This window comes from Nonomuraea diastatica, from assembly GCF_004349015.1.
Classification (GTDB): Bacteria; Actinomycetota; Actinomycetes; order Streptosporangiales; family Streptosporangiaceae; genus Nonomuraea; species Nonomuraea diastatica.
The window spans coordinates 56,042-110,856 of record NZ_SMKP01000007.1 but is presented as its reverse complement, the minus strand read 5'-3'; the positions used below and the strand labels follow the sequence as shown (position 1 = coordinate 110,856).

45 protein-coding genes (1 of these 45 cut by a window edge) are annotated in these 54,815 nt (G+C 70.2%); 15 read left to right on the top strand and 30 right to left on the bottom strand.

The annotated features are described in order from the left end of the window. A partial coding sequence (locus tag E1294_RS04065) for a WXG100 family type VII secretion target (RefSeq protein ID WP_425465192.1) occupies positions 1-1,217 on the bottom strand: 1,217 nt, incomplete at its 3' end. 14 nt (positions 1,218-1,231) lie between these two features. Further along, on the bottom strand, positions 1,232-1,618 hold the full coding sequence (locus tag E1294_RS04060; RefSeq protein WP_132504569.1) for a hypothetical protein: 387 nt from the start codon (positions 1,616-1,618) through the stop codon (positions 1,232-1,234). 95 nt (positions 1,619-1,713) lie between these two features. Here E1294_RS04060 and eccB point away from each other — a divergent pair, with 95 nt between their 5' ends. After that, positions 1,714-3,162 carry a type VII secretion protein EccB gene (gene eccB / locus E1294_RS04055; RefSeq protein ID WP_132504567.1) on the top strand — a complete coding sequence of 483 codons (1,449 nt, stop codon included), beginning with the start codon at positions 1,714-1,716 and terminating at the stop codon, positions 3,160-3,162. A gap of 4 nt (positions 3,163-3,166) precedes the next feature. Here eccB and E1294_RS04050 read toward each other — a convergent pair whose 3' ends face one another. The 8 genes from E1294_RS04050 to eccD form a co-directional block, all read right to left on the bottom strand. After that, complete coding sequence (locus E1294_RS04050) at positions 3,167-3,964, bottom strand: hypothetical protein (protein WP_132504565.1); 798 nt, start codon at positions 3,962-3,964, stop codon at positions 3,167-3,169. Further along, entirely contained in the window at positions 3,961-5,031 is a 1,071-nt protein-coding gene (locus tag E1294_RS04045; RefSeq protein ID WP_132504563.1) for a hypothetical protein, read from the bottom strand. Before E1294_RS04045 ends, E1294_RS04050 begins: the two co-directional genes overlap by 4 nt. After that, the gene (locus E1294_RS04040) at positions 5,028-6,371 is read right to left on the bottom strand and encodes a WXG100 family type VII secretion target (RefSeq protein WP_132504561.1); all 1,344 of its coding nucleotides are present in this window, start codon (positions 6,369-6,371) and stop codon (positions 5,028-5,030) included. Before E1294_RS04040 ends, E1294_RS04045 begins: the two co-directional genes overlap by 4 nt. Beyond that, positions 6,371-6,763 (bottom strand): hypothetical protein, encoded by a 393-nt coding sequence (locus E1294_RS04035; protein ID WP_132504559.1) that lies wholly within the window; start codon positions 6,761-6,763, stop codon positions 6,371-6,373. Before E1294_RS04035 ends, E1294_RS04040 begins: the two co-directional genes overlap by 1 nt. A gap of 69 nt (positions 6,764-6,832) precedes the next feature. After that, a complete protein-coding gene (locus tag E1294_RS04030) occupies positions 6,833-7,138 on the bottom strand; it encodes a WXG100 family type VII secretion target (protein WP_132504557.1) in 306 nt (101 codons plus the stop codon). A 17-nt stretch (positions 7,139-7,155) separates the two neighbouring features. Beyond that, positions 7,156-7,473, bottom strand: a complete 318-nt coding sequence (locus tag E1294_RS04025; RefSeq protein ID WP_165977069.1) for a WXG100 family type VII secretion target — start codon at positions 7,471-7,473, stop codon at positions 7,156-7,158. A gap of 260 nt (positions 7,474-7,733) precedes the next feature. After that, positions 7,734-8,177, bottom strand: a complete 444-nt coding sequence (locus E1294_RS04020; RefSeq protein WP_132504553.1) for a YbaB/EbfC family nucleoid-associated protein — start codon at positions 8,175-8,177, stop codon at positions 7,734-7,736. A gap of 21 nt (positions 8,178-8,198) precedes the next feature. Continuing rightward, a complete protein-coding gene (gene eccD, locus E1294_RS04015; protein ID WP_246082797.1) occupies positions 8,199-9,569 on the bottom strand; it encodes a type VII secretion integral membrane protein EccD in 1,371 nt (456 codons plus the stop codon). A gap of 233 nt (positions 9,570-9,802) precedes the next feature. Here eccD and eccCa point away from each other — a divergent pair, with 233 nt between their 5' ends. The 3 genes from eccCa (at position 9,803) to E1294_RS03995 (ending at position 15,280) form a co-directional block, all read left to right on the top strand. Then, on the top strand, positions 9,803-13,783 hold the full coding sequence (gene eccCa, locus E1294_RS04005; RefSeq protein WP_132504549.1) for a type VII secretion protein EccCa: 3,981 nt from the start codon (positions 9,803-9,805) through the stop codon (positions 13,781-13,783). A gap of 79 nt (positions 13,784-13,862) precedes the next feature. Then, positions 13,863-14,162, top strand: a complete 300-nt coding sequence (locus E1294_RS04000) for a hypothetical protein (protein ID WP_132504547.1) — start codon at positions 13,863-13,865, stop codon at positions 14,160-14,162. Continuing rightward, positions 14,159-15,280 carry a WXG100 family type VII secretion target gene (locus E1294_RS03995; RefSeq protein ID WP_220447536.1) on the top strand — a complete coding sequence of 374 codons (1,122 nt, stop codon included), beginning with the start codon at positions 14,159-14,161 and terminating at the stop codon, positions 15,278-15,280. The genes E1294_RS04000 and E1294_RS03995 overlap by 4 nt, the downstream gene beginning before the upstream one ends. Positions 15,281-15,339: 59 nt before the next feature. Here E1294_RS03995 and E1294_RS03990 read toward each other — a convergent pair whose 3' ends face one another. From E1294_RS03990 to E1294_RS03975, 4 genes are all read right to left on the bottom strand, one after another. Beyond that, positions 15,340-17,391 (bottom strand): serine/threonine protein kinase, encoded by a 2,052-nt coding sequence (locus E1294_RS03990; RefSeq protein ID WP_132504545.1) that lies wholly within the window; start codon positions 17,389-17,391, stop codon positions 15,340-15,342. Between the two features lie 108 nt (positions 17,392-17,499). Further along, on the bottom strand, positions 17,500-18,642 hold the full coding sequence (locus E1294_RS03985) for a S8 family serine peptidase (protein ID WP_132504543.1): 1,143 nt from the start codon (positions 18,640-18,642) through the stop codon (positions 17,500-17,502). 16 nt (positions 18,643-18,658) lie between these two features. Beyond that, the gene (locus E1294_RS03980; protein WP_165977067.1) at positions 18,659-20,896 is read right to left on the bottom strand and encodes a serine/threonine-protein kinase; all 2,238 of its coding nucleotides are present in this window, start codon (positions 20,894-20,896) and stop codon (positions 18,659-18,661) included. 286 nt (positions 20,897-21,182) lie between these two features. After that, positions 21,183-21,455 carry a WXG100 family type VII secretion target gene (locus E1294_RS03975; protein ID WP_165960088.1) on the bottom strand — a complete coding sequence of 91 codons (273 nt, stop codon included), beginning with the start codon at positions 21,453-21,455 and terminating at the stop codon, positions 21,183-21,185. Between the two features lie 130 nt (positions 21,456-21,585). Between E1294_RS03975 and E1294_RS03970 the strand changes: the two genes are divergently transcribed. The 4 genes from E1294_RS03970 to E1294_RS03955 all read left to right on the top strand — a co-directional run bounded on the left by E1294_RS03970 (position 21,586) and on the right by E1294_RS03955 (position 26,395). Beyond that, positions 21,586-22,305: an SDR family oxidoreductase gene (locus E1294_RS03970; RefSeq protein WP_132504539.1), complete on the top strand. Its 720-nt coding sequence runs from the start codon at positions 21,586-21,588 to the stop codon at positions 22,303-22,305. 34 nt (positions 22,306-22,339) lie between these two features. Beyond that, positions 22,340-24,094 carry an acetyl/propionyl/methylcrotonyl-CoA carboxylase subunit alpha gene (locus E1294_RS03965; RefSeq protein WP_132504537.1) on the top strand — a complete coding sequence of 585 codons (1,755 nt, stop codon included), beginning with the start codon at positions 22,340-22,342 and terminating at the stop codon, positions 24,092-24,094. A 166-nt stretch (positions 24,095-24,260) separates the two neighbouring features. Next, entirely contained in the window at positions 24,261-25,637 is a 1,377-nt protein-coding gene (locus tag E1294_RS03960) for a hypothetical protein (RefSeq protein ID WP_246082796.1), read from the top strand. Positions 25,638-25,885: 248 nt separating this feature from the next. Next, the gene (locus E1294_RS03955; RefSeq protein ID WP_132504535.1) at positions 25,886-26,395 is read left to right on the top strand and encodes a P-loop nucleotide/nucleoside kinase family protein; all 510 of its coding nucleotides are present in this window, start codon (positions 25,886-25,888) and stop codon (positions 26,393-26,395) included. A gap of 185 nt (positions 26,396-26,580) precedes the next feature. Here the strand turns inward: E1294_RS03955 and E1294_RS03950 are convergent, their stop codons facing one another. From E1294_RS03950 to E1294_RS03930, 5 genes are all read right to left on the bottom strand, one after another. Beyond that, positions 26,581-26,910 (bottom strand): helix-turn-helix domain-containing protein, encoded by a 330-nt coding sequence (locus tag E1294_RS03950; RefSeq protein ID WP_132504533.1) that lies wholly within the window; start codon positions 26,908-26,910, stop codon positions 26,581-26,583. Further along, positions 26,907-27,026, bottom strand: a complete 120-nt coding sequence (locus E1294_RS57700; protein ID WP_342775004.1) for a hypothetical protein — start codon at positions 27,024-27,026, stop codon at positions 26,907-26,909. The genes E1294_RS03950 and E1294_RS57700 overlap by 4 nt, the downstream gene beginning before the upstream one ends. A 373-nt stretch (positions 27,027-27,399) precedes the next feature. Continuing rightward, entirely contained in the window at positions 27,400-28,323 is a 924-nt protein-coding gene (locus tag E1294_RS03940; RefSeq protein WP_132504531.1) for a carbohydrate ABC transporter permease, read from the bottom strand. Beyond that, entirely contained in the window at positions 28,320-29,306 is a 987-nt protein-coding gene (locus E1294_RS03935) for an ABC transporter permease (RefSeq protein WP_132504529.1), read from the bottom strand. Before E1294_RS03935 ends, E1294_RS03940 begins: the two co-directional genes overlap by 4 nt. Before the next feature lie 25 nt (positions 29,307-29,331). Beyond that, a complete protein-coding gene (locus E1294_RS03930; protein ID WP_132504527.1) occupies positions 29,332-30,972 on the bottom strand; it encodes an extracellular solute-binding protein in 1,641 nt (546 codons plus the stop codon). A 229-nt stretch (positions 30,973-31,201) separates the two neighbouring features. On the opposite strand from E1294_RS03930, the gene E1294_RS03925 reads away from it, so the two are divergent. The 3 genes from E1294_RS03925 to E1294_RS03915 all read left to right on the top strand — a co-directional run bounded on the left by E1294_RS03925 (position 31,202) and on the right by E1294_RS03915 (position 36,281). Continuing rightward, positions 31,202-32,413 carry an ROK family transcriptional regulator gene (locus E1294_RS03925; RefSeq protein WP_132504525.1) on the top strand — a complete coding sequence of 404 codons (1,212 nt, stop codon included), beginning with the start codon at positions 31,202-31,204 and terminating at the stop codon, positions 32,411-32,413. A gap of 104 nt (positions 32,414-32,517) precedes the next feature. Further along, positions 32,518-35,280: a glycoside hydrolase family 3 protein gene (locus E1294_RS03920; RefSeq protein ID WP_132504585.1), complete on the top strand. Its 2,763-nt coding sequence runs from the start codon at positions 32,518-32,520 to the stop codon at positions 35,278-35,280. After that, the gene (locus tag E1294_RS03915) at positions 35,277-36,281 is read left to right on the top strand and encodes a LacI family DNA-binding transcriptional regulator (RefSeq protein ID WP_132504523.1); all 1,005 of its coding nucleotides are present in this window, start codon (positions 35,277-35,279) and stop codon (positions 36,279-36,281) included. Before E1294_RS03920 ends, E1294_RS03915 begins: the two co-directional genes overlap by 4 nt. 36 nt (positions 36,282-36,317) lie before the next feature. On the opposite strand, the gene E1294_RS03910 is transcribed toward E1294_RS03915, so the two are convergent. Continuing rightward, positions 36,318-36,890 (bottom strand): DUF6506 family protein, encoded by a 573-nt coding sequence (locus E1294_RS03910; RefSeq protein WP_132504521.1) that lies wholly within the window; start codon positions 36,888-36,890, stop codon positions 36,318-36,320. Positions 36,891-37,023: 133 nt separating this feature from the next. Between E1294_RS03910 and E1294_RS03905 the strand changes: the two genes are divergently transcribed. From E1294_RS03905 to E1294_RS03895, 3 genes are all read left to right on the top strand, one after another. Next, positions 37,024-37,227: a hypothetical protein gene (locus E1294_RS03905; protein WP_132504519.1), complete on the top strand. Its 204-nt coding sequence runs from the start codon at positions 37,024-37,026 to the stop codon at positions 37,225-37,227. 10 nt (positions 37,228-37,237) lie between these two features. Continuing rightward, complete coding sequence (sigJ, locus tag E1294_RS03900) at positions 37,238-38,143, top strand: RNA polymerase sigma factor SigJ (protein ID WP_246082794.1); 906 nt, start codon at positions 37,238-37,240, stop codon at positions 38,141-38,143. A 73-nt stretch (positions 38,144-38,216) separates the two neighbouring features. Further along, positions 38,217-39,335 carry an NAD(P)/FAD-dependent oxidoreductase gene (locus E1294_RS03895; protein WP_132504517.1) on the top strand — a complete coding sequence of 373 codons (1,119 nt, stop codon included), beginning with the start codon at positions 38,217-38,219 and terminating at the stop codon, positions 39,333-39,335. 57 nt (positions 39,336-39,392) lie between these two features. Here the strand turns inward: E1294_RS03895 and E1294_RS03890 are convergent, their stop codons facing one another. From E1294_RS03890 to E1294_RS03850, 9 genes are all read right to left on the bottom strand, one after another. After that, on the bottom strand, positions 39,393-42,080 hold the full coding sequence (locus E1294_RS03890; RefSeq protein WP_132504515.1) for a cellulose binding domain-containing protein: 2,688 nt from the start codon (positions 42,078-42,080) through the stop codon (positions 39,393-39,395). Between the two features lie 227 nt (positions 42,081-42,307). Then, positions 42,308-42,829: a DoxX family protein gene (locus E1294_RS03885; RefSeq protein WP_132504513.1), complete on the bottom strand. Its 522-nt coding sequence runs from the start codon at positions 42,827-42,829 to the stop codon at positions 42,308-42,310. Positions 42,830-42,916: 87 nt separating this feature from the next. Next, a complete protein-coding gene (locus tag E1294_RS03880; protein WP_132504511.1) occupies positions 42,917-45,793 on the bottom strand; it encodes a glycoside hydrolase family 3 protein in 2,877 nt (958 codons plus the stop codon). A gap of 12 nt (positions 45,794-45,805) precedes the next feature. Continuing rightward, positions 45,806-46,627, bottom strand: a complete 822-nt coding sequence (locus tag E1294_RS03875) for a carbohydrate ABC transporter permease (protein WP_246082793.1) — start codon at positions 46,625-46,627, stop codon at positions 45,806-45,808. Further along, positions 46,624-47,487, bottom strand: a complete 864-nt coding sequence (locus E1294_RS03870; RefSeq protein ID WP_132504509.1) for a carbohydrate ABC transporter permease — start codon at positions 47,485-47,487, stop codon at positions 46,624-46,626. The genes E1294_RS03875 and E1294_RS03870 overlap by 4 nt, the downstream gene beginning before the upstream one ends. After that, complete coding sequence (locus E1294_RS03865; protein WP_132504507.1) at positions 47,488-48,792, bottom strand: ABC transporter substrate-binding protein; 1,305 nt, start codon at positions 48,790-48,792, stop codon at positions 47,488-47,490. It lies immediately after the preceding gene. Positions 48,793-48,809: 17 nt separating this feature from the next. Continuing rightward, on the bottom strand, positions 48,810-51,095 hold the full coding sequence (locus E1294_RS03860; protein WP_132504505.1) for a TIM-barrel domain-containing protein: 2,286 nt from the start codon (positions 51,093-51,095) through the stop codon (positions 48,810-48,812). 136 nt (positions 51,096-51,231) lie between these two features. Next, positions 51,232-52,059 carry an alpha/beta fold hydrolase gene (locus E1294_RS03855; RefSeq protein WP_132504503.1) on the bottom strand — a complete coding sequence of 276 codons (828 nt, stop codon included), beginning with the start codon at positions 52,057-52,059 and terminating at the stop codon, positions 51,232-51,234. Positions 52,060-52,216: 157 nt separating this feature from the next. After that, positions 52,217-53,605: an NAD(P)H-quinone dehydrogenase gene (locus tag E1294_RS03850; protein WP_132504501.1), complete on the bottom strand. Its 1,389-nt coding sequence runs from the start codon at positions 53,603-53,605 to the stop codon at positions 52,217-52,219. A gap of 143 nt (positions 53,606-53,748) precedes the next feature. On the opposite strand from E1294_RS03850, the gene E1294_RS03845 reads away from it, so the two are divergent. Beyond that, positions 53,749-54,240: a gamma-glutamylcyclotransferase family protein gene (locus tag E1294_RS03845; RefSeq protein ID WP_281284360.1), complete on the top strand. Its 492-nt coding sequence runs from the start codon at positions 53,749-53,751 to the stop codon at positions 54,238-54,240. On the opposite strand, the gene E1294_RS03840 is transcribed toward E1294_RS03845, so the two are convergent. Further along, positions 54,237-54,815, bottom strand: partial view of an MFS transporter gene (locus E1294_RS03840; protein WP_246082792.1) — the end only. Its footprint extends 726 nt past the window's final position; 579 of the gene's 1,305 nt are visible here — the last part of the coding sequence; its start codon lies off the right edge, out of view — the gene reads right to left on this strand; the stop codon is at positions 54,237-54,239. The two genes, E1294_RS03845 and E1294_RS03840, sit on opposite strands and share 4 nt — an antisense overlap.

Below are 54,815 nucleotides of genomic sequence, written 5' to 3'. Positions count from 1 at the left end.
CCGCCCATCCCGCCCATCGGCATGAACGGCATGCCCATGCCGCCGGCGGACCTGCCGCCGGCGCCCGGCGAGGCCGCGCCCGCGGCCGCCACCGGGCCGCCGTTGCCGTAGGTGTTCGTCCCTCCTGGCGTCGTGCCCGGCGAGGACGACGTGGACGGGTTGCCGGAGCCTGGCGTCTGGGGGCCGGTCCCGGGAGGGGAGCCGTTCGAGGTGGGCTGGTGTTCCTGCAGGTCCGTGGGGCTGCCGGCGCCCGCGTTCGGGTCGGGCGTCTGCCTGCCGTCGGTGGACGCGCCAGGGGTCTGGGCATCGGGGGTCTGGCCGCCTGGGGTCCGGCCATCCGGGGTCTGGCCGCCAGGCGTCTGGCCATCCGCGTCCGGTGTGGTGGGAGAGCCGGTCGACGGGTCGTCGCCCTGGCCGGTCTCCGGGTAACCGGGGGTGGTCGGTGTCGAGCCTGACGGGTCGTCGCCTCCGGCGGAGGGCATGCGCGGACCTCCGGTCGGCAGCCCGGACGGGCCGCCACCGTTGTGCGCGGTGGATGTCACGTCGCCCGGGTTCTGGTCGGGGAAGGTCGGGAGTTCGACGTCATCGGGTCTGTCGTCCGGCAGTTGCGGAGGCGTGATGTTCCTGAGCGTCGTCTCCAGCGTGTCGGGCATGTTCGTGTGGACCTGGTAGAGGTCATCGCCGAACGTCTTCAGGTGCAGGCCCGCCAGCTCGTCCTGCGACCCCCAGTCGCTCCTGGCGTCGTCACCCCCGTAATAGCCGGAGTAGACGCTGTAGGTGTCGGCGATGCTGTCGTTCCAGGTGCCGCCGGTCAGACCTCCTTGGTGGGCCCAGGTCGGCATGACCCCTTTCCAGCCGTCCTGGACGAACTCCTGGTGCTTGCGCACCACCGTGGCGAGGGATCCGACCGGTGTGGACATGTTCTTCAGTTTGTCGGCCAGCTCGCCCAGCGACACGTACAGCAACGCGAGCGCCTCCTGCGCCTCGACCGAGGCGGGACCCTCCCAGACGGCGGCCAGCCTGCCGGCCTGCGTCCTGATCGCCTCCTTGGCGGTGTTGGCCGCCGAGTGAGCGTCGTTGTAGGCGGTCGCCGCCTGCTCGATGCCGGTGGCGTCGAAGCCGTTGATGAAGGTCACGACCTCCTCGACGCTCCGGCCGCCCGTCTCCACGGACCATTCCGCGCAGTACGGCTTCAGCATGTGGACGTTCTTCTTCACTTCCCCCATGCCGATCAGACACCGCCCTCGTTGGCCGCGTTCGTCACCTGGTAGGTGCCGGCCCCGGCCTCCACCAGGGAGATCGCGGTGGCGAAGTTCTCCAGGACCTCCTCGTAGGCGGTCAGGAACTCCTGCTGGCTGTGCGACACGAGGTCGGCGAACGCCTGGCCGCCCTGCCAGCGCTCGATGCTCCGCACGTGGGTGAGGACCGCACGGAGCGAGCCGTACGTTTCGAGGTCGATGATCGATCCCTGGTTCTCGCCCCGGCCTTCGCCTCTGATGGGCTTCAGCACCTCGCGCAGCTCTCCGGCGATGTTCGCGATCTTCTTGGGGTCGTATGTCACGCCGTCCCGCTCGGGTTGCAGCCCGGGCCAGTCACGGGGCGGTTCGGTTTCTGCCATGAGCTTCCCCCTTTGAACACTCGATCAAGCAGCGTACTTGACCGTTCCTTTGGAGTACAGAAAGTGCATAGGCAACTTGCGTAACATTGGGCATCATGCAGACCCAGAAAGATCTATACCAGGCGCATCGGTTGATGACGCAGCGCTTGGGGATGGCTCTGCTGCAAGGGGAGCCGGACGTGCCGGAGTCCCCGATGCGCAGGCAGAACGTAGCGACATTCGCGGGGCTTCTGATCGCCCTGCTGATCGTCGCCGGGTTCGGGATCTGGGGGTTGCTCAGCCAGGGGGGGCACGCCACCAAGCTCACCGATCCCGGTCAGTTGCTGATCGAAGAAGAGACCGGCGCCGCGTACGTCTTCAACCAGAAGAGCGGCCGGTTGCAGCCGGTGGCGAACTACGTCTCCGCCCGGCTGCTGCTCGACAGCCAGGACATCAAGGTCAGGTCGGTGTCCGCGGAGTCGCTGGCCGGCTACACCCGAGGGCAGATGGTCGGCATCCAGGGCGCTCCCGACTCGCTGCCCAAGAAGGAGCGGCTGGTCAAGGGGCCGTGGTCGGCATGCGTGGCCGAGACGGCCGACGCCGCCGCGGGCCGCAGGTCGTACGTGACGCTCGTGGCCGGGACCGACATCGGCGGCACGCCGGTGGGAGACGAGGCGCTGCTCGTCAACGACGGCCGGCAGGACTGGGTGCTCTGGGCCAACCAGCGTCTGCGGGCCGCGAACGTGGACCGGCTCACCGACCAGACCCCGCGTCGCGTGCCCGCCTCGTGGATCAACGCCATCCCACCGGGCGTCGACTTCGCCGCTCCCAAGATCCCCCAGCTCGGCAAGAAGGCCGTGGGCCCCGGCGGCCAGGCGGCCAGGGTCGGGCGCGTGTACAAGGTGGCGTCCGTGGCGGGCTCGAGCGAGCGCTGGTACGTCCTGCTGGCCGACGGCCTCGCCCCCATCAGCAACACCGAGGCGCTGCTGCTGCTCCAGGACCCGGCCATCAAGGCCGCCTATGGCAGGAGCGGGGTCCGCGAAACGCTGATCGACGCGGCGAGCGCCAACGCGACCAAGGTGTCCAAGCAGTCCGTGCGCAAGCAGGGCATGCCGGCCACCATGCCGCGCTTCCGCACACCCAGCGTTTCGGCCCCCCTCTGCGCGGTGTACGCGAACACCCAGAAGGGCTCGACCAGCGCCGTGCTGACCACGGGCAGCAAGGTCCACATCCCGCCGCCGTCGACGAGCGCCGGCGCGGACAAGGTCGACCAGGTGCTGCTCCCGCCGGGCAGCGCGGTCCTGGCCGGCACCCTGCCCGGCGACGGGCAACTGTCCGCGGTGCAGCAGTACTCGCTCGTCACCGATCAGGGCAAGAAGTTCCGGCTCGCCTCGGCCGACGCGATAGGCAAGTTGGGGTACGAGGCGAAGGACGTCGCGCCGGTGCCGGTCCACCTGCTGCGGCTCATCCCGGACGGCCCTTCGCTGGACCCGGCGGCCGCGATGACGCCCGTGCAGGACGTGCGGAACGTCCAGACGAACCGGACGACCCAGACGACAGGATGACGCCCTAAAGTATCCCCATGCCGCCGCCTGCGGAAGGCGGCATTCCCATGCCGCCTTCCGCGGACTCGTCCATCTGCGGGGACAGCGCGCCCATGTCCTTGTCGTAGGTCAGGCCGTCGTTCGTGAACGCCATCGAGGTGCCGCTCTGCATCGAGGACATCTGGGTCGGTATGGCTTCGAGCGTGGGGAAGATCTTGCCGACGTTCTCGGTCAGCTGCTTGAGCATGAACAGCAGCAGGCTGAGGCCAACGACGGCCTTGCCATGCTTCTTGAGCATCTCCCTGGTGATGCTCAGCCCCTTCAGCCCCGCGCGCGTCTCCCAGATCTTGCCCGCCACTGCGCCGGGCCCCGAGGTGATCAGGGACCAATATCTCACTATCACCACAGTCCACATGAACATGGCGAGAGCCATGCAGGCTATGGCGCCCCACTTGAAGAAATCCGCCTGCGCATCGACGCCGTCGCCTGTGGCGTTACGGGTCTCCTTGAGCTGCTGCAGCGATTCCTTGAAGCTGGTGTGGACGGTCTCGAACGAGTCGAAAGCCTGTCCCTCCCACGTGCCTTGATCTTTGAGCTGCGCCTTCAGATCGTCCAGTTGCTGGTCCAGCTGGTCGAGTTCCTCCGTGCCACCGGAGTGATCCGCCGTGCGCCACTGCCTGGCCGCGTCCATCATGCCCTCGGGGTCTGACACCATGGTGCCGATGGCGAGGGCCATGTACGACGCCCAAGGGGTCCTGAGCGCCAACGACGCAGCCATGGCCGAGCCTGCGGCGCTCATGTACATCTCCTTGTAGACGCTCACATTTCCTCCTCCCCGATGACCTGGGGTGCGATGTCCTCTTCGCTGCCCCAGACGCCTTCGTCCTCGGGGAGCCCGACGGCCTTGTCACGGTCGCGTTCCTGGCCGGCGCCCGCGCCCGCGCCGCCCATCGGCATGAAAGGCATCATCGGCATGCCGGACGCACCCGCTCCGCGCAACCCGGCCGCCTGGACGCCGCCGTTCGCGCCGGCGCCGAGTCCTCCCGGTCCCGTGCCCAGGCCGCCGACGGAGCCGGGCCCCATACGGGTGCCCGAGTTCAGCGCGTTGGGGTCCACGGACGGCAGGTTGCCGCCCGGGATCTGCGGGGTCGTGGGGTTGTAGTTCGACAGGTCGGTCTTGGCCGGGTCGTTGAGCGCCGAGTCGATGTCGGGGACCTTCATGTCCGCCGGGTCGGTGCCCGGCAGGTTCTGCTGGGGCAGGTCGGTGCTGGGAGTGTCCATGCCGGGCAGGTTGCTGTCGGGCAGGTTGCTGTCAGGCAGCTCGCTGTCGGGCAGGTTGCTGTCAGGCAGCTCGCTGTCAGGCAGCTCGCTGTCGGGCAGGTCCCCGTCCGGCAGGTTGCCGTCCGGCACGCCGGGCAGGTCTGGGTTCTCCGGTTCGCCCAGACCATCGAGGCCCAGGTCGCCGGGGCCGCCAGGACCGTCCAGTCCCAGGTCGCCAGGACCGTCAAGACCGAGGTCGCCGGGACCTTGCGGGCCGAGGCCACCGGGACCGCCAGGGCCGCTGTCCTCGTCGGCCTTGCGGTAGTTGCGATCGGCCGCCTTGAGCGCCGGAGCCCAGGTCTCCAGCGCCCTGCGTGCCCTGGCCAGCGTGTCGCGCTGGGTCTCGATCGACTGCGAGTGAGCGCTCCCGAGCCCCCAGCCCGCCATGCCGAAGCCCGGCCAGGGCACGTCGAGCTTGCTGTCGGCCGTCTGCAGACCGGTGAGGAGATCGGTCTGGTCGCCGACCTTGTTGCTTGCCCTGTCGAGCTCGTCCTTGGTGAAGGAGATGCCCGACGACATCTCCATCCCTTGGCCGCCGAAGCCCGGCAGAGCCGGTATCCCGTTCGTCATTCGATCACAGGCTCTGTCGTGTCATAACCGACCGTCCAGCAGCTCGCGTCCTCCGGCACGTACGTGTTCCGCTCCAGGTCGCTGTACTCGCCGCCGCCCGCGCCGCCGCCCATGAAGGGCATGAAGGGCATGCCGCCCGCCATCCCCGTCGAGCCGCCGCGCCCGAGGGGGGTGACCAGCGGGGACTGGCCACCGCCGACGGCCGGCGAGCCGATCACCGAGGGGATGCCCGGCGTACCGCCGGTGGTGGGGAGGTTGTAGCCGATCTGCGGGTTGAGCGTGGTGGAAGGCGTGGTCACGGTCGGCGGAGCGATCGTGGCGGTCGGCGGCTGGTAGCCGGCCATGTCGGTCTGGCGCGGATCCGTGGGATTCGTGCCGTCGGTGGTCGTGGTGTCGTCGGCGCCGATGACGGGCGGCGCCGCGTCTCCGCCGTTCTCCGCACCATTCTCCGGGCGGGGGTTCTGGTCCTGGCCGGGTTCCTCTGCCGCAGGGGGGTCCGTACCCGGGTCGGCCGGGGTGTCCGGGTCGGGGCCGGCCGGGTCACCGGAGTCGGAGCCGCCCGGGTCGGAGCCGGGGTTGGAGCCGCCCGGGTTGGCACCACCGGGATCGGATGATCCCCGCGGGTCGGAGCCGCCAGAAGGGGAGCCGCCGGTGCCGATGCCTCCGGGGTTCCCGCTCGATCCCTGGGAGCCGCCGTCGTAGGAGCCGCCGGGATCGTTCACGGGAGTCGTGAAGGCAGGGCCTTCCGTCCCGGGGCCCGTGGGGTAGTCGGGGTTCTGCGTCTCGGCGGGGGCGCTGGGGATGGTGACCGCCGGGAGCTCATAGGAGACGCTGTGCGGGACGTCGATGTCGTAGATGCTGACGATCTTCTGGTTGAGCTCGTAGAGCGCGCGCTGGGCCTGGGTGTTCTCCAGGGACTTCCTGACGATCTCCTCTTCGCTCTGGGTCAGGCCGGCGGACGGGACCGACACGTCCTCATCGACCCGGGTCTTGGTGTCGTTGAGGTGCCCCGCGTACGTCTGCAGCGCGGTGCCCATCATGGACAGCTTGCTGGACAGCTCGTTGCCGGTGGCGTGCAGCAACTCCAGCGCGGTGCGGGCCTTGGCGGCGTCGGGCCCCTTCCAGACATCGGCGATCTTGCCGGCGTGCGCCTCAAGGGCGTTGATGGCCTGCTCGATCTTGCTTGCCGCGTTCTGGTAGGTCTGCCCGGTGGTCTCGATGGTGAAGGAGTCGGTGTTCTGGAGCAGCACCTTGATCTCGCTCTTGTCCTTGTCGATCCAGGCGCCCTGCGGCGTCCGGTCGAAGGAGAGGATCGTGACGACCTCCCGCTGCGCCCCCATCAGGCTCCACCCTCGTTGGTCTGGCGGGCCCGATCGTGACTGTCCGCGCTCGTCTCCACGGCCTCGACCACACCCTGATACGCCTCGATGAACTTCTGGTAGACCTCGGCGAACTTCCTGCCCGCGTTGTTCGACCCGACGGTCGAGGCGAGGGCCAGGGCGTCCTCCCACTGACCGATCTGGGCCGAGGAGAACTCTCCGCCCGTCGAGATCTGGTTGATGTTTCCGTTGGGCCGCTCACCGCCGCCGAGCATGGCCTCGAGGCTGATCCTCAGCTCCTGTGCGACCCCTCGTATGCCCGTCGGCGAGTTCTCGCGGGCTCCACCCTCGAACAGGTGTGGATCGACGGCCAGCGGGTCGGTTCCCCCGTCCGTCACATCCCTGCTTGTCATGCTCCACCTCTAGCAGCAGAACTCTCGGCCACCGCGGCTGGCGATGACCGAGAGGATCGACGGTCCGGGTCAGTCCGTCCAGATGCCGATGTTGCGTCGCTCGGCCTGCTGGTAGTTGCCATTGGCGACGTTGACGGCCGACGCGGCCTGGAACAGTTGCTGGCCCATCGCCTTCTCGTGGGCGTTCCACTTCTGGCGCTTCTCCTCGAAGAACCGTTCGGCCTCGCCCTCCCAGCTGGGGCCGAGCTCCCTCTTGATGTCCGCGTACAGGTCGTCGGTGGCGCGGTCGAGCTCGGTGACGACCTTCTTGAGCTCCTCGTAGGCCTGCTCCATCGAGCCGAAACGGACGTACGTGTAGTCGTCAGGCGTGGTCATGGCGTTCTCCGTCCTGCTCAGCGGTTGGCGTTGATGAGGGAGTCGATGCGACCGCCCTCACCGGCTCCGGCGAAGCCGCCGGCGATGTCCATGTTCTGATCGGCCGCGTTCCGGTAGACGCCCGCGCCGATGTTCATCCGGTCGTAGATGTCCTCAAGGATCTTGATGACGCCCTTGAACTCGCCGTCCCACTGCGTGAGGGCCGTGGCGAACTTCTGCGCCGCGCCGCCCTTCCAGCCCTGGGTGGTCAGGTCGGCCTTGATCTGCTCGACCCGCTGCCGCATGCCCTCGATGTACTGGGCGGTGTCCTGGCAGTAGCCTGCCGCGTTCGTCAACTGAGTGGGGCTGGCCCCGTACAGTGCCACTGGACCTCCATGTCGATATGGCGTTGCTGCTACGGCGGGCGGTCACCCCCTGATGGAACCGACTACCCCCGCGATCAACCTCAAAAGGCATGTTAGCCACCATTGACCCCCTTATTCCCAGAAACCACAAATCACGGATCGGTCGCACTCTTGCAACTTCCTGGTGAACGCCCTGATGGCGGGCCTGGCATGTCCTGACAAACGCCTGTCCCGGTGGTGGACGGACGGCGTCAGAGGTCCATCCGGCGGCGGATGCGGTCGAGCTCCCCCATCACGTCCTCGAACGCCTTGTCGTGCAGCGCCCCCGCTTGCCTGATCTTGCCGAGCGCGGCCTCGGGGTCGGAGAGGTGCTTCATGGGATTGTCGTCCTCGCCGAACATCTCGTTCGAGGCGGCGTTGAGCCGGCGCTGGAAATCGGCCGTGGCCTCCGCGAGCACGGTCTTGATCAGGTCGGCCAGCTCGCCCGAGGACAGCCGCATCGCCTTCGGGTGGATCTCCAGCGTGCGCATGCCCTGATGGTCGTACTCCACGGTGACGAATCCGTCCTCGTCCTGGGCATGGCCGACGTACGAGCCGACCTCCTCCTGGAACTTCTCCAGGAGGGCGAGCTGCTCGTCGGCGCCCTTCAGCAACTTGTCGATGTCGATCTTCGCGAAGTCGCCGAACTCCTGCATCTCACTACCTTCCTTGTTAGGTCAACCGGACAGCCCGCGCACCCAGGTGTAGACCTCCAGCACGCCCAGAGCGAGCGGGAAGAGCTGGACGATCAGCACGAGGTCCAGGATGTCGGCCGCGCGCCCCCAGAACGGCGAGGGCTTTCCCGTCGGCAGCCACAGCCCGATGCCCACGCTCGTCAGCGCCAGCCACAACACCCCGATGGCCACGGCCAGCGAGCCGACGATCCCGCCAGAGCTGATCAGCGACAGCGCCAGCATGGAGAACCCGGCCAGGCCCGTGCCGATGAGCCAGATCCGCTGGCCGAACCCGCGGAAGATCCGGGCTCGCATGATGAGCGTGAGCGACAACGACACCATCATGACGGCCGCCACCCAACCGTCGGCGAACACCAGCAGCACCAGCGCCATCAGCGCCGAGAGGGCGATGGCCACGATCATGCCGGTGGCGTAGCGTTGCGCGCCCCTGGTGCGCTCCTGAATGGCCGCGGAGTCCAGGCGCTGGTTGTCGCTGCGGAGTTCCTCCGCGGTGGTCGGCATCGTCGGCAGCGGCACCTTGGCGAGCTTGAACGACAGCGTGGGCACCAGCGGGCTGAACGCCAGCAGCACCGCGATGGCCAGCGCCGCCACCCCGGCGGGCGAGGCCGACCACACCATGATCACCGCCGCGCAGATCCCGGCGACCGTGGCGGCGACGGCCGTCCCGAGGAAACCGGGAACGCCGTCGGAGATCACCGCGCCCGCGACGGCGGCCACCAGCGCGGTGCAGGCGAACGCCGACAACATGTGCGGAACGCCGAAGGCCAGCGGCGTCCCGCCCGGCGCGAACAAACCCGCGACGAACCCGTACGGCAACGCCGCGTGCCCGATCAGGGCCCCGGCCATGGAGTCACCCACCGCCCTGGACAGCAGGGCGCCGGTGACGACCAGCAGCAGGGCCAGCAGCGCGGCCACGATCGTGACGGTCACGCCCGGCATGCCCGACACGGCCAGGCCGAACCCGCCCAGGATGAGCAGGCCCGCGGCCCCGCCGGCCCCCATCAGCCTGGTCTGCTTGGCCGACCAGACACCGCCATCGCGTACGCCGGTGGCGACCACGTCCGCCACGTCGTCATAGAGAGCGGGCGGCAGGATCGCCTCGCGCGGCCTGAGGTAGAGGATCTCGCCGTCGAGCACGCCCAGCGCGCCGAGGCTCTGCCCGAGGTCGAGCGGCGCCCCGCCGAGCCGCTGCAACGTCCACCCGGGAGCGGCGGCGGCGTCGCCGCCCACCTCTCCCAGCGCGCGGAGCAGGCTGGGCAGCACGTTCGGCAGCGGGACGTCGGCGGGAAGCGCCAGGTCGGCCTTGCGACGCGGGCCGACGATCGTCACGTGGCACTGCGCCGGCAGCGGCATCGGCACCTGCGGCAGGGCGCTCTGGTGGAACGGCCCTTGAGGAGGCTGCCCTGGCGGTCCCGGGAAGCCGGGCGGCGGGCCGTGCGTCGGAGGAAACCCCGGGGGTGGGCCCTGGGCTGGCGGTGGACCGAGTGGAGGCCCCTGAACGATCTGTCCCATCTCAACTCTCCGTCCCCACCAATGGTCACGGACAACAGAGAACATATCTGGTCTTTTCTGGTAAGAACGTCGTGATGAGCATCGTCGTCGTACGTCGCCCAGAACGCCGCCCGGGCCCCAAGCCGCCCCGCGGCGAGGTTCTGATCGAGTCACCGCCCGAAATCCCCGAAGTCCAGGGGCAGGGCTTCTCGATGGTCCTCACCTACCTCCCGATGGTGGCGGGTGCGGCCGCGATGGCCCTGATGTTCACCGCCTACGGCAACGCCAACCCGATCATGTACGTGGCCAGCGGCCTGTTCGCGCTGTCCATGGTCGGCATGACGCTCGGCCAGATGGGCCGCCAGGCGGGCGAACGGAAATACCGGCTCAACGGCGCCCGCCGCGACTACTTCAGGTACCTCGGCCAGATCCGCAAGCGGACCAGGCGCGCGGCGCAGCAGCAGCGTGAGGCCCTGGAATGGAGCGGGCCCGAACCCGACTCCCTGTGGTGGATCGCCATGGGCCCCCGGCTGTGGGAACGCCGCCCGCGCGACGAGGACTTCGCGACCGTGCGGCTCGGCACCGGCGTCCAGAAGCTGGCCGTCCAGCTCATCCCGCCGGACTCCAAGCCCGTCGAGGACCTGGACGCGCTGGCGGCCGGCGCGCTGCGCAGGTTCATCAGGGCGCACTCGACGGTCGCCCAGCTGCCCGTCGCCGTGGCACTCGGCTCGTTCGCCAGGATCAGGGTGAACGGCGATCCCGTCGCCGTGCGCGACCTGCTGCGCTCCATGATCGCCCAGCTGACCGTGTTCCACTCGCCCGACGACATGCGGATCATGATCTGCTCCGGGGAGGAGTGGATGCCGCACTGGGAGTGGGTCAAGTGGCTGCCGCACGCGCTGCATCCCGAGGAGACGGACGCGGCGGGACAGGTCCGGCTGATGGCGGAGAACCTCGCCGAGCTGGACCGGCTGGTCGGAGGCGAGCTCAAGGAACGCGCCAGGTTCCGGCCGGGGTCGGCCGGGGACGCGCTGCCGTACCACGTGCTCATCGTGGACGGCGGGCACGTGCCGCACGACTCCCAGCTCGGCGGCGACGCCATCCAGGGCGTCACGGTGATCGACCTGTCCGGCTCGACCGCCGACGTGGCGGAGCAGAACACGTTGCGGCTGGACGTCCAGCCCGACGGCTTCTACATGGTGAAGATCGACCACGCGGGCAAGGAGCACAGGACACGGTTCGGCGACCCGGACAAGCTCGACTTCCTGCGGGCCGAGGGCCTGGCCAGGCAGCTCGCGCCGCTGCGCGCCTCGGCGGCCTCCGCAGGCGAGGCCGAGGACGTGCTGGCGATCAACACCACCCTGACCGACCTGCTGGGCGTCGGCGACCCGGCCCGCGTGGATCCCGCCGTCACCTGGCGGCCGCGAGCCGGTCGGAACAGGTTGCGGGTGCCGATCGGGCTCGGATCCGACGGGCGGATCGTGGAGCTCGACATCAAGGAGTCGGCCCAGGGCGGCATGGGCCCGCACGGGCTGGTGATCGGAGCCACCGGCTCCGGCAAGAGCGAGCTGCTGCGCACGCTGGTGCTCGGGCTGGCCGTCACGCACTCCCCGGAGATCCTCAACTTCGTCCTGGTCGACTTCAAGGGTGGCGCGACCTTCCTGGGGCTCGACTCGCTCACCCATGTCTCCGCGGTCATCACCAACCTGGAGGACGAGCTTCCGCTGGTCGACCGCATGCACGACGCGCTCCACGGCGAGATGGTGCGCAGACAGGAACTGCTGCGCTCGGCCGGCAACTACGCCTCACTGCGGGACTACGAACGGGCCAGGGAGCAGGGGGCCGACCTGGCTCCGCTGCCGACGTTGTTCGTGGTGCTCGACGAGTTCAGCGAGCTGCTGTCGGCCAAGCCGGAGTTCATCGACCTGTTCGTGATGATCGGCCGCCTGGGCCGCTCGCTCGGCGTGCACCTGCTCCTCGCCTCCCAGCGGCTGGAAGAGGGGCGGCTGCGAGGCCTGGACACCCACCTGTCGTACCGGATCGGCCTGCGCACCTTCTCCGCGATGGAGAGCCGGGTCGTGCTGGGCGTGGCCGACGCGTACGAGCTGCCTTCGGCGCCCGGCAACGGCTACCTCAAGGTCGACACCACCAGCATGGCCAGGTTCAAGGCCGCCTACGTCTCGGGCGCCTACCAGGGCGACCACCGCCACACCGGCTCGGACGACGGCCAGGCCACCCTGCGCCAGGTCGTGGAGTACACCTCGGCGTACGCGCCGCTGCCGCTCGTGCCGGAGACCCCCAAGGAGACCCCGGCCGCGGAGGTGGACGAACGCGGCCCGCAGGACAGCCTGCTCGACATCGTCGTGCAGCGGCTGGCCGGACACGGCCCCGCGGCCCATCGCATCTGGCTGCCCCCGCTCGACGAGCCGCCCACGCTCGCGCACCTGCTGCCGCCGCTCTCGGTCACACCGGAGCTCGGACTGTCCACGCCCACGTGGGACGGCAGGGGCAAGCTGCACGCCGTCATCGGGATCATCGACCGGCCGTTCGAGCAGCGGCGTGACCCGTACTGGCTGGATCTGTCCGGGGCGGCCGGGCACGTCGGCGTGGCCGGCGGGCCGCAGAGCGGCAAGAGCAACGTGCTGCGCACGCTGATCTCCGGCATGGCCCTCACCCACACGCCACGCGAGGTGCAGTTCTACTGCCTGGACTTCGGCGGCGGCGCCCTGGCGGCGCTGGAGGGGCTGCCGCACGTGGGCGGCGTGGCCACCAGGCTCGACGCCGACCGGGTGCGCAGGACCGTCGCCGAGGTGTCCTCACTGGTACGTCAGCGGGAGCGGGGCTTCGCCGAGTCCGGCATCGAGTCGATCGCCGCCTACCGGCGGATGGTGGCCGACGGCAGCACCAAGAGCGACGGGTGGGGCGACGTGTTCCTCGTCATCGACGGGTGGCTGACGATCCGGCAGGAGTTCGAGAGCCTGGAGGCCGTGATCACCGACCTGGCGGCGCGCGGGCTCAACTACGGCGTCCACGTGGTGGCCACGACCAACAAGTGGTCGGAGTTCCGGCCGGCCATCAGGGACCTGTTCGGCACCAGGATCGAGTTCAAGCTGGGTGACGCGTACGAGTCGGAGATCAGCAGGAAGGCATCGCTCGCGGTGCCGGAAGGAGTGCCGGGGCGCGGCCTGACCAGGGACGGCATGCACTTCCTCGCGACCCTGCCGCGGATCGACGGGCAGCGCACCGCCGAGGACGTGTCCGAGGGGCTGCGGTCGATGGTGGAGATCGTGCGGCGGTCCTGGCAGGGGCCGTCGGCGCCGCCGGTGCGCCTGCTGCCGTCGATGCTGCCCGCGGCCTCCCTGCCGGCGCTGGAGAAGACGGGCCCGCAGCGCATCGCGATCGGCATCGACGAGGACACGCTCTCGCCCGTCATGCTCAACTTCGACACCGACCCGCACTTCGTCGTGTTCGGCGACAACGAGTGCGGCAAGTCGAACGTGCTCAAGCTCATCATGGAAGGTGTGGTCGCCAGGAAGACGCCGAGCGAGGCCATGATGATCGTGATCGACTACCGGCGTTCGCTGCTGGACACCGCGGTGACCGACCACCGCATCGGCTACGCCGCCTCCAGCACCGCGGCCGCCGAGCTGGTCCAGGACGCCCGTTCCGCCCTGCTCAAGCGCCTTCCTCCGGCCGACCTCACGCCGGAGCAGCTGCGCTCGCGGAGCTGGTGGCAGGGCTCGGACCTGTACATCGTGGTGGACGACTACGACCTCGTGGCCACGTCGAACAACCCGCTGGGGCCGCTGACGGAGCTGCTGCCGCAGGCCCGCGACATCGGGCTGCACCTGGTGCTGGCCAGGCAGAGCGGCGGCGCCAGCCGCGCCATGTACGACCAGGCCGTCCAGCGCATGAAGGAGATGGCCAGCCCGGCGCTGATCATGTCGGGCAACAGGGATGAAGGCCAGCTCTTCGGCAATGTCCGCCCGCAGCCGCTGCCCGTCGGCCGCGGCTTCTACGTCGACAGGAAGTACGGTGCGCGCCTGATCCAGACCGCCTACATGGAGCAGCCGTGACGCCTGGTCCAGGGACGAAGAAGCCCATGATGATCGCCTTTCCATGTCTTCACCGACAGCCGGGAGTCCCATGAGTTACGTGGACGTACATGTTCAAGCGCTGGAGGAGTGCGCACGCCAGGCCCTCAGGGTGAAGAACATGCTCGACTTCGACGACGCGTTCGTGAACTCCGACGTCACGGCGCCTCAGGGCGACACCAAGTCCGACATCTTCGGCGAGCTCGAAGGCGCCGGCGTCCTGGCCGCGAAGATCGACGCGATCTGGGAGTCCGTCAGGTCCGAGCTCGGCGAGGGACGCAACCGCATGACCAACGTCGAGCGGGCGCTGGGCCAGGTCGCCTCCAACTTCCGCGGTGCCGAGACGGGGTCGGGCGCATGAGCATCGTCGAGACCCTGGCCGGGCTGAAGAACAAGGTCGACGGCGACCCGGCGACGATCAGGAGCATCGCCGCCGCCATGCGGACGATGGGCGGGCACATCGCCACCTCGGCGAACCAGCTCGTCAGAAATGTCAGCGAGGTCGGGAAGGCATGGGAGGGCGACTCGGCCAACGCCTTCGCCGACTACATGACCGCCTACCCCGCCGCCGGACGGCAGCTCAAGAGCGCCCTCACCTCCTGTGCCTCCGCCCTCGACACGGCGGCCACCAAGCTGGAGACCGCCCACACCACGGTCAGTGGGCTCCACGAGGCCGCGGCCACGGCCGCGAGCGAGTACCGGCGCACCCACAGCGACGCCACGCAGACCGACATCGACAACCACGTGAGGCAGCAGCTCGACGATCCGGTCACCAAGGCCGGTCAGGCCATCACCACGGCCACGAACGCCCTGACCACCGCCAAGACCGCGCTCGACGGAAAGCTCGGCGAGGAGGGGTTCGGCTTCTTCAAGGGCATCCGCCAGCCGGGAGGCGCCGACTTCCTGCCGGGTGACCACCCGATCGACTGGGAGAAGACCGCGGGCTACTCCCCCACCTCGCTCGCCTCGGCGAACGCGCCCGCCGACCCGGGCTCCGGCCCAGGGGCCGGCGGAGGCGGCGGAGGCGGAGGAGGCGCCGGTGCGCCGTCGTCGTACGGCAACACCCCGGCGCCCAAGCCGCAGGTCGTCGAGTGGATCAAGGAGGCCATCCAGGTCATCAAGTCACCCGAGATGGCCGCGATCCTGAGGAAGAGGGGTCTGGACGTGAGCGACCTGGACCCGAACGATCCCCAGGACATCGAGCGCATCTGGACGATCATCCACCACGAGTCGGGCGGCAACCCCAACGCGATCAACAACTGGGACATCAACGCGAAGAACGGCGTGCCGTCCCAGGGCCTGATGCAGACCATCCCGCCCACCTTCAACGCGCACGCGCTGCCCGGATACGGCCAGATCCGGGAACCGGTGGACAACATCATCGCCGGCGTCCTGTACACCTACAGCCGCTACGGCAATCTCGCCGGGCACCCCGGCATCGCCTCCATGGCAGGCGGAGGCGGCTACAAGCCCTACTGATCAGCCCCGCAACGGCGAAGCCCCCTCAGGACTGAGGGGGTTTCGCCGTTGCGGGCGGGTCAGCCGCAGTTGGCCCAGTTCGAGCTGGTGCTCTTGCCCCTGTGGCTGCCGGAGAACCGCACGCACTTGCCCCTGGCGGGCAGCTTGACCGGCCCGGCGTAGTACATGTAGTTGCCGGACTCCGTCCAGTTGCGGCCGCCCTTGACCTCGAGCGTGGCGGTCACCTCGGTCGGCGTGCCCACGTACGTGGTCTTCATGGTGACCACGCAGTTCTCACCGGAGCCGCCGTTGTAGAGCTGGAAGGTCTCGCCGCCGGGGAAGTTCTGACTGCGCTGCACGGAGAAGCCCGGCCCGCAGACCATGACCGGCGTGTACGGGTTCTGCTTCGACGGCGAACTGGTCTTGGTGGGCTCGGGTTTCGGCGTCTTCGTCGGCGTCCGCTTCGGCTTGGACGGCTTCTTCGTCGGCGAGGGCGTCTTCGTCGGTGACGGCTTCTTCGTGGGCTCTGAGGTCGGCTCCTCGCTCACCGTCGGAGTGGGCGTCGGGGTGGGCGTCACCGTCACCGTGACGGTCGGCGTGGGAGTCGGCGTCGATGAGGGCTCCGGGGTCGCCGGATGGGTGACGACGGCGTCAGACGTGGGCGTCGGGCTCTGGCTCGGCCCGGGCGTCACGGTCACCGTGGGCGTGACCTGCGTCGGCTGCGGGACCACCGGCTGCGTCTGGATCGGCGCCGGCGTCGGAACGGTGCTGAGCTCGGGCGGTGTGGGCGTCTGCGACGTCCAGTCGGAAGGCAGCACCATGGGACCCACGTCGGCGTCCGACGACGGCTCACCCCACGGCACGGTCACCTCCGGCTGTGCCTCCTGCTGCTCCGGCACGCTTTCCCGCGCGGCCGCCTGCTCGGACCTCACGGCCTCCGCGGTGCCCTCGGCGGACGAGCCCACGGCCACGTTCACCGGCTCGAACCTCTGCGTCGACGCGTACTCGCTGGCGCCCCACAGTCCCGCGCCGGACAGGACCACCAGCACGCCCACCGCGGCGGCCAGTCCCAGAGGGAACTTCCGCGGCGGGCGGGCGGAAACCGTCTGCCCCTGGACCATCGCCTGCCGGTCCTGCCTGGGCGGCTCCCACATGGGGCCCGACGGCGGCACCGGCACGCCCTCCATCGGCGAGGCGCCGCCCTGGGCCTGCGGCGGCGCCGTCGGCCCCCAGGCCTGCTGCGGGGGCGGCGCCACCGGTAGGGGCACACCCTCGATCGGCGCCCCCGGCACGGTCATGCCCTCAAGGGGCACCGCGGGAATGGGCACGCCCACGAGCGGCGCGCCCGGCTGGGACGGCTGCTGCTGCGGCGTGGGGCCGGCACCGCCCCGCTGGTCCCCGAGGAGCCGCAACATCGCCGCGTACGTGGTCGGCCGCGCCTCCACCTCCTTGGCCAGCGCGGCGAGCACCACCCCGCGCAGGGGCTCGGTCAGGTTCCCCACCTCGGGCAGCCCGTTCAGCACGGACTCGGCGTCCTGCCCGAACGGCGGCTCGCCGGTCGCGGCGAACACCATCGTCGCGGCCCAGGCGAACATGTCGGCCTGCGGGCCGGAAACCGGCCCTCTGAGCTGCTCGGGAGCGCGGTAGCCCAGCTCGCCGACGGGCCCGCCGAGGTCGACGTCCGTCACCCTCGGGCCGCCGGCACCGATGATCACGTTGTGCGGGGTGAGCCCGCGGTGCGTGATGCCGGCCAGATGCACCGCGGTCAACGCGGTCAGCATGCCCACCGCCAGCCGCTCGAGCGCGTCGTGGTCGAGCGGGCCGTCCTCGGTCACCACCTGGGTGAGGCTGCGGCCCTCGACGTACTCGCGCACCACGTAGGGGCGGTCCGCGTGCCTGCCGGACTCCAGGGTCCTGGCGACGTACGAGCTGGAGACGCGCTGCACTCCTCTGAGCCGGGCGATCTCCTCGTCGTCCTGCTCCGGAGCGGCGGGCAGCAACCTGATCACTCTCAGGGGCGCGTCGTCGGACTCCCGGCCGAGGTAGGCCACGCCACGGGGGCCATCAGCCAGCCGTCCTGAGATGGCGTACTCGCCCAGCTTCTCGGGATCACCCGGCCGTAGGGGGTGCATGGTCGTCCCTTCGCTGATCCAAGATCTCAATGGGACATTCAACCAAATCCATCACATACGCATCAGTAGTTTCACCCGCGAATCGCGGTATTCACCGAAACGCAACCCTCAGGAGGGCCGGCCGGGACGCCATCCCCTGCGCCGGCCCAGCGGAATGAGCAGCGCGAGCGCGCCCGCCACGGCGATCGCCACCATGGCGCCCGCCCCCATCGCCATGGAGATGCCGATGGCGGTCTCGTCGCGAGGCGGGACCTTGGCGATGGCATCGGCAGGAAGCGCGGTGGGCGGCGGCTCGGCGACCACGGGAGCGTCGGCGTCCTCGTAGGGCAGCACGGCCGTCACCGCGAGCACCGGGTTCACCATGCCCGCGCCGCTGCCCGTGCCCGTCGTGCCTTCGGCGGTGGCGATGATGCGGCGGCGCACCTGCTCCTGGGTGAGCTGGGGGAAGCGGGACCGCACCAGGGCGGCGGTGCCCGCCACATAGGGCGTCGCGAAGCTGGTGCCCTTCAGGTCGCGCTTGTAGCCCAGCCCCGGCCAGGGGGCGGTGATGTCCGTTCCCGGGCCGAGCACGGCGACGGGGGTGGTGGCGTTGGAGAGGTCGGCGCGGCGGCCGTCGGGGGTGGCCGCGCCCACGGCCAGCACACCCTCGTACGCCGCGGGATAGGCGGGCACGTCCTCGTCGTCGGGGCCGGTGACGTTCCCCGCCGCGGCGACCACGACGATGTCCTTGTCGAGCGCCCGCTGGACGGCGGCCCTCAGCCCGGAGTGGTCGGAGGCCCGCACCGAGACGTTGATCACCTCGGCCTTCGCCGCGACCGCGTCGTCGATGGCGCTGATCAGCTTGGCGATGTCGCCTTCTGGCTTGTTGCTCTGCTTGACCATCACGAGCTCGACCTCGGGCGCGACCCCGTGGAAGGGGGTGCCGCTGACGTAGCGGGCGCCGATGATGCCCGAGACGGCCGTGCCGTGACCCACGCAGTCGCGGTGCCCGGTGTGCGTCTCATCGATGATCTTGGCGATCTGGACCTGCGGGTGGTAGTCGGCGCCGCTGTCGACGACCGCCACCCTGACCCCCGCGCCGCGCGTCAGCCGCCAGGCGTTCTTGATGTCGAGCCGCTTCTGCGCCCACGGCTCGCCGGCGGGAATCGTCAGCGAGCCCTTCTCCGGTTTGCACTCCTCGGGCGCGGCCGCCGCCGGGGCCGCGCCGAGGGGCAGGGCGAGCAGGCTCGCGAGGAGAACGCGGCCGATCATGACGGGGAAGCGCAGCTCAGCCGCAGTTGGCCCACCCCGCACTCGTGCTCCCAGAACCGGCGCTGCCGGAGTAGCGCACACACTTGCCCTTGGCCGACAACTTGACCGGACCCGCGTAGTACTCGAAGTTCCCGGAGTCGGTCTTGCTGCTGCCGCCCTTCACCTCCAGCGTCGCGCTGACGCGAGTGGACTTGCCGACGTCCGAACCCGACTTGAGGGTGACGACGCAGTTCTGCCCCGAGCCGTTGTTCCACAGCTGGTACGTCGTGCCGCCCTCGAACGGCGAGCTCCGCTGCACCACGAAACCGCTGCCGCACACCTGGGTCGCGCTGTACGGGTTCTTCTTCGCCGCCGGCTTGGTCGTCTTCGTCGGGGTGGGCTTCGGCGTGGGCTTCGGGGTGGGCTTCGTCGTCTTGGTCTTCGTCGGCGTCGGCTCGGGCTCCCTCGCCGGCTCCTCCGTGGGCTCCTCGGTCGGGGTCGGCGTCTTGCTGGGCTTCACGGTCTTGGTCACCGTGGCCGTCGGCGAGGGCTTTCTCGTCGGCTTCCTGGTGGGCTTCCCGGTCGGCCTGCTGGTCGTCCTCGTCGGCTGGGCCGTCGCCGTCGCCGTCACCGTGGGCACCGGGACCGTCGTGATCGGCGCCGGTGTCGGCACCGTCGTGAGCTCAGGAACCCCCGGCGAGCTGGTGGGGAGGCCGTCGGTCGGAAGCACCATCGGGCCGACGTCACTGGAGGTCGGGTTCGGCGTGGTCGCCCACGGCGCGGTCACCTCGGCCAGCGGCTGCGTCGGCGCGCCCGTCACCGACTCCTGGCCCTGGGCGGAGAAACCGTTGCCCCCGCCGGTCGTGTCCGTGCTGGACGCGGCGATCGGGGAGAACGTCACCTTGCCGGAGTACTGGCTCGCGCCCCACAGGCCGAGGCCGGACAAGAGCGCGACAGCGGTCAGGCCCGCCACGAGCCCGACGGGGAACGGCTTGCGCTGCTGGCCCTCGCCCGGCTTGGGCACCAGGTCGGGCGCCGGGTTCTGGGGCGGAGCCTGCCGGCCGGGACCTGGCGGGGGACCCCAGGCAGAGGGTCCGGGACCCACTTCCATCGGACCCTGGGCCGGGCTCTGCCCCGGCGCTTGCCCGTGCCCCGGCGGAACCTGGCTGCTCGGGCCCTGTCCTGGCGGGGCCTGGCCCGGCGGAACCTGACCCATCGGACCCTGGCCCGGCGGAACCTGGCCAACTGGAGCTTGCCCTGGAGGAGTCTGGCCGATCGGGCCCTCATGCGTGTGTCCGGGGCCGCCCAGGCCGGATTGGCCGGGACCGGGCTGTCCGGGGCCAGGCTGCATGGGCCCCTGGGCGGCCGTGGGAGCGGGGGACGCCGGCATCTGAGGCGGCTTGAGGCCCTTGACGGAAAGCTGGATGGGCAGGATCGCGGGCGTCATCGGGCCGGGCTGTCCGCCAGACGCGCCCTCGGCGGATGCGGACGGCGGAGCGGGATCCTCCCCGGCCTGCGGGCCGTTCACGGGCACGTTGCCCCCCAGCAACCGCAGCATCGCCGTGCGCGTCGTCGGCCGCGCCTCCGCCTCCTTGGCGAGCGCGGCCAGCACGACCCCGCGCAGCGGCTCGGGCAACTCCCCAGTCTCGGGCTCCCCGTTCAGCACGTTCTCGGCCTCGTGCCCGAACGGAGCGGAGCCGGTGGCGGCGAACACGACGGTCGCGGCCCAGGAGAAGATGTCGGCGGACGGGCCATACCGCAGTCCGTTGAGCTGCTCGGGCGCCCGGTAACCGATCTCGCCGACCGGGTCGCCCAACTCGACGTCGGTGACGCGCAGGCCCTCGCCGGCGAGGATCACGTTGGCAGGTGTGAGGCCGCGGTGCGCGAATCCGGCCAGGTGGACGGCGGTCAGCGCGGTGAGCATGCCCACCGAGACGCGCTCCAGGGCGTCGCCGGTCAGCGGCCCGTCCGTGGCGACGGTCTCGGCCAGGGAACGTCCTTCGACATGCTCCCTGATCACGTAAGGCAGGCCGTTGTCGACGCCGGCGTCGAACGTACGGGCCACGTACGAGCTGGACACCCGCGCGACGCTCTTGAGCCTGGCCACGAAGCCGGGGTCGGCGGCCGGGTCGGCGCTCAGCGTCTTGACGACGACCTGCGGCGCTTCTCCGGACTTCCGGCCTAGGTGGACGACACCGCGCGGCCCCTCGCCCAGACGGCCCGTAAGCTCGTGGCCACCGATCCGCGCAGGCTGAGAGGCGTCGTTCTCCGTCATGACCGTCCTTTCCGGGATTGCGTCATGAACGAAGGACATTTAACCAAATACGCCCCATACACATCAGAGGTTTCGGCCGCTCGCCTGACTACCCGCTGTCAACGAGCACCCGGGCGCCGAAGCGCGACACCGGTCGTGACGGCGGCACGAGGAGGGGACGGCATCCCGCCGTCCGGCGTCGCGGCGTCCGCGACGTGCGAGAGGCCGCCCGTACGGCGACGGCGACGGCGACGGCCCGCGCCTGTGGAAGAAGCCCCGGCACCCTCGCCAGGGCCCCTGCCCGTAATCATTTCGTGGCGGATTCGATGTTCTGTCGGTAGGTGCCGATGACCCGCGAAGCCTCCTGGAGCTCCTCGGTCATGCGCTGGAACGCCGTGCGGTAGTTCTGCCACGCCTGCTGGAAACGCTGGGCGCCCGGCCCCGTCCACGCGGTGCCGACCTTGGCGGCCTCGCGGTCGAGCGCGGTCATCGTGGTGCGGACCGCCTCGGACTGCTGGGTGAACTGGGTGGACATCTGCTGCATTTCCGCGGGGTCGCCGCCGAGCATGCTCTGACTCATGCACACCTCCTGGGGGAACCTGTGAAAGCGCCCTCAGGCTAAGGCGGCCCATCACCCATCGCCCCTGTTATGCCGAGCGGCTATGGTCTAGCGGAGGATCGTTCGTCTTCATCGGAAGCGGAGACTTCCCATGCGCGAGGTTGTGGTCACCGGCGGCGGCACCGGCATCGGATACGCCATTGCGGCGGCGTTCGTCTCGCTGGGCGACCGCGTCACGATCACCGGGCGCCGCGAGAGTGTGCTGAAGGAGGCCGCGGAGCGCCTGGGCGCCTCCTGCGTGCCCTTCGACGCCGCCGACCCCGCCGCGGTGAACGACGCGCTCGCCGACCTGCCCGCGCACGTCGATGTGCTGGTCAACAACGCCGGCGGCAACACCAACCTCGACCGGGGCCAGCCCGCCGTGCCAGCGGAGGTGGCGGAGGCATGGTGGGCCAACCTCAACGCCAACCTCATGTCCGCCGTGCTCGTCACCACCGCGCTCGCGCCGCGCATCGCCAGGGACGGCCGGGTCGTCTCGATCGGCTCCATCGCCGCGCGCGGCACCGGCTCAGGCTCGTACGGCGCCGCCAAGGCCGCCCTGGAGTCCTGGACCGCCGACCTGGCCGCCGAGCTCGGCCACAGGGGCATCACCGCGAACGTCGTCTCGCCCGGCCTCGTCGTGGACACCGAGTTCTTCCGCGGCCGGCTGACCGAAGACGGCATCAGGGCCCGCGTGGAGAATACGCGTAACGGCCGCCCTGGCAATCCGGCCGATGTGGCCGATACCGTTCTGTTCCTGGCTTCAGCGGGTGCCAGGCACGTGACTGGGCAAGTGGTTCACGTGAACGGCGGCGCATACCTGGGCCGCTGAACCGCAACTCGGGCAGCAGGAAGGACTTACGTCGGTGCGGAAGGTTCTGATCACCAACCGCGGCGAGATCGCCGTACGCGTGGCCCGTGCGTGTAAGGACGCCGGGATCGGCAGCGTGGCGGTATACGCCGACCAGGACCTCGACGCCCTGCACGTCAGGGTGGCGGACGAGGCGTACGCGCTGGGCGGGCAGTCGCCGGCGGAGACCTACCTCGACGTCGCCAAGCTGCTCGACGTCGCGCGGCGCTCCGGGGCCGACGCCGTCCACCCCGGCTACGGCTTCCTGGCCGAGAACGCCGCCTTCGCGCAGGCCGTCATCGACGCGGGGCTGATCTGGATCGGCCCGCCTCCCGCCGCGATCGCCGCGCTCGGCGACAAGGTGCAGGCCAGGCACATCGCCCAGAAGGTCGGCGCGCCGCTGGTCGCGGGCACGAAAGACCCGGTGTCCGGGGCCGCCGAGGTGGTGGCGTTCGCCGAGGAGCACGGGCTGCCGATCGCGATCAAGGCCGCGTACGGCGGCGGCGGGCGCGGCATCAAGGTGGCGCGCCGGATCGAAGAGGTCGCCGAGCTGTACGAGTCGGCGGTGCGCGAGGCGGTCGCGGCGTTCGGCCGCGGCGAGTGCTTCGTCGAGCGCTATCTCGACCGGCCCCGCCACGTCGAGACGCAGTGCCTGGCCGACCGGCAGGGCAACGTGGTCGTGGTCAGCACCCGCGACTGCTCGCTGCAGCGCCGCCACCAGAAGCTGGTGGAGGAGGCGCCGGCGCCCTTCCTGTCGGAGGAGCAGATCGACGTCCTCTACGCCAGCTCCAAGGCCATCCTGAAAGAGGCCGGCTACGTCGGAGCAGGCACGTGCGAGTTCCTCGTCGGCCAGGACGGCACGATCTCCTTCCTTGAGGTGAACACGCGCCTGCAGGTCGAGCACCCGGTCACCGAGGAGGTCTCCGGCATCGACCTGGTGCGCGAGATGTTCAGGATCGCCGACGGCGAGCCGCTCGGCTACGACGACCCGGTGCTGCGCGGGCACTCGATCGAGTTCCGGATCAACGCCGAGGACGCGGGGCGCAACTTCCTTCCCGCGCCCGGCACGCTGACCGTCATGCGCCCGCCGTCGGGGCCGGGGGTCCGGCTCGACGCCGGCTACGAGGCGGGGATGACGGTCCCTCAGACGTTCGACTCGCTCGTGGCCAAGCTGATCGTGACCGGGCGGACGCGCCAGGAGGCGCTGGAGCGGTCGCGGCGGGCGCTGGCCGATTTCGCGATCGAGGGCATGCCGACCGTGTTGCCGTTCCACGAGGCCGTCGTCGGCGACCCGGCCTTCGTCTCGTCGCCGTTCACCGTGCACACCCGCTGGATCGAGACCGAGTGGGACAACACGGTCGCTCCGTACACGGGTGAGGTCGCCTCCGGCGAGGCTCCCGAGCGCGAGTCGGTGACCGTCGAGGTCGGCGGCAAGCGCCTCGAAGTGGTGCTGCCCGCGGGCCTGGGGGCGGCCTCCGCCACGACCTCCGCCGGGGCCGGCGCGAAGGCGCCGAGGCGCGGCGGCGGGGGCGCCAAGAAGGCGGCGGCGGGCGGCGACGCGCTCGTCAGCCCCATGCAGGGCACCATCGTCAAGATCGTGGCCGGTGACGGCGCCGTCGTCGCCGAGGGCGACACGGTCGTGGTGCTGGAGGCCATGAAGATGGAGCAGCCACTCACCGCGCACAAGGCGGGGACGGTCACCGGACTCTCCGCGGCCGTGGGGCAGACGGTCACCTCTGGCGCCGCGATCTGCATGATTAAGGATTCGTGACGGGGCGCCGCCCCGCGTCTTTGCCCGCGGGGCGGCAAATGGGGCATCTACGGTCCAGGATCTTCGCCCGCGTTGTGCTCCCACGCGCTCTTGGGCGGGTAACGTTTGGGTGAGGAACTTTGCCGACCGCCCGTTCGTCCTCATGGGCGAAGGAGGCTTGCTGCCAATGACCCATTCGCTGCGCCGAGCAGGGGCCGCGATCGCGGCTCTGATCGCCGGTCTAATCGTCGTTCTTGCGTTGTCCCCTGCCGCCAACGCGGCGGCCGATCTCCCTGACGCACAGTCAGTTGTGTCCTTCTGGAAGGACAAGCAGGACCCGCTCTTCGTCCAGTCGGGCTCGCCCTTGACCTCTGATCAGCAGAGCGAGATCCGTGACGCGCTGAAGGGGGCCGACACCAAGATCTACGCTGTGGCGCTCCCCGACGGCACGGTCAACGACTCCTCCATCAAGACCTACATGACCGAGCTCAACTCCACGCTGACCGCGGCGGGCCGGCCTAGGGCCACCTTCGCGGTGCTCGACGGCATGACGCTGTTCGCCGCCTCCAGCGCCCTGCGCCAGCCGGGCCTGGCGGGCGAGCTGGCCAACCGCGCGGTCAGCTCCAACGAGGGCAACGTCGTCGACGGCATGAAAGACTTCGCCAACCGCGTCGACCTGGCCGCGCAGGGCAAGCGCTCCGCGCTCGACTCCGGCAGCCAGGCCAACCCCGGCGCCGGCGGCACCGCCGCGCTGATCGCCCTGGGCACGCTCGTGGTCGTCGGTGGCGGGGGCTACTTCCTCTACTCCAGCAACAAGAGGAAGAAGAAGGCCATCCAGGACGCGAAGGACCTCGCCGCGGTCAAGCAGACCGTCGACGAGGACGTCACCAAGCTCGGCGAGGAGATCACCACTCTCGACACCGACGTGACGCTGTCCGGCGAGAGCGGCAAGCACATCGACGAGTGGCAGACGGCGCTCGACTCCTACGAGAAGGCCAAGACCCAGCTCGCCGCCGTGGAGCGTGCCGACCAGGTCCGCGAGGTCACCCAGACCCTCGAGGACGGCCGCTACGCGCTGGCCGTGGTGAAGGCCAAGGTCAACAACGACCCCGTGCCCGAGCGGCGCGCGCCCTGCTTCTTCAACCCGCAGCACGGCCCGTCGGCCCGTGACGTGCGCTGGGCCCCGCCCGGCGGCGCGGTACGCGACGTGCCCGCCTGCAAGATGGACGCCGAGGCGGTGGAGCGCGGCTTCGACCCGCAGATGCGCGAGGTCATGGTCGACGGCCAGCGCCGCCCCTACTACGACGCGGGCCCGGCCTACCAGCCCTACGCCTACGGCTACTACGGCGGCTTCGGCGACATCATGACCGGCATGTTCATCGGCACCATGATGGGCAGCATGCTCAGCGGCGGCTTCGGCTTCGGCGGCTGGGGCGGCGGCTACGAGGGCGCCGGTGGCGACCTCGGCGGCGACTTCGGCGGCGGCGACGCCGGCGGCGGCTGGGGTGACTTCGGCGGCGGCGGCGACTTCGGCGGCGGAGATTTCGGCGGCGGCGACTGGTGACGCGACACCACCGACAGTTCTAGTTCGGCAGGAGGAGCGCTCCCCCGCGAGGCCCGGCACACGGGCTTCCGCGGGGGAGCGCTCCGCTTTCTCCCCAGCCCGCGGCCACCGGGCGCATGACCGCAGAGGCCGCGACCACCGGGTGCATCACCGCAACCCGCGGCCACCAGGTTGCATGACCGTCGAGACCACCTCACGCGCCTCGGCGGGCGGCGTGAAGGGGCGTTCCATCGGGCACCATGAGGGGCATGCTCATCGTCATGGGTGGCCTGCCCGCGACCGGGAAGACGACGCTCGCCCGCCTCCTGGCCCGTCGCATGGGCGCGATTCACCTGCGTATCGACACCATCGAGCAGGCGATCGTGCGCTCGGGCCTGGCCCGCCCGCCGCTCGGGCCCGTCGGCTACTTCATCGGCTACGCCCTGGCCGAGGAGCATCTCGGCCAGGGGCTGACCGTGATCGCTGAGTCGGTCAACCCGCTCCTGGTCACCCGTGACGCCTGGCGCGCCGTCGGGGTCGCGGCGGGCGTACCGGTCGCCGAGGTGGAGGTGGTCTGCTCCGACCACGCCGAGCACCGCGACCGCGTGACCTCGCGCTCGATCGACATCTCCGACCTGCGGCTCCCCAAGTGGCAGGAGGTGGTGGAGCGCGAGTACGAGCCGTGGCACCGGGAGCACATCATCGTCGACACGGCCGGCCGGACGCCGGAGGAGTCACTCGCCGCCCTCATACACCGGCTCGACCAGGCGAGTCCGTAGCGCCCCTGTGTGCCCCGCCTCGCAAGTCCGTAGCCGCGCCCCTGTGCCCGGCTCGCAAGTCCGTTGCGCCCCCGAGTGCCCCGGCTTGACGTTTGGCTAGGCTCCGGCCATGGGCGATCACGTGCGCCTGCTCTGCATGCGCCACGCGGAGTCGGAGAACATCACCACCCGAGCCGCCGGGCTGATCAGGCCACGCGGACTGAGTGAGGCCCGACGCTGATCGTCACATCGACGTGCCCGCCGAGAGCGGCAGCATAAGCCCTGATGGTCTCCAACTCCATCGAGTCAAGGTCACCGTTCTCGATCTGGGAAACTCGTGCTTGGGATATCCGGAGTGCGGATGCCACATCGGCCTGGGTCTTGCCGAGAGACATACGAAGTTCCTTGAGGTGGTGACCTGCGACATATGCGTCCAGTTGTGCGTCGGCAGCGGCCTGGCGCTCGGGGTCTGCCAGCTCGGGGTGCAGTCGATGCGCTTCCGCCTTGACCTCACGCCAACTGCGTCCAGGGCTCATCTTCCACTCTCCCTTTTCTCTACCGACTTGGTGGCGCGGTATTCGGCGTATCGTGCCTTCGCCAAAGGGATCTCGTCGTACCACCGCGACCACTTGCCAGCTTTATCTCCGGCCACAAGGAAGATCGCCTCCCGGTCCGGATCGAAGACGAAAACAATCCTGATCTCAGTTCACTTCCGTGACCCTGGGCGGAGTTCCTTGAGGTTTCTCATCTCTCCGTCCACCAGGGTGTCCACCAAAGGGCGCCCGAGTGCGGGGCCGGCCTCCGCAAGGCGATCGATCGCCCTTTCGATCAAGGTGGCAGACTCCGGGTCGCTCTCGCAGAGCTTGAGAAACCATTATTCGACAGGTTCGAGCAGCACATCTCCCAGGCCACACCGGCCAATATAATGTCTAACTTATGCGGCGTCTAAAGCGCTGGGCCATCACGGTGGAGATGGCGGGTCAGGACCGCGGCAGCTCGTACGCCACGTAGGCGGCGACCCTGGTTCAGCCCTTGATGGCCCCCACGATGACGCCCTTGGTGAAGTGGCGCTGCACCAGCGGGTAGATGATCAGGGCGGGCACCACGGCGATCACCACAATGGCCATCTTGATCGCCAGTGTCGGCGGGGCGTCGCCCGTCACCCCCGCCGTCGCGCTGGGCAGCGGGTTGGAGTCGACCACGTACTGTCGCAGGATGAGCGCGAGCGGCCACTTGCGGGTGTCGTCGATGTAGAGCATCGCGTTGAACCAGGCGTTCCAGTAGCCGACCGCGTAGAACATCGCGATGACCGCGGTGACCGCCTTGGACATGGGCAGGACGATCCGCCACAGGATGCGGAACTCGCCCGCCCCGTCGATGCGCGCGCTGTCGAGGATCTCGCCGGGGATGTTCATGAAGAACGAGCGGAGCACGACCACGTTGAACGCCGAGACGGCCGTCGGCAGGATCAGCGACCAGTAGCTGTCCTTCAGCCCGAGCCCGCTCACCATCAGGTAGACGGGGATGATGCCGGGGAAGAACACGAACATCAGCAGCACGCTGAACAACAACGGCCGGTGCAGGAACGAGCCGGGCCGCGACAACGAGTACGCCCCCAGCACGCTCACCCCGGTGCTGATCAGCGTGCCCACGACGGTCACGCCGGTGCTGACGAGCACGGCCCTGCTGACCACGGTGTCGGAGAAGATCTGCCGGTACGCCTCGAACGTGATGCCGTCGGGCACCAGCACGAGCCCGCCCACCCGGTTGACGGTGGCCGACGAGCTGAGGCTGGTGAGCACGATCGTGTAGAGCGGGCCGAGCACGGCCACGACGATCAGGGCCACCAGCGTGCCCTTGCCGAGCTGCGCGGCGGGCGAGGGCCGCTCCTCCCAGGGCGCCAGCCTGGCGGGCCTGCCCCTGCGGCGTCTGGACGTCAGCACTGTCATGATCGTGAATACACCCCTCGCTCGCCGAGCGTGTGCGCCACCCGGTTGGCCGCCAGGATGAGCAGCAGCCCCACCAGGCCCTTGAACAGCCCGGCCGCGGCGCCGTACCCAAGGTCGCCGGTGCGCAGGCCCGACCAGTAGACGAACGTGTCGAACACTTCGGACGCCTCGCTGCCGACGGCGCTGCGCTGCAGCATGAACTGCTCGAATCCGACGTTGAGCGCGTCTCCCAGCCGCAGGATGAGCAGCAGCACGATGACCGGCCGCAGCCCTGGCAGGGTGATGTGCCACATGCGCCGCCATCGGCGGGCGCCGTCCACGGCGGCGGCCTCGTACAGGTTCGGGTCGATGGTGCTGAGCGCGGCCAGGAAGATGATCGCGCCCCAGCCGGCGTCCTTCCAGATCGTCTGGGACGTGATGAGCAGGATGAACGTGTCGGAGTTGGTCATCCAGTCGACGGCCTCGCGCCCGTTGTCCCGCAGGATCTGCGCCAGCAGCCCGGCGCCGCCGAACATCTGCTGGAAGATGGCCACGACCAGCACCCAGGAGAAGAAGTACGGCATGTAGACCACGCCCTGCACGAACGCCCTCAGCCGGGCCGAGACGATGCTGTTCAGCAGCAGGGCCAGCATGATCGGCACGGGGAAGTAGAAGACGAGCTGGAAGGCGGTGATCGACAGGGTGTTCAGCATCGCGCGCAGGAACTGCGGGTCCTGGAAGAGCAGCGCGAAGTTGGTGAAGCCGATGATCGGGCTGCCGGTGATGCCGCCGGTGTAGGGGTTGTAGTCCTGGAACGCGATGACGTTGCCCAGCGCGGGGATCCACCAGAAGGCCAGGACCACCAGCAGCATCGGCAGGTTCATGACCAGCAGCGGCCAGTCCCTGCGTGCCTTGGCCCGCCAGGAGAGCTTGTGCGGCGGTGCTGCGTGACCTGGTGTGCGGGTGCCGCGCCGGGCGGGCCGCTTGGCCGTCATCGTGCCCATGGGAGGTCCTTCGCGCCCATGGACGTCACAGCCTGCCGTTCTCGCGCGCGACCTTCATGTAGAACTCGCGCGCCTCGTTGCCACCCTGGTCCTGCCACTCCTTGACGATCTTGGGCCATTCGGAGAGCGGCCGCTTGCCGCGGAAGACCTCGTTCATCTTGTCCTCGGTGGGCGTCGCCAGGCCCGCCATCTTGGAGGGGGTCTCCACGCGAATGCCCACGAACGGGTCGTTGTCCAGGATGGCGGCGGCCTTCGTCTGCCAGTCGTGCTGGGCCTGGACCAGGCCGTCGTACTGGCTCATGGAGTTGGCCGGCGGTCGGCCCGACAGGAACATGTACGTGGGCGCGATCTCCTTGCGCCCGAGCGCGGTCTGCTTGACCTTGCCGTTCTCGACGTCGTAGTGCTCGCCCTCAACGCCGTTGTTGACCAGCTCGTACTCCTGCGTGCCGAACGGTCCCGAGCACCAGTTGGCCAGCGCGAGCAGCTCGCGGGTGCGGGCCTCGCCGAGGCCCTTCTTGATGAAGCAGAACATGCCGGCAGGCTCGTTCCGCCACATGATCGTCTTGCCGCCGGGCTTGGCCGGGTAGGGGTCGACGGCCTGCATGTCGAACTTGGGGTTGTCGGGCAGGAACCGGCCCAGGCTCTCGTGCCAGGAGCCCGGCCCGTCGCGGTAGATGATCATCTGGCCGCTGCCGAAGATGCCTTTGTTGTCGGCGTCCTTGTTGGCGACGATGTCGGGGTGCACGTAGCCGGCCGCGAAGAGCTTGACCATGAACTCGACCGACGCGGCGAACTCGGCGGTCTCGTACTTGTACTCGAGCGTGCCGTCGCTCTTCTTGCGCCACTCGCGCGGCGCGCCGAAGGCCCGCTGCATCTCCTGCTCCATGCCGCCGCCGAACGCCCAGCGCTTCTTCTTGGCGTCGGTGATGGCCTTGCCGAGCGGGAGCAGGTCGTCGCCGCTCTTGGGCTGCTCCAGGCCCAGTTCTTCCAGGACGTCCTGGCGCACGAAGGTGACGAACGGGAACGGCTCGTTCTGCCAGGGGATACCCTGCAGGACGCCGCCGAAGACGCCGTACTGCCAGGCTGCGGTGTCGTAGTTGGCCAGCAGCGGGAACTCCTTGGCCTTGTCGCCGGCCAGGTAGGGCGACAGGTCGGCGAAGAGCTTGTTGGCCGCCTCCGTGAACCGCGCGATCGTGATGATCTCCCAGCCCGGGATCTGTATCATCTCCGGCACGTCGCCGCTGGCCAGCAGGGTGCTGACCTTCTGCCCGTAGGTGTTGCCGTCGGAGATGTTGAAGCGGACGGTCCCGCCGAGGCGTTCGTTGACGGCGTCGTAGTAGGAGTTGTCGCCCAGGCCGGGCGGCACCGTGCCCCAGAGCGGCGTCATCGCGGTCACCTCTTTGCCGCTGGTCAGCGGCTTGGTGGCGACGGCCTGGACCATGGAGGCGGGGCGGGTCAGGAAGCCGGGCGCGACGAACTCGCTGCCGGGCAGGTCGGGCTTGAGCCCGGGGATCTCGAACGGGATGCGGGTCGGCACAAGGCTCTTGAGCTTGTCGGCCGCCACGGCGGTGCCCTTGGAGGTCGCCTTCTTCTCGGCGCAGCCCGCTACCAGAACACTCGCTCCGACCAGGCCGAGAAACCCGCGGCGCGTTGTGGTGGTTGGCATGGCTCGCTCCCTTCTCCGAGTGAGGGATTGGCCTCATAATTAGTTGGTATTTCAGCCAAACAAATTAGTAGACTGTCAGCGTTGGCCACAAGGACCGGGACGGTCACAGGTTGATACTGACGGGAAACCTGCTACGCGGCGGCGCCTCTCGCGAGCAGGTTCCTCGTTAGGGAAGGGAGCCTGCGATGCGGCATGCTGGGGTCATCTCTTGGCGGGAACGGGGCTGATATTGATCACTTCTACGACCGGCCCTCAGCCGGCCGACTTCGCCGACGTGCGTGCCACCAACCTCGCGGTCGTGCTGCGCTTCGTCCGCGAGCACGCGCCGTGCTCGCGGGCCGACATCGCGGCGTCCACCGGGCTGAACAAGGCGACGGTGTCGAGCCTGATCGCCGACCTCATCGACCGGCGGCTGGTACGCGAGACGGGCCTGACGGAGAACCGGGTCGGCAGGCCGGCCACGATGCTCGTGCTCGACGGCTCCCCGTACGCGGCCATCGGGGTCGAGATCAACGTCGACCACGTGTCGGCCGTGGCCACCGGCCTGGCGGGCGAGCGGCTGCTGACGTGGCGGCGCGCGTTCTCCGGGGGCGACTCGGTCAACCAGGGCATGGCCAACGTCGGGGCGATCGTCAGGCGCGTGGTCAGCCGCATGGCCAAGGAGGACCGCCAGGTGCTGGGCCTGGCCGTGGCCGTGCCGGGCCTGGTCGACGTGCAGGGCACCGCGCGCATCGCGCCCAACCTGGGCTGGCGTGACGCCGACATCGGCGGCGACCTGGCCAAGGCGTTGCGCGACCCCGGCTTCCCCATCCAGGTCGACAACGACGCCAACCTCGCCGCGCTGGCCGAGCAGCGCTTCGGCGCGCACGCCGGAGCCTCCGACCTGGTCTATCTCACCGGCGAGATCGGCGTGGGGGCGGGCATCATCCTCGACGGGCGGCTGCGCAGAGGGCGCCTCGGCTACAGCGGTGAGATCGGCCACGTGCAACTCGATCCCGACGGCCCCGCGTGCCACTGCGGGCGGCGCGGCTGCCTGGAGGTCATGGCGGGCGTCGGCGCCGTGCTGCGCAAGGACCTGTCTCCGGCCGAGGTGCAGATGGAGATCGAGGAGGCGGTGCGGCTCGCCCGCGCCGGCGACCCCGGCACCCTGGCCACGCTCGACGCGGTGGGCAGGAGCCTGGGCAAGGGCGTGTCCATCCTGGCTAACCTCCTCAATCCCGAGGTGGTGGTCCTGGGAGGCTACTACGTGCCACTGGCCCCGTGGCTGCTGCCCGCCGTCCACGACGAGCTGGGCGACCGCGTGATCGCCTCCGAGGCCGGAGGGTGCCAGGTCGTGGCCTCCACACTGGGCCACGACGCGGCGGCGCTCGGTGGCGCCGCACGGGTGCTCGACTCCATCGATTCGGGAAGATTGCCGGGAGGATTGTCGCGAATCCCTTGACCTCGGTCACCGGGACGTGCACCCTTCAGTCAACCCACCGAAATGTCCGCGTAACTTCGCCAGGCCGGTCGTCGAAGCGCTTCGACACTCTCTGAGGGATGACCATGCAAGAACCGTTCCGCGACCCAGCGCTCCCGCTCCCCGCCCGGATCGACGACCTGATGCGCAGGCTCACCCTTGAGGAGAAGACGGGCCTGCTCCACCAGTACCAGGCCCCGGTCGAACGGCTGGGTGTCGGGGCGTTCCGCACCGGCACCGAGGCGCTGCACGGCCTGGCCTGGCTCGGCCCGGCCACCGTGTTCCCTCAGGCCGTCGGGCTGGCCTCGACCTGGGACCTCGACCTCGTCCGCAGGGTGGGCGAGGCGGTCGGTGACGAGGTGCTGGCCTTCCACCACAAGGATCCGGCCGGCGCGGGGCTCAACGTGTGGGCCCCCGTGGTCAACCCGCTGCGCGATCCCCGGTGGGGGCGGAACGAGGAGGGATATTCCGAGGACCCGTGGCTCACCGGCGTCACGGCGACGGCGTTCGCGCTCGGACTGCGTGGGAGCGCTCCCGAAACGCTGAAGACCGCCCCCACGCTCAAGCACTTCCTCGCCTACAACAACGAGACCGACCGCTGCACGACCTCCAGCAGCCTGCCGCCCCGGGTGTTGCACGAGTACGAGCTGCCCGCCTTCCGGCCCGCCATCGAGCAGGGCGCGGCGGTGGCCGTCATGCCGTCGTACAACCTGGTCAACGGGCGGCCTGCGCATCTCAGCCCGCTGATCGGGCAGGTGCTGCGGGCCTGGGCGCCCGGCGACCTGCTGGTGGTCAGCGACGCGTACGCGCCGGGCAACCTCACCTCGCTGCAGGGCTACCACGACACGCAGCCCGAGGCGTACGCGCACGCGGTCAAGGCCGGGATCGACAGCTTCACCCAGGACGACGACCGTGCGCAGCCCACACTCGGGCACCTGCGCGAGGCGCTGCGGCTCGACCTGCTCACGGAGGAGGACGTCGACGGCGCCGTACGGCACGCGCTATCGATCCGGTTCCGGCTCGGCGAGTTCGACCCCGCGACGCCGTACGACGACATCACCGACAACGTGGTCAACTGCCCCGGGCACCAGGCGCTGGCCAGGGAGGCGGCGCGGCGCTCGTTCGTGTTGCTGCGGAACGACGGCCTGCTCCCGCTGGACGGGACCGGCACGGTCGCGGTGATCGGCCAGCTCGGCGACGCCCTCATGGAGGACTGGTACAGCGGCACCCTCCCCTACGCCGTCACCGCGCGGGCGGGGCTGGCCGAGCGCTGCCGGACGGTGTTCTGCGAGGCCGTGGACCGGGTGACGCTGACCGCCGAGGCCGGGCCCGTGGCCGCCGACCCCGCCGGCGGGCCGCTCAGCGTGGGCGGCGCCGAGGCGGGCCGGTTCGACCTGTTCGACTGGGGTGGCGGCGCCTACGCGCTGCGGGCCGTGGCGACCGGGCGGTTCGTGTCGGTGGACGGCCAGACGCTGGTCAACGACCAGCCGGGGCCGAACGGGTGGGAGGTGCGCCAGACGTTCCGCATGGAGGAGCGCCCGCGCGGCACCCTCGCCCTGCGCCACATCTCGACCGGCTGCTACGTCGGCGCGGGCGCCGACGGCGTGCTGCGCCTGGTCGACGACGCCGACCAGGCCGTCTGGCTGGCCATGGACGTCGTCAGGAGCGGCACGGAGGAGGCCGCGAGGCTCGCCGCCGGCGCGGACGTCGCCGTCGTCGTGGTCGGCGACCACCCCCTCGTCAACGGCAGGGAGACCGAGGACCGCATGACCCTGGCGCTCGCTTCCGCCCAGGACGCCGTGGTGCGGGCCGTGCGCAAGGCGAACCCCCGCACCGTCATGGTCGTCACCAGCGGCTACCCGCTCACCTGGACCGACGGCGACGTGCCCGCCGTGGTGTGGTCGGCCCACGGCGGCCAGGAGTACGGCCACGCCCTGGCCGACGTGCTCTTCGGCGACGCCGACCCGGAGGGCCGCCTCACCCAGACGTGGTACCGCTCGGAGCAGGAGCTGCCCGACCTGCTCGACTACGACATCATCGCCTCCGACACCACCTACCAGTATTTCCGCGGGGTGCCGCTCCACCCGTTCGGCCACGGCCTCAGCTACACCACGTTCGGCTACGCCGGGCTGCGCGTGCGCCTCGACGGCGACGTGCTGCACGCCGAGGTCACGGTCACCAACACCGGCGCGCGGCCCGGCGTCGAGGTCGTGCAGTTCTACACGCACCAGCAGCGCTCCCGCGTCAAGCAGCCGCTGCGCCGCCTGCGCGGCTTCGAGAAGGTACGCCTCGCGCCCGGCGAGAGCCGTACGGTCAGCCTGGCGCTGCCCGTCTCCGAGCTGGCCTTCTGGGACGTGACCAGCAGCAGGTTCGTCGTGGAGCACGCGCCGCACCGGCTCATGGTCGGCCGCAGCGCCACCGACCTGCGCCTGAGCGCCCCCTTCGAGGTGGAGGGCGAGACCATCCCGCCCCAGTCGGGGCTGCTGCGCGCGGCCTGCCACGACGAGTACGACGCGATCACGTTCGTGGACGAGACGAAGGAGGACGGCGACGCCGTGCGGTCCGACGCGGAGGGCGCCTGGATCCTGTTCCGGCACGTCGACCTGACCGGCAGCGTGTCCTGCGTGGCGACGGCCGGCAGCGCGGAAGGCGGCATGATCACCATCCGCCGCGGCGATCCGCTCTACGGCCCTGCCCTGGCCACGCTGCCCGTGCCGCGGACCGGCCGCTACACCTACCACGCCGTCACGGCCTCCCTTGCGGACGTGGACGGTGTGCACGATCTTTATGTCGTGTTCGAGAACGACGGTGTGAGGCTGTCCCGGCTCGACTTCGGAGCCGGGACTTGAGCGGGCGCGCGGTCACGATCTCCGAGGTCGCCAAGCACGCGGGCGTGGCCGTCAGCACGGTTTCCTACGTGCTCAGCGGCAAGCGGACGATTTCGGCCGACACCAGGCGGCGGGTGCTCGACAGCATCAACGCTCTCGGCTACCACCCCAACGCCGGCGCCCGAGCCCTGGCCAGCAGGCGCTCCAACGTGATCGCGCTGGTGTTGCCGCTGCGGGCCGGCATGCACGTGCCCGTCCTCATGCGCTTCGCCAGCGCGGTCGTCACCGCCGCCCGCCGCTTCGACCACGACGTGCTGCTGCTGACCGCCGACGAGGGCACCGCCGGCATCCGGCGGGTGGCGGCCAGCGCGCTGGTGGACGCGCTCGTCCTCATGGACGTCGAGCTGGACGACCGCCGGGTGCCGCTGCTGCGCGAGCTGGCCGAGCCGAGCGTGCTCATCGGATTCCCCGCGGAACCCGCCGGGCTGACGTGCGTGGACCTCGACTTCGCAGCGGCCGGCGCACGCTGCGTCGAGCACCTGGCCGAACGCGGCCACGACGAGATCGCGCTGCTGGGGGCGCCGTCCGTGGTCTATGAGCGGGGCACCGGCTTCGCCCGGCGCACCCGGGAGGGGTTCGTGGAGGCGGTGGACGCCCACGGCCTCAAGGGGGTGGCGCTGGCCTGTGAGGAGACGTTCGACGAGGTGTACGAGACCGTCCGCGACCTGCTGCTCGACCAGCCCGGCCTGTCGGGGCTGGTCGTGCACAACGAGGCCGCGGTCGGGCACGTGCTCGCGGCGCTGCGCCAGCTGGACCGGCGGGTGCCGCACGACGTGGCCGTGGTGGCGATCTGCCCCGACGACGTGGCCGAGCGCGCCAGCCCGCCGCTGACCTCGGTGCTGATCCCGGCGGAGGAGGTGGGCAGGGAGGCCGTCCGCCTGGTCATGGACAAGCTGGAGGGCCGCGCGGTGCCCGACTCCACCCTGCTAGCCCCGCAGCTCGCCGTCCGCGCCAGCACCTGAGAGGGCGCGGGTCGTGACGCGCCGGCCCCGGCCGCGTCAGCGTCGGTGGCCGACGACGCCGACGGGGACGGCGGCGTCCACGGCGCGGATCACCGGCTCGGCCGCGTCCGGCCCCGCCGTGCCGTAGAGCTCGATCAGCTGCAGGTCGGCCGCCATCTTCCCGGCCACCTCGGCGGCGGCCGCCGCGTCCGGCACTCCGACCACGGTGGTGCTGCCGCCGCCGTCCTTGTCGTGCACGACGCGATCGGCGACGGGGTCCGCCCCTTCGTGCACGATGATGAACGCCTCGGACAACGCCTCCCCGGCCTCGAACCTGGCCTTGAAGGACGCCACGCTGGTCAGCGACTCGAACCCGTAGTAGATCGCCCCCACCGGCACCCTGCCGCCGGACGCTCTGACGGCCTCCGCGTGCCAGAGGGCACCGAAGCCGCCGCAGAGCTCGACCTGGTCCACCCCTTCCGCCACCAGACCGGTCACCAGCTCCGCCATCTGGGCGGGCTCCCCGACGGCGCGTACGCGGGTGCGTCCGCTCGCGTTCTGGATCACCAGCACGTCGGTCCCCGGGTCGGCGCCGGCCTCCTCGTAAATGATCACTCTGTCCTTCGACATGGCGCTGCTCCTTCTCTTGTAGTGCTCTTCACCTTGCCACCTCAACTAAGGTTCAGGTCAACTGCCGCCGACATCACCACCCCCGTACCAGATTCGCCGACTCGCGAACGGTCGGCGCTCGGACGGGATGAACATGGCCGAGATCGGCAGGATGGTCGGCCGCATCGGCCTGTTCTGGCCGCCCGATGCAGGGGCCGTCGAGATCGGGCACGGCGGGGCTGCGGCGTTGGAGCGCCGGCGCCGGGACCGTGCGTTACCGCACCACGACCGGCGCGAGAACACGAACCTCCGCCCCGGAGTAGTTCCCGCTCGGGGCGGCGGCCGGGTGACGGCCTAGCATCGGAGGGGTGGAGGTTCCCGGCGCGGAGGAGCGGCCCCCGGCGCCCGTGGCCGTGTTCGAGCAGCAGCGGCCACGGCTGTTCGCGCTGGCTTACCGCCTGCTCGGCTCCGCCGCCGAGGCCGAGGACATGGTGCAGGAGGCGTACGTACGCTGGAGCCAGGCCGGGCCGGTCGAGGTGCCCGCGGCCTGGCTGACCAGAGTGGTCACCAACCTGTGCCTCAGCCAGCTCGCCTCCGCGCGGCGGCGGCGGGAGAGCTACGTGGGGGCCTGGCTGCCCGAGCCGGTGCTGACCGGCGACGGCGCGCTCGGGCCGCTGGAGACCGTCGAGCAGCGCGAATCGGTGTCCCTGGGCGTGCTCATCCTGCTGGAACGGCTGACGCCGACGGAGCGGGCGGTGTTCGTGCTGCGGGAGGCGTTCGGGCACGGCCACGCCGAGGTCGCGGGCATCCTCGGCATCACCGAGGCGCACTCCCGCCAGGTGCACCGCCGGGCCAGGGCGCACCTCGGCGAGCCGCGCAAACGGTTCGAGAGCGACCGCGAGCACCATCGCCGGATCGTGCGGGGGTTCCTGCGGGCGACACTCGGCGGCGACGTGGCGGCGCTTGAGCAACTGCTCGCCGACGACGTGGTGGCCTGGGCTGACGGCGGCGGCACCGCCACCGCCGCCCGCCGCCCGGTGTACGGGCGAGCGAGGGTGCTGCGTTACCTGCGCGGGCTCGCCCACCGTCCCGAGGCGGCCTCGATCGCGTGGGACATCGTGGAGGTCAACGGCGAGCCCGCCGTCGTCGTGCGTGACGCCGGCGGCGGCCTGCTCGCGGTCTTCGCCGTGGAGATCGCGGACGGGCGGGTCGCCGCGGTCAGGACCATCGTGAGCCCGGCCAAGCTCGCCTTCGCCGCCACGCAGCTCATGTGAGCACCGTCACAGGCCCTGTGTGTCACGAACGGCCGGGCTCGCCGGTTCAGGTGGGGACTCGATCGGAGGAACCATGACGAACCACATCGTGGTACTGGGAGCCGGATACGCCGGGCTGGGGGCGGCCAAACGCGCCGCCCGCCGGCTGCGCTCGACGGGCGCACAGGTGACGCTGGTCAACGCGGCCGACCGGTTCGTTGAGCGGGTGCGGCTGCACCAGTTCGCGGCGGGGCAGCGGTTGCCCGACCTGCCGCTGGCCGGCCTGCTCGGCGGCACCGGCGTCGAGCTGGTGGTGGCCGAGGTGACCGGGCTCGACCTTCAGGAGCGGACGGTCCAGCTGAGCGGGCCGCCGTACACGCTGAGCTATGACGTGCTGGTCTATGCCCTCGGCAGCGCCGCTGACCTGGACACCGTGCCGGGGGTGCGCGAGCACGCGTGCCCGATCGCGACGGCGGGCGACGCCGTACGGCTGCGGGCGCGGCTGCGGGCACAGCCGGCCGGGCCAGGACCGGTGACCGTGGTGGGCGGCGGGCTCACCGGGATCGAGACGGCGGCCGAACTCGCCGAGACACACCCGGGGCTGCGGGTCGAGCTGGTCTGCGCCGGCCCCGTCGGCCCTGGCCTGTCCGTACGGGGCCGCCGCCACATCCACCGGGCCTTCGCCCGCCTCGGCGTCGTGGTACGCGAGCACGAACCCGTCGCCAAGGTCGGCCCCGACGGCGTCCTGCTGGAGACCGGCGACGAGGTGCCCGCGCGGACGGTGGTGTGGGCGGCCGGGTTCCGCGTCTCCCCGCTGGCCGCCGCGTCGGGGCTGCGCACCGATGAGGAGGACCGTATGGTCGTCGACCGGTCGCTGCGCTCGGTGTCGCATCCTGAGGTGTTCGGCATCGGCGACGCGGCGGCGCCGCCCGGTGAGCGGTCGTTGATGTCGTGCCAGACCGGGCTGCCCATGGGCCTGTGCACAGGCGACGCCGTGGCCGACCTGGTGACCGGGCGGGAGCCCCGGCGGGCCAGGTTCCGCCACGTCTGGCGGAACATCAGCCTGGGCCGCCGCGACGGCGTCACCCAGTTCACCCGCGCCGACGACAGCCCGCTGGACGTCGTGCTCACCGGCCGTGCCTCCGCCGCCTTCAAGGAGACCATCATCCGCGGCACCGTCTGGATCATGCGCCGTCCCGGCCCCTGGCTCTGATGGCCCGGACGAACCGGCGAGGCGCCCGTTTCCCGCGGGGAACGAGCGCCTCACGGGTCACGCCGGGGTGCAGGTGAGGGTGCCGGGCGAGGTGTGGGCGCCGTCGGCGTTGAAGCCGAACGACGCCGTCCCGCTGGGCGCCAGGTTGCCGTTGTAGCCGGCGTTCACGACGCTCACCTCGGCGCCCGTCTGGGTCTGTGCGCCGTTCCAGAGCTGGGTGATCTTCTGGTCGCCCGGCCAGGTCCAGCCGACCTTCCAGCCGTTGATCGGGGACGTGCCGGTGTTCTTGACCGTCACCTCCGCCTGGAAGCCGCCCGGCCACTGGTTGCCCGCCTTGTACGTGGCCGTGCAGCCCCCGTCCGCCGTGGGCGTGACGGTCGGGGTCACCGTGGGCGTGACGGTCGGGGTCACCGTGGGCGTGACGGTCGGGGTCACCGTGGGCGTGACGGTCGGGGTGACGGTGACGGGCGGGCCCGTGCGATCGCCGTAGATGATGCCGCGGCCGTTGGTGCCGAGGTAGACACGGCCGTGGACGCGCGGATCACCGGTGAGGGCCTCGCCCATGTTGCCCCACTGGTGTTCGTCGTCGTTGATCCTGAGCCAGCTCGCTCCGGCGTCGTCCGAGCGGTACAGGCCGGTGACGCCGTCGATGGTGGCCACGGCGAAGACCGCCATGTACGTCCCGCCGGGCGCGGCCTTGCCGAAGCCGACGTTCACCGACGTGGTGATGCCGGGCATCTTGGAGAAGGACGCCCCACGGTCCGTGGAGTGCCACAGGCCGCCGTCGCCGGCCAGCCACAGGTCGCCCTCGCGGCCGGGCACCGCCTTGAACTTGCCGCCGGCCGGCAGGCCGGTCGCGGCGGTGGCGGCGAACGTGGCGCCGCCGTCGGTGCTGCGGTAGAGGCGGCCGCCGCTCAGGCCGTAGAACGTCATCGGGTCGACCCGGTCGGACTCGACGACCGCGTCCGTGGGCAGGCCGGAGGCGGACTGCCAGGAGTTGCCGTAGCCGACCGAGTGGACCGGCGCCACGCCCTTGGGCGCCCAGACGAAGCGGGAGCCGTCGGCCGCCGCCGCCACCGTGCCGCCCTCGTTGACGCCGCCCGGCTCCGTGCCCTGGAACCAGTTGGCGCCGCCGTCCGTGGAGAAGGCCACGTGGCTGTCGCCAGGCCGGTCGGCGTCGGTGAAGTTGCCGGCCCGCACCATGACCGACGGGTTCTGCTCGGCGTAGTCGAGGCTGGTGGTGGAGGTGAACGTCGGCGAGGTGAACATCATCGGCGGCACGGCGTCGAGGTCGGTGTGGCGGAAGCCGGCGATGTCGCCCAGGCCGCTGACCAGGGGCGCGCCACTCGGCGGGCTGATCAGGTCGAGGACGGCCGTCTCCTCCAGGCCCCTGGCCATGGGTGTGATCGTGAACTGCTCGTCCGCGTCCCAGCGGGTGAGGTTCTCGGTGCCGTAGATGGTGGCGCCGGTGCCGTACATCATCCTGTCGGAGTCGAACGGGTCGATCTCCAGCGACTCGGTCATCCAGCCGAGCTTCGGCGCGGTCTCGGGGGGCTGCGGGTTACCGCCGAACGTCAGCCACGGGTTCTCCGAGATGTCCATCGTGTAGCGGAAGGTGCGGTTCGGGTACGACGCCCAGTCCCACACCCGGGTCCAGGTGGCGCCGGAGTCCGTGGACCGGAAGAAGATCACGTCCGGCCACCAGGAGATCTGGGTGGCGACCATGATCGTGGACGGGTTCTGCCGGTCGATGGTGAGACCGCTGTAGCCGAAGTAGTCGTCCTCGCTGGAGGACGGGATGGGGCTGATCTGGGTCCAGGCACCCGTCTCGGTGGTGTAACGCCACACGTCGCCCTTGGCCCCGTCGTACGGCCCGCCGGTGTCGCTCGTGGCGATGTAGAGGTAGCCGTTCTCCGTGTCCAGCACGCCCTTGTGCGGCAGGTAGCCGGTGGGCTGGCCGGCCACGCGCTGCCAGGTGGCGCCCGCGTCCGTGGTGCGGTAGACGCTGTTGTCCTTGTCGGCGACGCCCACGTAGATGGTCCTGGTGGCGGTGCCCTCGGCGGACGAGCGCGGGTCGTAGGTCACCCAGAGCACGCCGGGCTCGTGGCTGAGGTAGCCGTTGGGGTCGCTCGGGTCCTGGGCGTAGTTGCCGGGGTTGGGGAAGCTCGTCACCTCCGACCAGGTCGCGCCGTGGTCGGTGCTGCGCCACAGCCCGTTGCCGTTGGGGGCGCCGAAGTAGAGCACGCTGTTGTCGTTGGGGTCGACGGACAGCGCCTCGCCCATGCCGCGGCCGGGCATGTTGCCGCCGAGCTTGAACGGCAGCGGCGTGACCTGCCAGCTGTCGCCCTTGTCGGCCGAGCGCAGGATGGCTCCGTTGCCGGGGTCCCAGTCGTTGGTGTACATGCCGACGGCGGCGTACACGCGGTCGGTGTCGACGGGGTCGGTGGCCAGGCTGATCACGCCGTTGTAGCCCCACCGGTCCCAGCCCACCCAGTCGAGCAAGGGGGTCCACGACTTCGTGGACTGGTTCCAGCGGTAGGCCCCGCCGATGTCGGTGCGGGCGTAGATGAGGTTCCGCTCCGCCGGGTTGAAGATGATGCCGGGGACGAAGCCGCCGCCGTCGATCCTGACGTTCTTGTACGCGTACGGATCCGAGGCCACGGCCGACACCGGTGACATCCGCACGACCGCCGCCACGAGCAGGAGGACGGCGGTCGTGAGCATGACGAACAGTCTTCTTCGCATGCGCGGCTCTTCCTTTCCAGGCACGCCAGCAGGCGCCCCGAGGGCTTCAGATGACCCGCCATGCACGAGCAGAGTGCAGGACCCTGACCGTCGCCGCGCCTTCGCGCATGAGCTCATCAGAAGGCTCACACACGCCCGCGGCGATGGTCAATAGTTTGGATGGGCAACGAATTAAAGAAGATGCGGAGCCCGGCACGCCGGGCCCCGCATCACTGTCGAACCCCTGCTCACCGCCCGTACGCGGGCTGCCGACCGCGGTCGAGCGACCCAGGGACCGATCGCGAAGCCGGCGGGTGGACCGCGGCCCAGAGCGCGATCCCGATGTAGAGCACCTGCTCCGGGATCCGCTCCCACAGCGGCGAGGCCTCCCCGCCGGCGAGCGGCACGTCGGCCACGGCCGCGTGGATGTTGGCCGGCAGCAGGGCCACGAAGAGCAGCGCCAGGCAGATCCCCGCGGCCTTGCGGGTGCCGGCGAGCACGAGCCCGACGGCCCCGGCCAACTCCAGCACACCGGTCAGGTAGACCATCAGCGCGGGGAACGGCACGAACGGCGGCACCATGGCCAGCAGGTCGGCGTGGTTCGGCATGGCGGTCACTCCGGCCGGCACGAAATGCGCGCTTGCCGTCATGACCAGCATGACGGCCAGCCCGTGGGCCGCGCTGACCCGCCACGTGGCGAACCGCCGCACCCCCAGCGCTCCCAGCAGCCGGAACACCACCGTGGCGACCAGCAACACGATCACAGTCATACGTACCCTCCTTTGGATAGCACCACTATCCCACAATTTGGATAATATTGCTATCCAATATGGGAGGGCTTTCGTCTCGGTCCTGACCTAGCCGGTGAACGAGAGGTCCCTGATCCGCAGGTCACCCTTGAACACGAGGTAGAGATCGCCCTTGCCCGCCCTGAGCGTGGCGCTCGCCGTACCCCACTGGTAGATCCCGCCCGTGGCGGGCACCTGCGCGGTCGCGAGCAGCCGGCCCGCCGGCGAGCCCGAACGCACCTCGACGGCCCCGCCGCTCACCGACGCGACCCCGGCGGTGAACCGGGAGCCGTACGACGCGCGGGTGAAGGAGATCCAGTCGCCTTCCGAGCCCGCCACGGCCTCGCCGGCCGCCTTCGTCTCGTCCGCGAACGTCACGCCCCGGTAGTCGTCGAAGTCCATCGCCCGCGTGGTCCTGCCCAGGTCGCGCACGGGAATGGTCTCGCCCCGCACGCGCAGGGTCGCGCGCCGGCGAATCCGGTCGGATGAGGAGCCGACGAGGACGTCATGGGTGGCCTGCTCCACGGCCCACGTGGAGCGGGTGTGGTCCCAGACGGCCAGGTCCGACCGCTTCACGGTGAAGGTCACCGTACGCGACTCCCCCGGGTCCAGCGTGACCCGCTGGAAGCCGCGCAACTGCTTGACCGGCCGCGTGAAGCGGGACCGGCGCTGGTGGGTGTAGAGCTGGACCACCTCGTCGCCCCTGACGTCCCCCGTGTTGGTGACCTTGACGCTCACCTGGTCACCGCGCACCTTGAGGCCCTGGTAGCCGAACGACGTGTAGCTCAGCCCGTGCCCGAAGGCATAGAGCGGCCTGTCGTTCCCATAGAGGTACGTCATGCCGGTCTTGGTCAGGTCATAGTCCAGGATGTCCGGCAGGTCGTCCGACGCCGGCCAGGTCTGGGTGAGCCGGCCGCCCGGGTTGACGTCGCCGAACAGCACGTCGGCGACGGCGTGGCCGGTCTCCGGACCGGCGTGCGTGGTCCACAGCAGGGTCGGCGCGTCCACGATGACGGGATAGCTGGTCTCCAGGACGACGACCGTCCTCGGGTTGGCCTCGCGCACGGCCTCGATCAGCCGCCGCTGCCCCTCGCCGAGCCGCAGGTCGTCGCGGTCGTGGAACTCGCGCCCCGCCACGAACGGATGGCTGCCGACCACCACGACCGCCACCTCGGCCTCCGCCGCCCGCGCGGCGGCCTCGGCGACGCCGTCGGAGACGACCTCCTTGGCGAACCTCGCCGCCTGCGCCTTGGGCGCCAGGCCGAGCGTGCCGTCGGCGGCGACGCCAACGTACGGGTCGGGCAGCGCGAACCAGCTCTCGACGGTCTCGAAGCCGGCGTACCTGATCAGATAGGCGCCGTCGGGCTGCCGCTCCAGCGCGAACTGCTGGGAGACGTACCAGCCGTCGGGGTCGGCGTCGTCGGTGTCGAGCGAGCGCCAGTCGCCGCCGAGCAGCCTGCCGTTGCCCGCGTTGCGCAGCGTGGACACGCCATCCGTCCAGTCGGTCAGGTCCCACTGCGAGGCGGCCGTGGGCGCGGTGTCGGTGAGCGCCGCGTTGTCGTCAGGGCCCGTGCCGGTGGCGGTGACGTATCCGCCGGACTCGAGGTGCTTGAGCGCGACGCGCTCCAGACCCGGGCTGGTCGTGACGTCCCCGACCCGCTCCTTGATCCCGTCGAGCGGCGTCACCTGGTACGGCAACTGCCCGGAGTACCAGTCCCTGTACACCTTCCCGGCCAGCGGCCCCACCACGGCCGCCGACTTCGGAGCCGTCAGCGGCAGCACGCCGGAGTTCCTGAGCAGCACCGCGGCCTTGCCCGCGGTCTCGCGGTTGAGCTTCCGGTGGGCGGCGCTGTCGATCACGTCCTTGGTGATCTTCTTGTACGGCCCGCCGTCCGGGTCGAAGTGCCCCAGCCGGGTCCGGATCGACAGCACGTTCCGCACCGCCCTGTCCACGTCGGCCTCGGTGATGAGGCCCTGGTCGAGCGCCGCCGTGAGGTGCTGGACCATCGGCCCGCCGTCGCTGTTGTCGATCGTGTAGCTGTCGAGCCCGGCCTTGAGCACCGCGGCGAACGCCTCGGGCTTGGTGTCGTAGTACTCCTCCAGGTCCGTGAGCGCGTGCGGCCCCCAGGCGTCGCTGACGTTGTAGAGCGTCTTGTCCGTCCACGACCTGACCACCGTGTTCAGGTCGGGGTTGACGTGGTTGGGCCGCCCGTTGACCAGGTTGTACGACGCCATCACGCCGGTCGCCGCGTCGGCCGAGACGGCGGCCTTGAACGCCGGCTCGTAGTACTCGTGCTTGAGCTTCGGCGTCAGGTTGGAGGAGGTGAGGCTCCGGTCGGTCTCGTTGTTGTAGGCCAGGTAGTGCTTCAGCACGGGCGCGGTCTTCAGGTAGAAGGGGTCGTCGCCCTGCAGGCCCTTGCCGTAGGCGGTGGAGATCGCGCCGGTCAGCAACGGGTCCTCGGAATAGCCCTCCTCGTTCCGGCCGGAGCGCGGGTCGCGCAGCAGGTCGACCACGGGCGCCCAGACCTGCAGACCCCACAACACGGGATCGACGGCGTTGTGACCGCGTACCTCGTCACCGACCGCCGAGCCGACCCTTCTGATCAGTTCCGGGTCCCAGGTGCTGGCCAGCCCGACCGCCTGCGGAAAGATCGTCCCGGCGGCGAACTTCTGGTTCCAGCCGTCGTCGCGGTGGTTGGACCAGGCGACGCCGTGCAGCGCCTCGGTGCCGTTCTTGTGATAGCCGATGCCGAGCCGCGGGATCGCCGGCTGCGACTGGTGCAGCAGGCCGAGCTTCTCCCCTAACGTCAGCCGGCCGAGCAGGTCGTCGACCCGCTGCTCCAGCGGCAGGCCGGGATCCTGGAACGGATGTCCGGCCGCCTGGGCCGGGGGCACGACGAGCATCGAGGCCGCGAGAACGAGGGCGGCCGGTAACGGGATTCGCATGGGGTTTCTCCATCACTTGATGGCGCCGACCGTCACACCTCGGGTCAGCGTGCGCTGGAAGATCAGGAAGAAGGCGATCGCCGGGACGACGCCGAGCAGGGCCGAGGCGCTGGACATCGTCGCGTCCATGTATCTCTCGCCCTGCAGGACACCCAGCGCGACGGGCACCGTCTGGGTGTCGTTCGAGATCAGGAGAATCAGCGGCAGGAAGAACTCGTTCCAGGTCCAGATGAAGAAGAAGATCAGCAGCACGCTGAGCGTGGGCCGGCTGATCGGCACCACGATCCGCACCAGCGACCGCAGCCGGCCGGCGCCGTCGATCGCCGCCGCCTCCAGGATCTCCTTCGGGAACCGGCCCAGCACCGCGCTCAGCAGGTAGGTGCCGAACGCCGCCTGGATCGCCGTCATCACGATGATCACCGACAGCCGGGTGTCGTACAGGCCTGCCGCCTTGGCCAGATAGTAGAGCGGGTAGGCCAGCGACTCCTGCGGCAGCGTGTTGGCCACCAGGAAGAGCACCAGGATCGACAGCCGGCCCTTCACCCTGCCGATGCCCAGCGCGTACGCGTTGAGCACCGACAACACGACGGCCAGCGCCGACACCGACGCGCTGATGACGAAGCTGTTCCAGAGCTTCGTGCCGAACTCGACCCGGTTCCAGAAGTCCACGATGCCCTGCAGGTAGAGCCCGTCGGGCAGGCTCAGCGGCCCCTGCGAGCTGTACTCCGCCGGCGACTTGACCGCGTTGATCGCCACGATCGCGAACGGGAAGACCATCACGACCGCCAGCACGACCAGCGCGAACAGCACCGCCCAGCGTCCCGGGCCCCTCACGGCTCACGCTCCTGCACGCGCAGGAACAGGAACGTCACCACGACGATGATGAGGGCCAGCACGGTGGCGATCGCGGAGCCGTACCCGACGTTGCTCTTCTGGAAGAAGTTCAGGTAAGAGAAGTACGACGGGACCATGGTGGCGTTGCCGGGCCCGCCGCGGGTCAGCACGAAGATCGGCCCGAACACCTTGAGCGCGGCGATCGTGCACGTCAGCAGCACCACGAAGATCTCCGGCCGGATCTGCGGGACCGTGATGTGCCAGAACTTGCGCCACCACGAGGCCCCGTCGATCTCGGCCGCCTCGTAATAGGACGGGTCCACGCGCTGCAACCCGGCCATGAAGATCACCACCGGATAGCCCAGCTGGAACCAGACCATGACCGCCATGACGGTGGCCAGGGCCAGGTCGGGATCGCCGAGCCAGTCGAGCTCCAGCCCGAAGATCTGGTTGACCGCGCCGTACGACGGGTGCAACATCCAGCCCCACACCACGCCGGCGATGGCGACCGGCAGCACCTGCGGCAGGTAGTACATCGCCCGCAGCGCCGAGGCCGTCCGTGCCCCGAAACGCCGGCCGATGTAGTCGAACAGCGCGGCCGCCAGCACGAGGCCGAGCGCGGTCGGCACGACGGCCATCGCCACGATCAGCCCCACGTTGTGCTGGAACGACTCCCAGAACCGCTCGTCGCCGATCAGCCTGGTGTAGTTGTCCAAGCCGATCCACCGCGGCGTGCCCACCCCCGACCAGCGGGTGAAGCTCGCGCCGACGTTCATCAGGAACGGCACGACGATGACGGCGAGGAACAGCAGCAGGCTGGGGACCAGGTAGAGCCAGTACCCCCTCGTGCGCTGCCTCATCTAGAAGCCAAGGTCGGCGAGATTGTCCTCGTACGGTCCGGCGATCTCGTCCAGCACCTCGGAAGTGGTCTTGCTGCCGTTGATGAGGTTCTGGACGCCGGCCACCAGCACGTCGTAGTAGCCGGGCGCGGGCCAGTCGGGGTAGAAGGCCAGGCCGTCGGCGGCGGTCAGCTTGTTGAAGGACTCGATGAGCTCCTTGCTCTTCTCGTCGGTGATCGCGGCCGGGTCCGCGGCCACGGGCACGCCGCCGGAGTTGCCGAGCAGGTTCTGGATCTCCTTGCTCATGGTGATGTCGATGAAGTCGTAGGCCAGATCCTTGTTCTCCGACTTCTCCGGCACGACCCACAGGTTCCCGCTCGAACCGGGCGACATGGTGGCGCCGGGGAAGAGGAAGTGGCCCCACTCGAAGTCCTTGATCTCCGAGGCGAGGCGGCCGTACCACCAGCTGCCGCTGATCATGATGGGGAACTCTCCGTTCATGAACGCCACGCCCATGTCCTCGGCCTTGAGCCCGGAGGAGTTCTTGGCGATGTAGCCCTTCTTCACCCAGTCGGCGAACGTGTCGGCGCCGTAGGTGAACTCGGGGCCGTGGAAGTCGACCTTGCCCTTGTAGGACTGGAACGCCGCCAGCCACGGCTTCTGCGCCTTGGTGAGCGCGAGCTGGTAGAGGATCTGCTGGGCCGGGTATTCGGCGCCGGCGTTCGCGACCGGCGTCACGCCTGCCTTGACGAACGTGTCGAGCGCGGCCGTGAGCTCCTCGAACGTCGTCGGCACCGCGACCTTGTGCTTGGCGAAGAGGTCCTTGTTGTAATAGACCATCACGAACTCGCCGTAGTTGGGGATGCCGTACCACTGGCCGGAGCCCATCACGCCGCGGTCGTCGTACATCGCGGTGGTCTGCAGGCCGCCGGGCAGCAGTTCGTCCCAGCCGCGCTTGGTGGTCTCCTCCGTCAGATCGGCCAGCAGGCCCTGCTTGGACAGCAGGCCGGCGGTGGCGTTGCCCTTGTTGTACTCCATGAGGTCGGGCGCCTCGTCGGAGTTGAGCACCATGCTCGCCGTCTTCTGGATCTGCTCGAAGCTCTTCTCCTCGAACTCGACGGTCACGTTCGGATGGGACGCCTCGAACTTCTTGATCGCCTCGGCCCACGCCTTGCCCATGGCGCTCTCGGCCGACTCGTAGTGCCACAGTCTCAGCACGCGCGGCTGGCCGCTGTCCGCGGGCGACGGGCTGTCGGAGCCCGAGCCGCAGGCCGACAGGGCGAGCACCACGGCGGCCAGCGCCGCCGCGCCTCTCAACTTGACCATGATCCCTCCAGGGGGTGTCACACGATGACGGTTCGCGCGGGGGCTCCGGGCACCGGGACGATCTCGGCCCCGGTGACCCGCTTCGGGCCGGTGACGGCGACGCGCAGCTCGTCGCCGTCCCTGGTGGCGACGGCGACCGTCACGCCGTCGGTGTCGTGGATCTCGGCGGTCCCGTCGACGCCCCCGAAGGCGAGGAGGGTGATCTCCGCCGGCACGCCGATCGTGTCCTCCGGCTCGGCGACCGGGATGAGCGCTCCGTGGCGGACGAACAGGGGGAACTGGTCGAGCGGCTTGCCCACCCGGACGTGGCGGGAGCCCTCCAGCACGTCGCCCGTCCAGTAGTCGATCCACGTGCCGCGCGGCAGGTAGACCTGCCGGACTCCCTCGGGCGCGATCATGGGGGCGACCAGGAGGTCACGGCCGAGCAGATATTCCAGGTCGGCCTGCCAGGCCACCGGGTCGTCCGGATGGTCCACGCACAGCGCCCGCATCATCGGCGCGCCCGTGCGCGCGGCCTCGACGGCCGCCGAATAGAGGTAGGGCATCAGCCGGTAGCGCAGCCTCAGCGCCGCCACCGCCTGCTCCTCCACCTCGGGGAACTCCCAGGGCTCGCGGGTGGTGGTGCCGTGCAGGCGCAGCAGCGGGGAGAGCGCGCCGAACTGGGTCCAGCGCACGTACAGGTCGTCGGACGGGCGGCCGGTGAAGCCGCCGGCGTCGTGGCTCCAGAACGGCACGCCCGACAGGCCGTGCGCGAGCCCGCCCCTGATCGTGCTGCCCATGGCGGCGTAGCTGGTGTACGTGTCGCCGCCCCATTGGGCGCTGTGGCGCTGCCCCCCGAGGTACGACGAGCGTGCCCACACCAGGTCGTGGCCGTGGACCTCGCGGGTGACGGCGGCGACCGCGTCGTTGAACAGCAGGGTGTAGACGTTGTGCAGGTCGGTGCCGGTCATCCCGTTGGCGGCGATCGCGTCGCTGGGCACGCCCTCGGCGAAGTCGGTCTTGAACGCCGCGACGCCCTGGCGCAGCAGCCCGCGCAGCAGGCCCGTGAACCATTCGACGGCCGCGGGGTCGGTGAAGTCGACGATGCCGCAGGGCGGGAAGGAGCCGTGCCAGCAGTCGGCGACGTAGACCTCGCCCTCACGATTCTTCAGGAAATATCCGGCTTCAGCGGCTTCCTCGAAGGCGGGGCTCAGATGGGAGACGTACGGGTTCATCCAGAGACAGACCTTGAACCCCATCCCGTCCAGCTCGGCCAGCATTCCCTCCGGGTCGGGGAAGTTCACCGGATCCCACCGCAGGTCCGACCAGTGCCCGTCGGCCTGCCAGTACGTGTCCAGGTGCAGCACGTCGCACGGGATGCCGCGCTCCCTGATCGTGCGCGCCCTGGCCAGCACCCGCTCCTGGCTGTCCACGCAGAACCCGGAGGAGATCCAGGTGCCGAACGCCCATTTCGGCGGCAGCGCGGGCCGGCAGGTCAGCCGGTCGTAACGGTCCAGCACGTCAGCGGGTCCCGGTCCGGCGATCACGTAGTAGTCCATCACGTCGTCGGGCACCAGGATCTGCACGACGCTGTGCGTCGACTGGCACACGTCGAACTCCACGGGCGCCCCGCTGTCGACGAGCACGGCATACCCCTTGCTCGACAGATAGAGGGGGACGTTCTTGTACGCCCGCTGCGACTCGGCGCCGAAGGCGTCGAAGTTCCACATGACCGGCCGCTGGCCGCGTTTGTCCAGCCGGGTGAACGACTCGCCGAACCCGGCGAACGCTTCGTCGGGCGCGGCGGCGAAGCTCTCGTGGTAGGCCACGGGGGTGCCGCCGGTGGCGGAGCGGCCGAACGGCAGCGTACGGAGCCTGCCGCTGATGTCGATGTGCCCGCGGTCCTGCTCAAGCAGCGTGGCACCGGAGGCGTCGGTGAAGCGCAGGTGCCACGGCGCGAGGCTGATCTCGGCGCGCAGGGAGCCCGCGTCGAGCACGATGGGCTCGCCCGGCGCCACCTCGGCCCTGGCCTCCGGATACCTGCCGGGTGCCACCAGGGAGATCGCCCTTTCCGAGCGGGGCCTGGCGGTCGCGTCCTCCGACAACCGCACCCGGATGACGCCCTCCCCCGCCACGCCCACCTGGACGACCAGGGTCTCCTCCGCCGAGGTGACCGCCTTCAGCATCACCTCGGCGCCGTCGGCCGCGACCAGCTCGGCGGCGGTCAGCGCCGAAAGTCCGCCCTCGCCTCGCGCGCGGACCGGCAGCTCGGGCGGGTCCGCCACGAAGTACTCGTGGGCGACCAGCGGGGGGCGATAGGGCATGGAGGCTCCTTCGAAACGGCTGCGCCAACTCGTGAATTAGTTTGCTGTCCATACCAACAAACGTCAACGGTCAGCGGCCTAGGGAACCACGCCGGGGCGCCCCCGCTCAGGAGCGCAGGATCGACCGGATCGCGGATCAGCCGCGCAGGAACTCCAGCAGATCGCCGTTGAACCGCTCCTTCTGGCCCGGGACGAGGGCGATGCCGTGGGAGCCGCCTTCGTAGACCTTGTACGAGCAGTTCTCGATGATCTGTGAGGACTTGTCGCCGGCCGCCGCGATCGGCACGATCTGATCGTCGTCTCCGTGGACGACCAGGGTCGGGATGTCGAACTTCTTGAGGTCCTCGGTGAAGTCGGTGGAGGAGAACGCGTCCACGCAGAGCACCCCCGCCTGGATGTTCTCGGCCATGCCCATGAGCCAGAAGGCGTCCTTGTTGCCCTGCGTCACCTTGTTGCCCGGGCGGTTGGCGCCGAAGAAGGCCTCCGCGCTGTCGCGCCAGAACTGCGAGCGCTCGGCGAGGATGCCGGCCTTGAGATCGTCGAACACCTGCTGCGGCGTCCCCTCGGGGTTGGCGTCGGTCTTGAGCATCAGCGGCGGGATCGCCGACAGCAGCACCGCCTTGCGCAGGCGGGACGTCCCGTGCCTGCCGACGTAACGGGCCAGCTCGCCGCCGCCCATCGAGTGGGCCACCAGCGTGACGTCGTTGAGGTCGAGCGCGGTGATGAGGTCGTTCAGGTCGTCGGCGAAGGTGTCGAAGTCGTAGCCGTCCCACGGCTGGCTGGAGCGGCCGTGCCCGCGCCGGTCGTGCGCGATCGCCCGGAAACCGTTGTCGGCCACCAGCTTCATCTGGTCGTGCCAGGCGTCGGCGTTGAGCGGCCAGCCGTGCGAGAAGACGACCGGCGGGCCACTGCCCCAGTCGTAGAAGAAGATCTGCGTGCCGTCGCGTGTGGCTACGTAAGGCATGGTGCTCCCCCGTCGATGGTCGGGCCGATGGAATGCCGGTGCGCGTGCACCCCGCGCACGGGGGCACCTCACCCGCGAACGTGCCATACCGCAGTTCGCCGTCGGGTTAAGGCCAAGGCCGGGTCTACGGGTCTTTGCCGCAGGAAACGGAGGGGTCCTAGATGGCGACGCCCGGCTGCATGAGGCGGCGGGCGGCCTCGGTGATGGAGCCCGACATCGAGGGGTAGACCGCGAACGTGTGCGCGAGCTGGTCAACGGTGAGCCGCTGCTGCACGGCCACCGACACCGCCAGGATCAGCTCGGACGCGCCCGGCGCCACCACCACGCCGCCCAGCACGATCGCGGTGTGCGGGCGGCAGAACACCTTGACGAACCCGTCGTTGAAGCCCTGCATCTTGGCCCGCGCGTTGGTGGCGAGCGGCAGCTTGACCACGCTGGCCTCGACCTCGCCGGCCTCGATCGCGCGCTGCGCGACCCCGACCGCCGCGATCTCCGGGTCGGTGAAGATGTTGGAGGCCACGGTGGACAACCGCAGCGGCTGCACGGCCTCGCCGAGCGCGTGCCAGACCGCGATGCGCCCCTGCATGGCGGCGACCGAGGCCAGCATGAGCACGCCCGTGCAGTCGCCGGCGGCGTAGACGCCCGGCGCGGACGTGCGGGAGACCTTGTCGACCTTGACGAAGCCGCCCTCGTCGAGCTGGACCCCGGCCTCCTCCAGGCCGATGCCGGAGGTGTTGGGCACCATGCCGACGGTCATCAGCGCGTGCGAGCCCTCGGCCGTGCGGCCGTCCTCCAGCGTCACCACCACGCCGTCGTGGGTGCGCTTGACGGAGGCGGCACGCGAGCGGCCCATGACGTTCATGCCGCGCCGACGGTAGACCTCTTCGAGCACCTCGGCGCCGTCGGCGTCCTCGTTGGGCATCATCCGGTCACGGCTGGAGACCAGCGTGACCTCCGCCCCGAGCGAGCGGTAGGCGCCGGCGAACTCGGCGCCCGTCACGCCGGAGCCGATCACGATCAGGTGCTCGGGCAGCTCCTCCAGGTCGTAGAGCTGGCGCCAGGTGAGGATGCGCTCGCCGTCGGGCTCGGCGCCCGGCAACACGCGCGGGGTCGCGCCGGTGGCAACGAGCACGACGTCGGCCCTGATCGTACGGTCGCCCGCGCGCACCACCTGCGGGTCGACCAGCCGCCCGCGCGCCTTGATGATCTCGACGCCCTCGGCCTCCACCCGCGTGGCGATGTCGGCGGACTGCGCCTGGGCCAGCTCCTTGACGCGCTGGTTGACCAACGGCAGGTCGACGCCGACCACGCCCGCGTCACCGTCGGGGCCGCCGGAGAACGACACCCCCAGCGAAGGGGCGTCGAGCAGGGCCTGCTTGCGGACCGAGGTCGCGATCAGCGTCTTGGACGGCACGCAGTCGGTCAGCACGCACGCTCCGCCCGGACCGTCCTGCTCGACCAGGGTGACCTGCGCGTCTAGCTGTGCGGCCACGAGTGCTGCTTCGTAGCCGCCTGGTCCGCCACCGATGATCGCGATCCTCGTCACGTCTCCCATTGTCCCGTACGCGGTGGGGCAGGCGGCAACCGGGCCACGCCACCCTGATCCGGATGGATCGACTCCGGCGGGCGGCGTGGCAGGATGGCGCGGTAGCTGGATGACGAAGCAGCACCCGGCGAGAGGGGTGGATCGTGGCGTGGCTTTCGAATCCTTCGGGCAAGTCCAATGACCTCAGGCTCTATGCCGCCTACGGCACCAACATGGACCCGGAGCAGATGGCCATGCGTGCCCCCCACTCCCCCATCTGGGGGGTCGGCTGGCTGCCCGGCTGGCGCCTGACGTTCGGCGGGATGGACCTCGCCTGGGAGGGCGCCGTCGCCACGATCGTCGAAGACCCCGACGAGCACGTGTTCGTCGTGCTCTACGACGTGCCCGAGTGGGAGGAGACCTCCCTCGACCAGTGGGAGGGCGCGGTCCGCGGGCGCTACCACAAGGTACGGCTGCGGGTGCAGACCCTCGATGGCGAGGTCGTGGCCTGGTTCTACGTGCTCGACGGCTATGAGGGCGGCCTGCCCTCGGCCCGCTACCTCGGCAGCCTGGCCGAGGCGGCCGAGCGGGCGGGCGCCCCCGACGACTACGTCAAGGAGCTGCGGGAGCGCCCCTGCACCTCGGTCGGCGGTTAGCGCAGCGGCTGGTCCTTGGTCTCCGGCAACACGAAGATGTAGACCAGCGTCGAGACCAGCGCCAGCCCCGACATGTACCACGGGAAGAGCCCGGGGTTGCCCATCTCCTGCATCGCGGTGCCGATCAGCGGGGCGGTGCCGCCGAAGAGCGCCACGGTCAGCGAATAGGGGAAGCCCGCGCCGGCCGCCCGCACCCTGGTCGGGAAGAGCTCCGAGTTCACCGCCGCCGAGATCGAGGTGAAGCAGCCCAGGAAGACCATGCCGATGAGCTGCACGGTCAGCAGGCTGCCGAACGAGTCGGTCAGCAGGCTCAGCAGCGGCACGGGCAGGAGGACGAACCCGAGCCCGAACGTGATCAACATCGGCCTGCGCCCGATCCGGTCCGACAACATGCCGAGCAGCGGCTGCAGGATCATGAAGAAGACCAGCGAGATCGTGCCGATCTGGAGCGAGTCGGCCTCGTCGAAGTCCACGGTGATCTGCGCGTACGTCGGCAGGAACGTGGTCCAGGTGTAGTAGGCGACGGTGCCGGCGATCGTGATGCCCACGATGGTGGCGGCCGACCTCGGGTGGAG

Coding starts and splice junctions, on each gene's coding strand:
- E1294_RS04060 (WP_132504569.1), bottom strand. CDS start 1,618: ATGGCAGAAACCGAACCGCCCCGTGACTGGCCCGGGCTGCAACCCGAG.
- eccB (WP_132504567.1), top strand. CDS start 1,714: ATGCAGACCCAGAAAGATCTATACCAGGCGCATCGGTTGATGACGCAG.
- E1294_RS04045 (WP_132504563.1), bottom strand. CDS start 5,031: ATGACGAACGGGATACCGGCTCTGCCGGGCTTCGGCGGCCAAGGGATG.
- E1294_RS04040 (WP_132504561.1), bottom strand. CDS start 6,371: ATGGGGGCGCAGCGGGAGGTCGTCACGATCCTCTCCTTCGACCGGACG.
- E1294_RS04035 (WP_132504559.1), bottom strand. CDS start 6,763: ATGACAAGCAGGGATGTGACGGACGGGGGAACCGACCCGCTGGCCGTC.
- E1294_RS04030 (WP_132504557.1), bottom strand. CDS start 7,138: ATGACCACGCCTGACGACTACACGTACGTCCGTTTCGGCTCGATGGAG.
- E1294_RS04020 (WP_132504553.1), bottom strand. CDS start 8,177: ATGCAGGAGTTCGGCGACTTCGCGAAGATCGACATCGACAAGTTGCTG.
- eccD (WP_246082797.1), bottom strand. CDS start 9,569: ATGCCGCTGCCGGCGCAGTGCCACGTGACGATCGTCGGCCCGCGTCGC.
- eccCa (WP_132504549.1), top strand. CDS start 9,803: ATGAGCATCGTCGTCGTACGTCGCCCAGAACGCCGCCCGGGCCCCAAG.
- E1294_RS03995 (WP_220447536.1), top strand. CDS start 14,159: ATGAGCATCGTCGAGACCCTGGCCGGGCTGAAGAACAAGGTCGACGGC.
- E1294_RS03990 (WP_132504545.1), bottom strand. CDS start 17,391: ATGCACCCCCTACGGCCGGGTGATCCCGAGAAGCTGGGCGAGTACGCC.
- E1294_RS03985 (WP_132504543.1), bottom strand. CDS start 18,642: ATGATCGGCCGCGTTCTCCTCGCGAGCCTGCTCGCCCTGCCCCTCGGC.
- E1294_RS03980 (WP_165977067.1), bottom strand. CDS start 20,896: ATGACGGAGAACGACGCCTCTCAGCCTGCGCGGATCGGTGGCCACGAG.
- E1294_RS03975 (WP_165960088.1), bottom strand. CDS start 21,455: ATGAGTCAGAGCATGCTCGGCGGCGACCCCGCGGAAATGCAGCAGATG.
- E1294_RS03970 (WP_132504539.1), top strand. CDS start 21,586: ATGCGCGAGGTTGTGGTCACCGGCGGCGGCACCGGCATCGGATACGCC.
- E1294_RS03960 (WP_246082796.1), top strand. CDS start 24,261: ATGACCCATTCGCTGCGCCGAGCAGGGGCCGCGATCGCGGCTCTGATC.
- E1294_RS03955 (WP_132504535.1), top strand. CDS start 25,886: ATGCTCATCGTCATGGGTGGCCTGCCCGCGACCGGGAAGACGACGCTC.
- E1294_RS03950 (WP_132504533.1), bottom strand. CDS start 26,910: ATGAGCCCTGGACGCAGTTGGCGTGAGGTCAAGGCGGAAGCGCATCGA.
- E1294_RS03940 (WP_132504531.1), bottom strand. CDS start 28,323: ATGACAGTGCTGACGTCCAGACGCCGCAGGGGCAGGCCCGCCAGGCTG.
- E1294_RS03935 (WP_132504529.1), bottom strand. CDS start 29,306: ATGGGCACGATGACGGCCAAGCGGCCCGCCCGGCGCGGCACCCGCACA.
- E1294_RS03930 (WP_132504527.1), bottom strand. CDS start 30,972: ATGCCAACCACCACAACGCGCCGCGGGTTTCTCGGCCTGGTCGGAGCG.
- E1294_RS03920 (WP_132504585.1), top strand. CDS start 32,518: ATGCAAGAACCGTTCCGCGACCCAGCGCTCCCGCTCCCCGCCCGGATC.
- E1294_RS03910 (WP_132504521.1), bottom strand. CDS start 36,890: ATGTCGAAGGACAGAGTGATCATTTACGAGGAGGCCGGCGCCGACCCG.
- E1294_RS03905 (WP_132504519.1), top strand. CDS start 37,024: ATGGCCGAGATCGGCAGGATGGTCGGCCGCATCGGCCTGTTCTGGCCG.
- E1294_RS03895 (WP_132504517.1), top strand. CDS start 38,217: ATGACGAACCACATCGTGGTACTGGGAGCCGGATACGCCGGGCTGGGG.
- E1294_RS03890 (WP_132504515.1), bottom strand. CDS start 42,080: ATGCGAAGAAGACTGTTCGTCATGCTCACGACCGCCGTCCTCCTGCTC.
- E1294_RS03885 (WP_132504513.1), bottom strand. CDS start 42,829: ATGACTGTGATCGTGTTGCTGGTCGCCACGGTGGTGTTCCGGCTGCTG.
- E1294_RS03880 (WP_132504511.1), bottom strand. CDS start 45,793: ATGCGAATCCCGTTACCGGCCGCCCTCGTTCTCGCGGCCTCGATGCTC.
- E1294_RS03870 (WP_132504509.1), bottom strand. CDS start 47,487: ATGAGGCAGCGCACGAGGGGGTACTGGCTCTACCTGGTCCCCAGCCTG.
- E1294_RS03865 (WP_132504507.1), bottom strand. CDS start 48,792: ATGGTCAAGTTGAGAGGCGCGGCGGCGCTGGCCGCCGTGGTGCTCGCC.
- E1294_RS03860 (WP_132504505.1), bottom strand. CDS start 51,095: ATGCCCTATCGCCCCCCGCTGGTCGCCCACGAGTACTTCGTGGCGGAC.
- E1294_RS03855 (WP_132504503.1), bottom strand. CDS start 52,059: ATGCCTTACGTAGCCACACGCGACGGCACGCAGATCTTCTTCTACGAC.